The following is a 57,407-nucleotide window of genomic DNA, read 5'->3' as shown; positions in this document are numbered from 1 at the left end:
GAGCATCGCGCGCTATCAAATAGCCCACACAGCAGCAGAGCCTTGCAGCTCAGCCTAGCTAGCCCAAATCCGCGCCTTGCCGAAATATTAGCCGCCCACTCCAAAGTGCTGCTCAGCAAAACTCAGGACCATCATGCCGAATTTGATTTCAGCGGCAGCAGCGATGAGCAAGCCCAATTACTGGCAGAGCTGATCCAAGCAGGCCTTGCCATCAGCAGCTTTGGCGAGCAGAACTTGCAGCAAGCTTATCTGCGCACCATCGCCAGCAAGGAAGCAAAATGAGCAATGAATTCAAACATCATTTGGCGTTGAGCTTTTGCGGGAAAAACTTGCAGAAAATTTTCCTGCGCACCAGGAAGGAAACGATATGAATCCAGAATTCAAACGCAATCTGTGGTTAAGTTTTTCAATGCAACGCTTAATCGGCATGCCTGCCATCCTTGCGCTGATTTTTTTGGCCGTAGGGATGAATACAGAATTAAGCAAACTGGGCAGCACCGCGGTGACGCTCTTTGTGGGGATAGTCTGGCTGTGGGGCACAAAAAATGCTGCCGCCGCCATGGGTGATGAGCAGCGCGATCACACATGGGATCAGCAAAGGATGAGTGCGCTCAGCCCATGGGAAATGACTTGGGGCAAGCTATTTGGCGCCACACTGTTTAATTGGTACGGCGGAGCGCTTTGCCTACTGATACTGCTTGTGGCAGAGCTGCCAAGCAACCCAAGCAGTGCCATTAACAAGGCGCTATCAATGATTGCCATCGGCCTTTTGCTGCATGGCGCGGCGCTGGTCATCAATCTGCAACTAGGCCAATCCGATCTGGCACAAAACCGCCGGGGCAGTTTTAATTTGCTACTGGCCATTCCCGCCTTTTTTATGATGCCTAATTTGTTTGAGATGAGCGATGCGCCGATTAGCTGGTGGAATATCCCCTTTATGCCGCTGCAATTTCAGCTACTGGCAGGCACATTCTTTGCCGTGTGCAGTATCTTTGCCGCTTGGCGGCTCATGCAAAACGCCCTGCAAGTGCGCACCCTACCTTGGGCATGGCCCTTGTTTGCCTGCCTGCTAGCGGGGTTTCTAGCAGGCTTTAAGCATGAAAACGGAGCCATGCTCGGGCTGATTATTTGCAGCGTGATGACCTATGCCATGCTCTTTGCAGAGCCTAATGGCTTCACCGTCTGGCAACGAGTGTTCACTCGCATCCAAAGCCAGAACTGGCACGGAGCACTGATCAATCTGCCGCTCTGGCCAACGACCTTACTGCTGTCTTTTGTTTTTGCGCTATTGACTAGCGGATCAGGTGCGGACGAATTTTCCGTACTCAGCAGCGCCCCACTCGCCATCGCCCTGATCTTGCTGCGAGACAGCGCCATCTGCTTATTCATTGCATTGAACAGCAATAGCAAACGGATACTCGCCAGCAGCCTGCTGTATCTGGCCATTATCAACGGCCTGCTACCCTTCTTAGCCCACAGTAGCGGGCTGGAAAGCTTAGCCTCTGTCCTGATGCCTATCGGCCACACATCCCCAATCGCCAGCATCTTAATCAGCGCAATCCACGCAGCAATTGCAGTTGGCTTAGTGGTTTGGAGATGGCAGGTGGTGGTGAAGCATAAGGGTTGATCTGAAGCTGGATTTTGCCACTTGATTACGTTTTGCCAGATTAGCAAGATAACTTGCTAATCTGGCCTATTCCCATACTTATGCCAATTCAGGCTTATTTTTACCCAACCATTCACGCACATATTTGAATAGGAATTCAGCCTGCGTGAGGCATTCAGCCACCGCACTCGGCGCAATCGGGTCTCCTTCGTAATCAGATAAATTTCGCTGTTTTCGTAGCGCGTCGAGCACGATAACCGTCGCCATATCGAGGCCGATAGTTTTAGGCAACACTTGAATCGCCGTTTGATGATGACCGGGCTGGCTGGTGGCTGTGCGATAGCCATTGGCCCACAACGACGCCATTGCGCATTGCATAATGGCTTTGTACGCCGCATCAAAACGGTTTTCATCGCTAATCGCCGTTACCCGTGCATCATCCAGATTGCGCTTCGCCGCATCCAGCAGTCGTTGCAGCGCATCACGGTCTGGCTGATGAGCGATGAGTTTATGAATCGCCAGCAAGTTTTCCAAGGTCATGCTCGTTTCCTATTAGATACATTTTTTGCTGCTTCATCACATCCAGCGCCCACGCTTGCCGCTGAGTTAGCTTGGCTTTGAATTCATCTATGGAATACACCACCGGATTAATCTCACGGCCTAGCTCGGCTTGCAATGGGTAAAACGCCGTCACCACTTCAGCAAAGCTCACGTCGCCCAGCACCAATACGTCGATATCACTAGCCGCTCGCTCTTCTCCGCGCGCTACCGAGCCATACACCAGCGCGACGTCAATCCGCTCGGCCAATGCAGCCAATGCGCCCGACAATACATCCGCCACACCTGAGGTTTTGCGCAGCAAGCCCGCCAGTTCAGCGAAGACAGGGCAATCCACATTCGCCCGATAATGTTTTTGATTGCCTACCTTGTTGACCAGCAATACGCCCACTTCGGCCAATTTGCTCAGCTCACGGTTAAGCGTTCCCGCCTGCGTTTGCGTCAGCCGTGCAATTTCACGCACATGCCACGCACTTTCAGGGTGCAGCAGCAGTAGCGCCAACACCCGCCTGCGATACTGCCCTAGTAATAAATCCGCCAGCATATCGTCGCCTTTTTAGCTACGATCGTAGCTTTAAAAGCTACATTATAGCAAAGGGACATTCTATTTACCGCCCCGGTGGCGGAGTGATTTGTTTGGATTTGTAATCGCACACATCATTCACCACGCAGCTCCAGCACTCGGGCTTACGCGCTTTGCACACGTAGCGGCCGTGTAAAATCAGCCAGTGGTGGGCGTTGAGTTTGAATTCGCTGGGAGTAACTTTAAGCAGCTTTTCTTCAACCACTTTTACATCCTTACCCGGCGCTAAGCCCGTACGGTTGGATACGCGGAAGATATGCGTATCGACTGCAATGGTCGGTATGCCAAACGCCGTATTCATCACCACATTGGCGGTTTTACGGCCAACCCCTGGCAGGGCTTCAAGTGATTCTCTATCTTGAGGTACTTCGCTGCCATGCAAATCAATCAGCATCTGACAGGTTTGCAGCAGATGCTTGGCCTTGCTGTGATAGAGGCCGATGGTGGCGATATAGGATTCAAGCCCCTCCAGCCCCAGCGCCAGAATGCTTTCGGGTGTATTCGCAACAGGAAACAAACGCTTAGTCGCTTTGTTAACACCCACATCGGTAGCCTGAGCCGATAGCAAGACAGCAGTGAGCAGCTCGAATGGTGTGCTGTAGTTCAGCTCGGTAGTGGGATTGGGGTCTAAATCGGCAAGGCGCTGATAAAAAATACGCCGGGTTTCTTTATTCATTTCTTATTCCAGAAATTCATTTCCGGCTCAAAGCACGTCCCCGGCATGTCCAGTGCTTTGTCTTGCATATAGGCCTGAGCATCCGCGATGGCCTGGTTATAAACACTTGGGCCGATTTCCTGCATAAAGAAATCCAGTAACTGCGCCGCCTGCAGGCCACCAATAGGCTCATCCATATTGGCATCGAAATAACGGCGAATCGACTTCACTAATAATGCTTCAGCTTCTTTGGATATTTTTAATGCCATGGGATACCTGCTTATTTAATGTAAAAAACCCGTCAAAGAGCGGGTGCTTGCTTACATGCCAAAGGCTGGCGGTTTTTTCGTTCTGCAAAAAAGGCAGTATGTCTTTAGCTTTACCTGATGTCTGACGAGCTATTTATCGTCATCATGCATCTCATCCCACTCATCCCAGGGCATGCTCATTAGCTGAAAGTAATAATATAGCGCCACGACAAGCGCCACTGAGCCCAGCACCAGCAACGCCAGTTTGCCCCAAAAGCCCATGCTCATCAGCCACCAGACCACACAGGCCAGCAGCAGATAAGCTAGGCACTCAGTGAGTCGCCACAGCAACTGGCAGCCTTGCACGTTGCGCTTTCGCTTCGGCTTTTTTATCCATTGCCGTTTTGCCTGCAATTAACAGCCCAAGGCCGATAAATGCGCCAGGTGGAAGGATGGCAAGCAGAAACTGGTAATGCATATCGGCGGGGATAATATAAATCGTCCACGCTTTGGCAGCCGGGCCAAACACTAAATCGATACCAGAAAGCAGCGTGCCCTTGCCCACCAACTCGCGCATTCCGCCCAATACCGCCAGCACCATGGTCAGGCCAATGCCCATAAAAAAGCCATCAAGCGCCGAATCCCAGACACTATTGCGGGAAGCAAAGGCTTCGGCGCGGGCCAGCACAATGCAGTTGGTAGTAATCAGCGGAATAAAAATCCCCAGCACCACATAGAGGCCATGCGCGTAAGCGTTGAACATTAAATCAACCACAGTCACCAGCGCAGCGATGATCAGAATAAAAATCGGGCTGCGTAATTCATTGGGCACAAATTGCCGGATCGCTGCAATGGCCGCGCCAGAAACCAGCATCACCAAGCTCGTCGCCAAGCCCAGCGATACGCCATTTACAATATTGCTAGAAACCACCAACACGGGGCACATACCTAAAACCTGCACCAAACCCGCGTTCTGCTTCCAGATGCTATTTTTGATAATTTCTTTGCTCACTTGCTACTCCAAACATAATGCAATCTAAAAACAATGCCGAGTACACAGCAGCCCTCTCTCGCATAAAGCCCAAATTTTGAAACACGGAGGGCAAGAAGTTTCACGGAGAAAACCTAGGGCTCAAAACAACTCATCGCTAGGAAAATCGTCATCCCAGAGTGTTTTTATTGGGGATCCAGTCACCACCAGATTTCCGCCAAAAGCACTCGAAAATAACTGAGCTTAGAAAATTGGAACTCAATCATGGCCACATTTCATTATGGTTTCTCCCTGCCCCTACGCGCTCTCCTTTTCCTCCGTAGTTCAAGATTTGGGTTTTCGGCTGTATACCTAAATACTGAGCTCTGTGTCTGCAGACCTTGTTAATTCACCGTATTCCAAAGCTGCGGCTTGCTGGCCACGTATTCCAGCACTCGTTTTACGGCTGCAGTCACCGCTCGCGGGCTGATGGTGGCGCCGGCCATATAGTCAAAACCACCGCCGTCTTTTTTAACTTTCCACGCTGCTGCATTTTGGGCATTCAGCTCTTTACCTTTAAATTGCTCAATCCATGGTGATTTAGCCGCGTCGATATAGTCCCCCAAGCCCGGCGTTTCTTTATGCGCCACAACGCGCACTCCTAACACTTGGCCCTCAGTATCTACACCCACCAATAATTTAATTTTGCCTGCATAGCCATCCGGCGCGGTGGCTTCAAATACTGCGGCGACGGTTTTACCGGCTTTTTTTGCCAGATAAAAAGAACTGTCACCATCATTACCCAAGGCTTTACCGTCCGCAGCCGACAAGGCGTGGGCGTCTTTCAGCAGATTGTTATCAAAGCTTTTGGCAGGCAATACCTGGGCAATCAACGCCACCTTGGCTTTTTCTTCATTAAACAAGACTTTCTTGCGCGTCAGCTGATAAGTGCCTGCCATTAAGGCCGTAAACACCACTGCAAACAAAAACAGCGTCGCCGCACCACGCACCCCATTGGCAAACATGGTTTTCATTACACAACTCCTAAAATCTTATAACACCTAAACCCGTTAACAATTTGCGTCAGCGTAATCAAATAGCGAGCCAAGCCTTGAACCACAGAGACAAATGAGAGCACAGAGTACGCAGAGAAAATCTATATCGATTTTCTAGTATTCTCTGTAAAACTCTGTGCTCCTCGGTGTTCTCTGTGGTTCAGGAATTCGTACGACTCCCCAGCAAACTTATTTTTTTCGCCCAAACACCGGCGGTTGGGTGTATTGGTCGATAAAGGGGGTGGCGATATTCATGATGATTACGGCAAATGCCACGCCATCTGGATAAGCCCCAAACACGCGGATCATATAGGTCAGCACGCCAGCCAGCGCGGCAAAAATAAGCCTGCCGCGTGGCGTAGTTGGCGCGGTAACCGGATCGCTCACAATAAAAAATGCACCCAGAATGACCGCACCGCTAAAGAGATGAAACCACGGTGGGCTGTAATATTGAGGGTCTAGGCCATAAAACAGCGCGGCAGTCAGCGTAAAAGCGCCGAGAAAACCCACAGGGATTTGCCACGGGATCAGCTTAGACCAGAGCAAATAAAGCCCCCCCAGCAAAAAGCCCGCCGCAGCCCATTCGCTACCGACCCCTGCTACAGCGCCAAAAATGGGCTGTTGAAAAATATCGCTTAAAGCATGCTGCTGAAGGAGCGCTGTTTTAACCGTATCCAGCGGCGTGGCAGAGGCCATGGCGTCAAACGCCTGCGGCAGCTGGCCGCTAAAAATAGTGATAATCTGAGCTCGGCTGTCCAGATGTGGCATATCCAGCGGCAAAGGTGCTGCCCAGCGCGACATTTGCGCGGGGAAAGACACAATCATCACCGCAAAGCCCACCATGGCGGGGTTAAACGGGTTCTGCCCCAGCCCGCCATAAAGATGCTTGGCTAGGCAAATGGCAATTAAAGCCGCCAGCACCACCATCCACCACGGCGCAAGCGGCGGCATAGAGAGCGCCAGCAAAACGGCGGTTACTGCTGCTGAGCCATCGCAGATAAAAGGTTTAATGGGATAGTTACGCAGCTTTAAACAAGCCGCCTCGGCCAATAGTGCCGTGCCCAAGGCCAGCGTCACTTGCACCAGCACACCCACGCCAAATGCCCAAGTCAGCGCAAGAATCCCCGGCAACAAAGCCGCCACCACCTTGAGCATGACGACTTGCAAAGGCGTCGGTTTAATAAAAAACGGCGATGTATTCATTTGATTCCAAAAAAGTAAAAACTGAGCAAAAACCTAAAATCTGCAGACACGTAGAACACGGAAAAATCATAAGTAGAAAACTAGCGTTTGTTCGCACCTTATAGCTCTGAAAATATTCAAAGCACAAAAAGGTTTTTAACAAATATTTTTCTCCGTGAAACTCAGTATTCTCTGTGCCCTCCGTTTTTCAAGACGTGGGTTTTATTCGTATCACACCCGCTAATAAGGCAAATCATCCGCATCGATGCCGATAAAATCGGGCTCCGGGTCTTGGCTGAACTGTACGGCCTTAATTTCTGCAAAGCCCTGCATTAAGGCTTTAGCCACCCGGTGCATTCCGTCCATAACTCTGCCGTCTTGCGACAAAATAATAGGAAAACGCAGATCGGTTTCCTGGATTAACTTGGCATGTTCGCTAATAGCGCGGCAAGTTGGCGCGGCGCCGCCCTCGTCAAACCAATAGCTCTGATCTAACTCTGCAATCTGCTCCAACGGCACGCTGATCACGGCAAACGCTGCGCTCAGCTTAATCAAGCGGTGCACGTCCCAAGCCTTTAAGCCCTGCTCTGATGCACGTAAATGATATTGCTTTCGCATCGCCTCAAGATCATTCATCTTTAGCCGCCTTAGCTGCTTTGGCCGCCATCGCTGCATCAATACGCACTTGGCGCTCTGCGGCCAGTGCCGCTTTCTCCTCCGGGCTCATGGCGGCAAGACGGGCTTTTTCTGCATCTCTTTTGGCCATTGAGGCCCGAATTTTGGCGGCTTTTTCTTCATCAAGTGAAGGCGCTGGCACTTCCTCAGGCATAGCGCTTTCTATTTTTCTTAATGCTGCAGCGGCTTTGGCCTCGGCGATTTCTGCCTGTTTTTCCGCCTCCCACTCGCTGCGCTCTTCCGGGCTCATTGCGGCAATACGGGCGCGCTCTTCTCGCCGCTTATCCAGAATTTCTTTGGTACGGTCGGTTTTATCTAGGCTGCTGGCAGGTAGCGTTTGAGATGGGGCCATGGGCTGATCTTCATAACGAACCACGGGTACAGTGGCATCTGCCTCGGCTTTTTTCGCGGCGGCTCTGGCCATGGCTGCAGCAATTTTGGCTTTTTTCTCTGCCGCTAATTGCGCTGCCTGCTCCGCTTCTGATGTAGCTGTGCTGTCACGTGCAGGCGCTTCGCTGGCCACCGCGGCCTTAGCCATCGCCGCTTTAATTTTGGCCGCACGGATAGCTTCTTCCGGATCGACAGACGCCACCGCTTGTGCCAGCTTTTGCGAAGCTTTGGCAGCTAGGCGCTCGGCTTTTTCTTGTTTCTCGCGCTCGGCGCGGAATTCTCTGAACTCGAAACGCTCACGCGCTAAATCGGCGGCATGTTTGGTTTTTTCAGCGGCCCAGATTTCAGATTTAGCAAAGCGGTAGTAATCCACGAGGCGGATATTGCTGGGGCAAACATAGGCGCAAGCACCACATTCGATGCAATCAAACAGATTACGCTCCTGCGCTTTGCCAAAATTTTTGCTTTTCGCAAACCAGAATAAATCCATAGGCTGCAGTTCAGCAGGGCAAGCGGTCGCGCATTTGCTGCAGCGAATACAGGGCATTTCACGCGGTTTTTCCGGGAAATCGGCAGGCGTTTTGGCGATCACACAATTGCCCGCCTTGCTCAGCCCCACCGCTAAAGAAGGCAGCTCAAAGCCCATCATCGGGCCACCATAGATATAACCAGTGCTGCCTTTATCTCCCGCTGCTTTTAATAAATCTTGCAGCGGTGTGCCAATCAGCGCCTCATAATTACCGGGGCGCTCTACATTGCCGGTAATTGTTACCACGCGGCGAATCACCGGCTCGGCATGGGCCAAGGCACAGTAAATGCTGTGGATGGTGGCCACGTTAAAACATTGCACGCCCAAATCGGTGGAGCGCACGCCACTTGGCACTTCGATATTGCACAGCAATTTAATCAGTTGTTTGGCACCGCCCGAAGGATAGAGCGTGGGCACTTGCACCACATCAATGCCCGCCACTACCTTGCTACGGCTGGCTATAATCGCATTCCGCAGGGCAGCTGCAGCTTCGGGTTTATTGTCTTCGATGCCGATCAACACTTGCTTGGCATTGAGCAATGACTGCACCATCAAAATGCCAGCGATGATTTCAGCAGCACGCTCCTGCATCAGCCTATCGTCGCAAGTGATATACGGCTCGCACTCTGCGCCATTAATAATCAGCGTATCCAGCGAGGTTTTACTACTGAGTTTAAGGTGTGATGGAAACACCGCCCCGCCCAAACCCACCACGCCCATATCGCGCAAATAAGTACGCACTACATTGGGCTCTGCATTACGCCAGTCCAACAGCGGGCGGTCCTGCCACTGATCTTTGCCATCCGGGATCAGCACAATGCAAGCATCGCTTAAGCCCGAAGGATGGGCGATCGGATATAAATCAACAGACTCAATGCGCCCGGAAGTTGGCGCATGCAAGGCGGCCGAGATCATGCCATCTGCCGCAGCAATCAGCTGGCCTTTTGCCACCTCGTCCCCAACTTTAACCAGGGGTTTGGCTGCACTACCTATGCTTTGTTGCAGGGATAAGATCAGTCGCGCCGGAAGTGGTGCAGTTCTGATCGGATAATGACTGGATTCGGCTTTATGCTCGGGCGGGTGAACACCGCCATGAAAGGTGATGATTTGCCTGCTCATAACTTCACTTTGATCGGGATGACAGGATAGCGCCAGCGCCAGTTATTTACCGTGGTACCAAGCGGAACAATATCAATGCAATCCACCGGACAAGGGGCAACGCATAGCTCACAGCCTGTGCATTCAGCCGCAATCACAGTATGCAAATGCTTGGCCGCGCCCACAATGGCATCCACCGGGCACGCCTGAATACAGAGCGTACAGCCGATACACACGGCTTCATCAATCAACGCTACAGATTTAGGTTTTTCTACGCCGTTCTCTGCATTAAGTGGCTTAAATTCTTTGCCCAGCAAATCGGCCAGTTTGCGAATGCCATCTTCCCCCCCTGGCGGGCAGCAGTTGATATCGGCTTCTTCATTGGCAATTGCTGTGGCATAGGGTTTACAGCCAGGAAAGCCACACTGGCCACACTGGGTTTGCGGCAGGATCGCATCGATCTTATCCACCAACGGGTCTTCATCAACCTTGAACTTGATCGCAGCCCAGCCCAGCACCGCACCCAGCACCAAAGCAAGAACAGCCATTAACAAAATGGCCAGTAAAAAAGACATAGTTTTCCTATAAATGATTGCAGATCACAACTTACAAACCCAAATCTTGAACCACGATGGACACCGAGAACACGGAGAAAACCTAGGGATTAATTAGAGTAATGACAAAATAAGGCTCTCCCGAAGAGGGCCTAGATTGAAAATCAAATCTATTTCTACGTAATGCCTTCATCAGTTTTTGATATCGTGTTGGTTTTCTCCGTGTAACTCTGTCCTCCGTGCTCTCTGAGGTTCAAGTTCAAGATTTGGGTTTTACCGCACCAGGCCAGCAAAGCCCATAAATGCCAAACTCATCAGCCCTGCAGTAATAAAAGCCACCGGCGTGCCTTTAAAGAATTCGGGGATATCTGCACCTTCCAGCCTTTCGCGCATGGCGGCAAACAAAATCAGTACCAGACTAAAACCCACCGCCGAGCCAAAGCCAAATAAGAGCGATTCGACAAAATTGTATTTCTGCGCCGAGCTGATCAAGGGCACGCCCAATACCGCGCAATTGGTGGTGATCAGGGGCAGATAAATCCCCAGCGCCTGGTACAACATGGGGCTGGCTTTATGAATAAACATTTCTGTAAATTGCACAATCGCGGCAATCACCACAATAAAAGCCAGCGTGCGCAGGTATTCCAGCTGCCAGAAAATCAGTATCTGATCAATCATCCACGAGGTGCCTGAGGCCAGCGTCAGCACAAAGGCCGTAGCAAGCCCCATGCCGATCGATGCTTCCAGCTTTTTAGACACGCCCATAAACGGACATAAGCCCAAAATACGCACCAGCACCGCATTATTAACCAGCACCGCCCCCAGCAGCAGCAACAGGTAGTGTTGAAAATCCATGGTTTAAATCCTTCCGCAGAGCGGGTGAAAATCCAATCTGCTTAAGTACACATGCCATTGTGGAGCGGCTATCCGCCCCAGATCTCTTAACAGAGCTTTCGCAGCAGGTACCGCGGGTGCAAAAAAACAGGCTTTTTTACTTAAATGGACAGGATGTTGAATAACCGCAAGAAAGCGTTCTGATCAGGCGGGGTTCCCGCCCAAGCTTTTACCCTCTTACCAATCTATGACAACCTCAAAACCCTCACCATTTGCGTTTTTAATTCATCAAGCAGTAAGAGCGGCAATCGCCTCGACACAATCACTGACCATCTGCGGGCCTTCGTAAATCAGGCCGCTATACACTTGCACGAGGCTGGCACCCGCACGGATTTTCTCTGCCGCATGCTCGCCCTTGAAAATCCCGCCCACACCAATGATAGGCAAAGCACCATCCAGTGCCTCAGCCAGATCACGGATCACCTTGGTTGATTTGGCCCTGACCGGCGAGCCCGATAAACCGCCCGCCTCATTACCGTGTTTTAAGTGCTCTACACCCACTCTGGATAAGGTGGTGTTGCTAGCAATCACCGCATCAATACCGCTGGCCACAAGGCGCTCAGCAATATCCTGCACCTGATTACTGTCTAAATCGGGCGCTATTTTGAGGGCAAGGGGTACATAGCGGCCATGACGGTCCGCAAGTTCTGTTTGCTTTTGCTTTAAAGTAGTCAACAAGCGCCCCAATTCATCCGCGCCTTGTAGCTGGCGCAAGTTTTTTGTATTCGGGCTGGAGATATTAACCGTGACATAGCTGGCGTGCTCGTACACTTTATCTAGGCAGATAAGATAATCATCAGCCGCATTCTCAATCGGGGTATCGAAGTTTTTACCAATATTGATACCCAGAATGCCTTGATAACGACTGTTTTTAACGTTCTCGATCAGCTTATCCACGCCATCATTATTAAAACCCATACGGTTAATAATGCCCTCGGCTTCAGGCAGGCGAAACAGGCGTGGCTTAGGATTGCCCGGCTGCGGCCGTGGGGTCACGGTTCCGATCTCTAGGAAACCAAAACCTAGCTCGGCCATTGCGTCGATATGATCGCCATTTTTATCTAAGCCTGCGGCCAGTCCAACAGGATTAGGGAAGTCCAGCCCCATTACAGACACAGGGCATTCAGGCACCGCAGGCGTAAACGTGCGCAAAAATCCTAGGCTGTGTAAGGCATGCAAGCCGGTGAATGCTGCAGCGTGCGCTTTTTCGGCGTCGAGCAAAAAAAGAAAAGGTTTAGCTAACTGATAAGACATGAGGCAGGAAATCCGGCAATTGATAGGCAAAACTGCACTAAAGGCGCTGCTAGCTTCCCTTTTCCAATGTGCAATCACACAATGGAAAAGGGTTACACAAATAAGACTTAATACTTAATCAACCCTTGCGATTAACACAGGCATCAAAAGTGTTTTGCATCAGGGTAGCCACAGTCATCAGGCCCACGCCACCCGGTACAGGGGTAATCCATGCAGCCTTTTCTTTGGCCACATCAAATTCAACATCCCCACAGAGCTTGCCGTTTTCTAAGCGATTAATACCCACGTCGATCACAATCGCGCCCGCCTTAATCCAATCCCCTTTCACAAAATTAGGGATGCCTACGCCAGCCACCACGATATCTGCACCACGTACTTTGCTTTCTAAGTCTTGTGTTTTGCTATGACAGACCGTCACGGTAGCGCGCGCCAGCAACAGCTCTAAAGCCTGCGGGCGACCTACGATATTAGATGCGCCCACAATGACAGCGTCTTTACCAACGATATCAATGCCGGTGCGCTCTAATAAAGTCATTACGCCGCGGGGGGTGCATGGACGGAGCAAAGGCATTTTTAAAGCAAGACGACCAATATTATAAGGATGGAAGCCATCCACATCTTTTACCGGATCAATCAGCTCGATCACTTTCTCTGCATTGATATGTTTTGGTAAAGGCAGTTGCACCAGAATACCGTCGATCTCATCATCCTGATTAAACTTGGCGACAAGAGCCAACAAATCAGCCTCTGAAGTATCCGCTGGTAAATCGATATCTATAGAGCGAATACCGGCATTAGCACACTGACGCTTCTTATTACCTACATAAACCTGGGATGCAGGATCTGCCCCAACCAAAATTACGGCAAGTGCAGGAGCACGCAAGCCACTTGCCACACGGGCATCTACTTTGGCACGAACATCACTAACAATTTCGGCCGAAATGATTTTTCCGTCGAGAATTTGGGCTGTCATGGGTAAAACTCCTGCTGTAACGATCGCAAAAAACGCATTTTCTCATGCAAAAGCCTCCAGCCCAAACATTTCCTGCATATTTTTCAAACTAAGCCCCATTGAACCAAGTAAGAAATATTAAAAAATTTAGTCTACGATTAAAATATTTTTACAAGCAAAAATCACCTTATAAAACAATAAGTAGCATAAGAAAAACCCCGGTTTTTGCATGGTTTTTCCTCCTACCCCATGAAAAAAGATCACGAAGGTGCTTGACGCAAAAAAATCCTCACAGTATATTGCGTCCTCTGTTCGGGGCGTAGCGCAGCCCGGTAGCGCATCTGCTTTGGGAGCAGAGGGTCGTGAGTTCGAATCCCACCGCCCCGACCAGAACTTATCCTTATACGATAAGTTGTTTTAAAGTAAGATCTTATCCTCCCAGATAAGCTGATTTATAGTACGGTTGTACAGTGTGCCCGTAGCTCAACTGGATAGAGCAACGGCCTTCTAAGCCGTAGGTTACAGGTTCGATTCCTGTCGGGTGCGCCAAGTGTGTGATCGACTATTAAAACGGACCAAAATTTTTGTTTAAGACTTGTAGTATTTTAAGTGTTAAACGCACCGCTCAGCGGTGGCTGTAGCTCAGTTGGTAGAGTCCAGGATTGTGATTCCTGTTGTCGTGGGTTCGAGCCCCATCAGCCACCCCAGTAAGAAAGCAAAAAGCCCATCCGCAAGGTTGGGCTTTTTGCTTTGCTGCGTATTAATCAGCCTGATAAGCTCAGGCTGCTGCTTTTCGGCGACGGGCAGCGCCCAATAATCCTAGCAAGCCCATTCCCATTAAGGCATAGGTTTCTGGCTCCGGCACCGGGGTCACGGTATCTACTCCGCTTAAGTGCACGCTCCACTCTTTCCCTCTGTTCAAACCATTTGCTGGCTGATTCCAGTCTTCAAGCCGAATCGGTGCCTGCCCATCAAAAACAAAACCATTACTTAGCAACGGGCCAACAGCAGAATTATTATATGTTGCGATTGTAAACAGATACTCACCCGCGCCCAGACTCGTAAATTTCAAGCCGGAGTCATAGCGGGTTTGCCCCGCAGCAATGCTACCGTCATCATCGTTTTGTTCCAGCAACTTCCAATCTTGGCCAGACTTTTGCCAAACAGCAGTGATCGGATCAAAATTCACACCATTACGAAACGAATCGGTCCAGACTTTTACGTCTGTATTCGTCTGATTCAAGGTAAACCCGAGCTTTACAACATCTTTGTGGAAGTTAATGCTGCCACTAAAATCAAACACAGCGGCATGCGAAGCGGAAGAAACCAGTAAAATTGCAAGTGTTAGCTTTTTCATCATGTGAAAGCCTCCAGAAATTTTATCCAAAGAACCAAAACTACCATGAATAAATAAAAACACTGCAACTATAAAAATAAGAAGCTATTAATATAAGGATTTCAGTATTAACTAAAATTGAGTCATTCTCATGTTTATTACGTTTAATATTTATAAATATCGCAATAAAATTGCTCATTTATATAAAAATAAAAAACAAATATTCATATTTAAGATATGAATATTTTCAAAAACAAAATTAAACATTACAAACACTTGTTGCATATACACTCACAGACTTAAAAAAATCCTCACTGAAGCCGCTAGCATTCCCAATTTTACTGACATAACATCGCTCTCATTCAAAGATCCGGACTCCTTTATCGTGAAGCCACTCTTCGCCTTTTTCTCTTTGCTTGTTTCTGCTGCACTTTGGGCAGTGCCACCCAAATTACCTTTCTATCAGCTCAATGCCAGCCAGCTGGCGGTGGTGGTGAATCGTAATGATCCGCTCTCTGCAGAAATTGCCCGTTATTACGTTCTGAAGCATGGTTTAAAGGCTGAGCAAATTTTTGAGATTAGCCTGCCCATTGACCGAAGCTGGGTTAGTGAAGGTGAGTTTGCACAGGCTAAATCAGAACTGGATGCGGTGCTGCCCGTACATATTCAGGCATTAGCACTCGCTTGGGCTAAACCATATCGGGTGAATTGCCTTGGAATAACCTATGTATTTACGCTGGGATATAAAGAAGGGCTCTGTCAGGATAGTGGCAAGCCTACACCAGCCTCCCCTTATTTCAACCACGCCAGCACACTGCCTTTTAGTGATCTGGGCATACGTCCCAGCATGATGCTGGCAGCCAACAATCTGGCGGAGGCGAAAAAATTCATTGATCGGGGAGCAGAGGCTTGGGGAAGTTTTCCTCAAGGCACGGCCTATTATTTAACCACGAGTGACACCAACCGCAACGCCAGAGCCCCCCTTTTCCCGCGCAGCCAAACCCTGCAGCGCCCGCCAGTCAGGATTGAAAATCTGGCCAGTGATGTCCTTAGCCATAAAAAAGATGTGCTGATTTATCAAACAGGGCTGACAAAGGTAGATAAGCTGGAAACCTTGCAGTTTCTACCCGGCGCACTGGCTGACCACCTCACCTCTTATGGCGGCATGCTGACCGACAGCAGCCAGATGAGCAGCTTAAAGTGGCTGGAAGCAGGCGCAACCGCCAGCTACGGCACCGTGAGCGAGCCTTATTCTTATCCGCAAAAATTCCCTCACCCGCAGGTTTTGTTGTTTCACTATCTGGCAGGAGCCTCTGCCGTTGAGGCCTATTGGAAAAGTGTGGAATGGCCTGCTCAAGGCGTATTTATTGGTGACCCACTGGCCGCGCCGTTTCGCAGCCTTAGCCCGCGCAAGCAATAAATCACTCTTGCTTAAAGTACCATGCAAATTCAAAAGCCTTATAATCGGGCAGCGATTCCCTGAGGCTTTATCTATATGCATACCTTTTACTGGCACGATTACGAAACATTTGGCATCAGCCCACGCCGTGATCGCCCTTCGCAATTTGCTGGCATTCGCACCGATGCAGAATTAAATGAAATCGGCCAGCCGCTCAATATTTTCTGTAAACCCGCTCCTGACTACCTGCCCGACCCGGAAGCCTGCCTGCTGACCGGCATTACGCCACAGCACTGCTTAGAAAATGGCGTAGATGAGTTTGAGTTTGCAGCCCGTATCGAGGCCGAGCTGGCCATGCCTGGCACGGTAGGACTAGGCTATAACTCGATTCGTTTTGACGATGAAGTGACGCGCTTTATGTTTTGGCGCAATCTGATCGAGCCCTATTCGCGTGAATGGCAAAATGATTGCAGCCGCTGGGATTTGCTCGATGTGGTTCGCACCACCTATGCGCTGCGCCCCGAAGGCATAGTCTGGCCCACGCACGAAGATGGCCGCCCTTCCTTCAAACTTGAGCACCTCACCCAAGCCAACGGCATCAGCCACGAAGCGGCGCACGATGCGCTGTCTGATGTACGCGCCACCGTTGCACTGGCTCGGCTGATTCGTGAGAAACAACCCAAACTTTTCGATTTTTGTTTTTCGCTACGCAAAAAAGACAAGGTACTGGAGCAAATTGGCTTACCCAATAGCAAACCTTTCCTGCATATCAGCGGCATGTTTTCCGCAGAGCGTGGCTGCATCGCGCTGGTTTGGCCGCTCGCCATGCACCCCAGCAATAAAAACGAAATCATTGTTTGGGATTTAGCTTTTGATCCAAGCGAAATTTTCAAGCTGGACGCAGAAACCATCCGCCTACGTATGTTCAGCAAAACGGCAGATTTACCCGAAGGCATCACTCGCCTGCCGATTAAAAGCATCCATATTAATAAGTCACCCATTGTGATTGGCAATCTCAAAACCTTGAGTAGCGAGCGCGCCGCACACTGGAATATCGATGTAGAGCAGGCCTTAGCGCACGCCAAAATAGCCGAAGTCGCTCCCGATATGTCCGCAATCTGGCAACAGGTGTTTACTACTGAGCATCACCAAGCCGATGTGGATGAAGACTTATATGGCGGCTTTATTGGCAATAACGATAAGCGTTTGTTAGCTAAGCTACGCAACTTTAGCCCCGAAGAGCTGGCAAAAGAGCGGGTGAGCTTTGAAGACCGCCGTCTTGAAGAAGTGTTTTTCCGCTACCGCGCTAGAAACTTTCCACAAAGCCTAAGCCCTGCCGAACTACGCCGCTGGGAGCAGCACCGAGCTGCCAGATTATTTGACGGCGCAGGGGGAGCGCGCACCTTAGAGGCCTTTGGCGATGCGATTGATATGCTATCGGAAAACGTCAATGAGCAGCAGGCTGATATTCTTTCTGCGCTCTTTGATTACGCCGAAAGCATTATGCCGGATGAGGAGTAAGGAGTGGGGCCTGCAGGCTAATACCTCCCTCAAAAGCATCTACTTCCCTTGAAAAAAACTTATGTTTTTCTCAAGCCCTCTGGCGTGTTCTGCCAGCTCCCGCGCAGCGCTGCTAAGTGAGTCAGCAGCGCTAGCGTTGGCCTGAGTGACTTGGGTGAGTTGCTCTACCGAGCTACTGATACTGTCTATTCCCTGAGCCTGCTCTTGTGAGGCATAGGAAATCTCCTGGATCAATAAAGAGGTTTTCCGAATAGAGGGCACAATATCTTCGAGCAGCTTACCTGCAGCCTCTGCTTGGCTCACGCTGCTCATCGCCAAATCGCTGATTTCCTGTGCAGCCAGCTGGCTGCGTTCTGCCAGTTTTCTGACTTCAGATGCCACCACCGCAAAACCCTTGCCATTTTCACCGGCCCTAGCCGCTTCAATCGCCGCATTAAGCGCTAATAAATTAGTCTGGTAGGCGATATCATCAATAATGCTAATTTTTCTGGCAATTTGCCGCATGGCATTCACTGTTTGCTTAACGGCCTCACCGCCTTTTGTGGCGTCACTGGATGATTTTTCCGCCATGCTGCCGGTCATTTTGGCATTTTCACTATTTTTACTGACGGTAAAATTTATTTCTTTCAACGCTTCACTGGTGTTTTCAATATTCATCATTTGCTCTGATGAATTTTGCGATAAGCGCTGAGCAGATGCATTCACCTGCCCCGAAGTCAGTGCAAGCACGCCCGATGCAGCTTTGATATCACCAATCACCAATCTGAACTGCTGGTTCATCCCATCCAAAGCCCCCATCAGGCTCTGAGCATGGCTTACATTAAACCGGGAGTTTAGGTTTCCGGCGGCCATTTCCTGCACAACTTGCAGCGCATCAACAGGCTCACACCCCAATAAGCGGATCAAACGGTGATACATCCGAATTAACACCAGCAAAATACCCAGCCCAAATAAAAAAATCATGCCCAACAGCACTTGTAAATAAAACAGCAGCTTTTGTTCTGCATGCCCAGCAGCAGCCGATGTTCTTTTATCCAGCAACACAAAAAAATCATCCACCGGACGCATAATTTGCGCTTTGTACTGGTGATATGCGGTGTTGTGCATTAAATCGGCAGCGAGTTTTAAATCGGGTTCCCCTTGTTTGGTGAAGCCCCCTTGATCATCCGCAAAAAGCCCTTTTACCGCATTCATTGCAATCGTTTCGCTTTTAACCAAGCCATCAGAATTAGCTTGGGCTTCTTTTAACTTGGCAAATTCTGCCTCAGAAAAGCCTGCTTTGAGCATTAATTGTTGCAAGGCTATTTGCTCACCATCAGGCCGGGGCAAACGATCGCTGACCGCCTTAAAATCCCAATAAATACGCTGATATTCCTGAGGTCGTGGTTTTTTTCCATTGCGGATATTAAGCACATCCCAATATTGTTTTTCATATTTAGCATCCCCGGTCACCACATAGCTGCGAGCTAAACGAGTCAGATCATCCGAACTTTGCCTTAACTCATCAGCCAGTAAATAAGAGTTATATCGCTGAAACTCGGCCTGCCCATGTTCGTCAGCGCTTTTTTTCAGCAAAATTGCTACGCTCACTAATAAAACCAAAGTAAACACGACCAAAAAACCTAATGCTAAAAACATAGTTTTTACAGTACGCATACCAGATGCCCCATTGAGCAACGCGCTCTATTAAAGAATAGGACAGCTCAGTACTAAGGAAACAGAGAAATAGCACCACTGAGCTTATTAGCTAAGAATAGAAAACAGGTCTTGGTGTCATTTCTCTTTGAGCCCATACACCGCAAGCCTTCACGACAATTGAGATCGACCATCAAAGCACTAACACGAATTGTCAGCAAAACAGTAAGATTTATTAATCATCTAGACATATCGCTTACATATTCACCAACCATACTGCAGCCCTTTCAGACGGTGTGCTCTTCTAATGGAAATTGGTAATAAACTAGGATTGATGGTGGCGGGCGCTACGTTAGCGATGGTCTTAATGGGAGGAACAGGCGTTCTGGCTCTAAAGCAAGTCAATCAAAGCTTAGAAGAACTCAGCCAAAGTAATCTGCAAACCATGCGCATCGTCAATCAGATCAATGCTGATTTTGAAGAAATCCGCGTCATGAGCTATCAGCATATTATTAGCGATGATGATGAAGTCACCTCGGCGGCCTACCATCGTGTGGAATCATTACGTGCCCGCCTGCAAAAAAGCCTGAATGAGTACCAAACACTCCAGAACACAGAGGTTAGCCTGCCCAAAGAATTAGCCGACTCTTTAGCGGCTTTTCTGCTACTCAACGATAAAGTGCTACAAGCATCACTGATTCAAGATAAAACAGAAGCCCTGCATACCGAGCTAGGCCAGGGTGTAGCACTGGCACACAAAACACAGGGCCTGCTTGAAAAACTGGTCATCAATAAGCAGCAGCGCGCCAATGTGCTGGCTGGCCAAGCAGCAGCCACCTACCTTGATGCACAACATTTACTTATTTTCACCCTGCTGGTCAGCGTAACTTTACTGGCTGCTCTGGGAATCTGGTTTTCACGCTCACTCACGCGGCCACTTTTATCCCTGCGCCAGGAAGTAGAGCACATTGCCAGCGAACATGATTTTACCCGCCCCCCCTCCTCTGCCCGCCGCGATGAGATTGGCCGCAGCATTCAGGCCTTCGGCAAAATGATAGGCAGCTTGCAACGCAGCTTATTTGCCCTGCGGGGTAAAACTCAGACCGTCACCCATGCTGCCGATTTAATGGCCATGCACGCACATAAAACGCTGGGTGCATCCAAACAACAGCAGGAAACCACCCACATCATGCTTAAAACACTGGCGCAGCTTGATCAGGGCATGCAGGCGATGGCAGCCCAGGCAGGTACAACGCAAACTCTTATTGATCAATCCAATCAACTGACCGAATCAGGGATTACAACCATCAGCGAGGCCATTGCCCGCGTGCGTGGCATAGCCCTTGCGGTGCACAGTGCCTCTGGGCAACTGGATCAGCTGCATACTGAGAACCAGAAAATTGCCGAAGTGGTGGCGGTCATTAAAGACGTCGCCGGGCAAACCAATTTACTTGCACTTAATGCTGCGATTGAGGCCGCCAGAGCCGGTGAATCAGGGCGCGGCTTTGCTGTGGTTGCCGATGAAGTCAGAAAACTGGCCGAGCGGACTAAACAATCTACCGAAGATATCAACCTGCAAATTAGCTCTATCCGCAAAATGGCAGAAAGTGTGGGCCTTGCCATGAATGAGGCGGTGAACGAAGTAGCGCATGGCGTCAGCAGCGCAGAAGACGCCGAGCGCACCCTCAGCCATTTGCAGATGCAGAATAATCAAATGACCAAACTGGTCGGCAGTATGACGCAGGGAATTGTGGACCGGCATGATGAAAGCCATACGCTAGTGCAACAACTTAATGCGCTGGGAGATATCAGCCTACACAGCCACAAGGCTGCCGATGAGGCCGCAAACACCGCAGCCAGCCTGCAAAATATGGCGCAGGACATGCAAAGCATTGTCTCCCGCTACCGCCTGGATGAGGTAATCATCTGAGCGTTCTGCACGGCAACGATAAAACTGAGGCCAGCGTACATTCCCGCAGCGTTCTGGCTTAAAATAGGTTTTTTGCTTCCTGCCGAAACCCATCCGATGAAAATCGCCCTTGCCCAGCTCAATTCCATCGTCGGCGATCTTGCCGGCAACACGACCAAAATCTTTGCGGCCGCCGCCGAGGCAAAGGCCAAAGGCGCGGATATTTTACTCACGCCAGAGCTGGCCTTAAGCGGCTATCCACCGGAAGACCTGCTGCTGCGCCCGGCCTTTTTAGCCGAGTGCGCCCAGTGCGTTGGCCGCTTTATTGACGAGCTGGACGGTATTACATTGGTGCTGGGCTATCCGCGCGCCAGTGGCGACGAGCGTTTTAACAGCGCAATCGTGATTCGGGATGGCAATGTATTAGGCCGCTACGATAAATTGCTGCTGCCCAATGATCAGGTATTTGATGAAGTACGTTATTTCTCACCCGGCTATTCACCCTTTGTATTCGAGCAAGATGGCGTGCAGATTGGTTTGGCCATTTGTGAAGATATCTGGGATGTAGAGCCAGCCTCAGCCGCAGACGACGAAGGCGCTGAATTATTACTCATACTGAATGCATCTCCGTACAACCAGGCCAAGCAATCCACCCGCCGCGAAGTAGTCGGCCAGCGTGTGGACGAAACAGGCATGGCGATGGTATATTGCAATATGGTGGGCGGGCAGGATGAGCTGATTTTCGACGGCCAGTCTTTTGCCCTGAATAAATCAGGCGAACTGGTTGCACAGCTACCCGCATTCAGCGAGCAAGTGGCGATCGTTGAATATCAAAAAGGCGATCTGCAAACCGCTGAAATCACCCCGGATTTAAGCGATGAAGCCAGCGCCTATCAGGCCCTTGTTTTGGGCGTGCAAGACTATATTGGCAAAAATCGCTTCCCTGGTGTGCTATTAGGTTTATCTGGTGGGATTGATTCAGCACTGACGCTTGCCATTGCCGTTGATGCGCTTGGTGCAGATAAAGTACATGCGGTGATGATGCCTTCCCGCTACACCGCGGATATCAGCGTAAATGACTCGCGCGAGATGATTAAAATCCTAGGCTGCAAGTATTCAGAAATCGAAATCTGGCCGATCTACGAAGCCTTTATGAACGGCCTCTCTGCTGAATTTGAAGGCCTGGCGGCGGATACCACCGAAGAAAATCTGCAAGCACGCGCCCGAGGCACGCTCCTGATGGCACTTTCTAATAAATCAGGCAAACTGGTGCTCACCACCGGCAATAAATCCGAAATGACCACCGGTTACGCTACGCTCTATGGCGATATGGCGGGTGGCTTTGCTGTGCTTAAAGACGTGGCAAAAACACTGGTTTATCAATTGTCCAGCTGGCGCAATACGCAAGGCATGGTGATTCCGGAGCGGATTATTACCCGTCCGCCATCAGCCGAGCTTCGCCCAGATCAAACCGACCAGGATTCATTGCCTGCTTATGAAATTCTGGACGCCATTTTGCAAGCCTATGTAGAAGAAAACCTGAGCCGTGCCGACATTATTGCCAAAGGCTTTGCTAAGGCGGATGTGGATCGCGTGGTGCATTTACTCACCATCAATGAATACAAGCGCCGTCAGGCTCCGGTAGGGCCACGCATTACTCATCGCGCTTTTGGCAAAGACTGGCGCATGCCAATTACCAATCGCTTTTCGATGTAGCTGTTTGGATGAGCAAAAAGCAGGTCGTCATTGAGGCGGCCTGCTCCTAAAGCCTGCCCCCCTTACACTTAACCCGAACTACCGACTCCCGGATTAAATCATGCTCAAGCTCGACCGTTACTCGCGCATTGCCAGTTATTTTATCATCGGGCTATTTCTGCTCTTAGTGATGCTCAATCACTTACTTCCTGCCTTGCTGATTGGTCTTTTAGTCTATGAATTAGTCGCCCAAGCGGCACAAGCCCCCCTTGTGTCACGCCTTCCCCCCAAACACGCAAAACCTGTTGCCCTAATTATTTTCTCTGCAGTCATCATTCTGCTTCTGGTCTTAATGGGGTTTAGCCTAGCTTCGGTGTTTCATGGCGAGTCGGCATCCATGCCCAGCATTATGCGAAAGTCGGGTGAAATCGCCGAAGCACTGCACTTGGAGCTGGCCAACTGGCTGCCCGCTTGGATGCTGGAAAGCCTTCCGCAAGATGTAAGCGCATGGAAAACAGCATTCTATCAATGGTCAGACAAGCATATCGCCCAGCTGCAGCAAATTGGTGCACGCACAGGCCATACACTGGCACAAATGCTGATCGCCATGGTGATTGGTGCCATGCTGTCTTTGCACCACAATAGTGATGATAAAGCCCCCTTACTCAGCGCACTGCAAACACGTTGCGCCCGCTTAGCCAATTCTTTCCGGCAAATTGTTTTTGCCCAGGTTCGTATTTCCGCACTGAATACCTTTTTTACGCTGATCTATCTGGCCGTCATCCTGCCTTCGCTCGGCGTGTCGTTGCCGCTGACTAAAACCCTGATTGTGATTACTTTTTTAGCAGGATTATTGCCTGTGATTGGTAATCTTCTTTCTAATACTGCCATTGTCGCCGTCAGCATGAGTGTGTCCGCCTCAGTCGCGGCAGGCTCACTGGCCTTTTTGGTGATCATTCATAAATTAGAGTACTTCTTGAATGCCCGCATCGTTGGCGGGCGTATCCATGCATTTGCCTGGGAGCTTTTACTCGCCATGCTATTCATGGAAGCAATCTTTGGCTTGCCCGGCCTTGTCGCTGCCCCTATTTTCTATGCTTACTTAAAACAAGAACTTAAAGCCGCCGAATTGATTTAGTTCATCTAAATTACCGGATGACTGGCTGGAGTCATCTGTAACGCGAACGTAACTCACCACTGTTATTCTTACAATTCACGTTGCATATTTGGCTTTATATGAATGAATCACCCTGCCTTGAGTCGCTCAAGCACGAACTTGAAAATATTATTAGCCAAAACCAGTTAACGGCTCTTTTTCAACCTATTGCATCAACCCGGGACGGCGAAATTTTTGGCTATGAAGGGCTTATCCGTGGCCCTTCAGCCAGCTTTCTTCATTCTCCTATCAATCTTTTCCGCGTTGCCGAAGAGCTGGGCTGTTTGCATGCACTGGATTTTGCCTGCCGCAAAGCCGTCATTAAGGCATTTGTAAAAGAAGAATTATCCGGGCGGCTGTTTCTGAATGTGATTCCATCTTGTCTTGCCGAGCAGGACTTTAAGCCAGGCGCAACGCTGGCCTTATTAACAGATGCAGGCCTTACACCACAACGTGTTGTCATTGAGCTCACCGAAACCCAGCCCACCCACGATTACAATCTGCTTAAAGAAGCGCTGCTGCATTACCGCAACATGGGTTTTAAAATTGCGCTCGATGATCTGGGAGAAGGGTTTTCTTCACTCAGACTATGGTCAGAGCTCAAACCTGAGTTTGTCAAAATTGATAAATACTTTATCCAAGGCTTGGCAGACGATGCGCAAAAAAGGCAGTTTGTACGATCCATTCAGCATATCGCACTCAATACCGGCACCCGCGTCATTGCTGAAGGCATAGAAAGCCAGGCCGATTTACACGTCGTGCAAAAAATTGGTATTGGCTATGTACAGGGTTATTTTATTGCACGTCCTAATGCCCACCCGCCCAGACAGCTCAATCTTAATCTGCAGGAAAAAGACCATCGCCCAAGCGGGCTCAAAGAACAGAGCGCCGGGCAGCTGCTTGTTGAAGTGCCCACCGTGATTCCAAAACAAAGTGGCACTGAAATTTGCCGCATCTTCAGTAAATACCCCTTGGTTCATGCCCTGCCTGTGATTGATGAAGGCCGGCCCGTTGGCCTCTTACGCCGTCATGAAGTCATTGAATTTTTTGGCCGGCCTTTTGCCAACGAGCTGTATGGCAATAAACCCTGCAAAGCATTAATGGATTGCACGCCTCTGATTGTGGAGCACTCAACCAGCCTGCAAGAATTATCCCAGCTCGTCACCGCAGCGGATCACAGGCACCTTGCCGATGGCTTTATCATTACCGGACAGGGGCATTATTTAGGGATGGGGACAGGCCATGATTTGATGCGCGCCATTACCGAATTACAAATTCGGGCCGCACGCCATGCAAACCCGCTTACCTTATTACCCGGCAATGTACCTATCGAAGAACAAATAGAAATATTACTGACAGAACAACGCAATTTCACAGCCGCCTACATCGATCTTGACCACTTTAAACCCTATAACGATGTGTATGGCTATGCTTGCGGAGACAGAATGATACGCATGCTGGGAGAGCTACTCCTCAGCGTGGCCGATCCCCAAATGGATTTTGTCGGGCATATTGGCGGGGATGATTTTATGATTCTGTTTCGTTCAGAAGACTGGAAGCAGCGCTGCCAGAATTTACTCAAAGAATTTGAGCTTAAGGTGCAAAGTTTATTTAAACCCGAGCATCAGCTGCAAAATGGCTATAGCAGCACAGACCGCCGCGGTGAGCTGCAGCATTTTCCACTGAGTAGCTTATCAATCGGGGTGATTGAAGCGCATACCGGCGTCTATTTAACGCACCATGAAGTTGCTGCAGCCGCGACCCATGCCAAGCATCTGGCAAAAAGTAAAATGGGGAACAGCTTATTTGTTGAGCAACGCCGGTTGGCCCATCAGGAAGCACAACTGGCATAACTTGAACCCGGCTTTATGCCTGATCACTGACCGCTTCAGGCTGCTGTAGAAAATCCAGCGACCAATCCAGCCCGTATTCTTCATTCGCCAAATGAATCAGTGGCGCAAGCCCTGCTAATAAAGCAGGAAGATGCGGACGTACTTCTTCCTTATGGCCTTTATGCAGCATCAGCAGCGCATCAGATAGCGGCAATAAAGGCAGACGATTGACGTTCTCGTCCGGCATTAAAATCCGCCCCTCGCCTGAAGAGCCATAAAGGCGTGTAATCGCCTTACTGAATAATGCCGGAGCCAGATGCGTATCATCATGCCAAGAGTTTGCAACCGCAACGCTGGCACTGACCTCTAAACGCTCATCACGAAAATTAATCCGCGCAGCAGATACGCACTGCCTTAAACGCTCGGCCATGACGCGAACTTCGCTTAATGAAGTACCGGGCGCCACAATCGCAAACTGAGGTCCTTCCACATGAGCCAGCGTGTCCTCACGGCGCAATTTTGCCGCCAACAGCTTTGCCAGCAAGCTGAGCATCTGGTCTGCCAGCCTATCGCCTAGCTTTTGCTTTAACGGCTGATAATGGTCGATCTCTAAAAGTAAAAGAGTCACTTCAGAATTATGGCGCATGGCGTAAGCCATGGATTGCTCCATTTGCAGCATCAGCAAGTGCGAGCTGGCCACCCCTGTGTTGTGATCTCTGGATACAACCTGAGCCTGTTCTGTGCGGACGATGGCCAGCTCATGCTGCATGGCAGCAAGGTGAATATTCGCAGCGACACGCGCCAGCAGTTCAGTTCTGTCCGTTGATTTAGAAATAAAATCTGTCGCACCACATTCAACGCATTTTTGCTTAATTGCGTCGTCTTCTTCACCAGAAATAATAATCACCGGCAACAAATACAGACGGCCATCCCCGGCACTCCGCGCGCGGGCCAAAAGGCCCAGCCCATCAAGCTCCGGCATACTTAAATCGGAAATAAGCAGCTGAATTGTTTCATCGGCCAGCAGTTGCTGCCAGCCCTCTTCGCCATTGGCCGCTTCGACCACGTCATAGCTGGTGGCAAGATGCTTCTTGATTGTCGCCCGCACAATGCGGGAATCATCCACAACAAGAATGCGGGGTAAATGAAGTTGTTCTGAATCCACTTGCGACATCAAATCATGCTCGTCTTGCATCGTTGATAAAATTTAGCATAAACGCGTCAGCTCTGCCGATATACGGTCAAGTAAGCAGCGATAAATCCGATAATATTCAATCATCCATCGGTTTTAAATTGGTCCCCAAAAGGAAACCCTGCTGTTACCTGCTGTCGTTTTTTCGTTTGCCAGCGGTAAGCTACCTCTAAAGCGCATAAAATTAAGCGAATCCTCCGTCCCCCCGCAAGCATTGCATTTATCCCACAAGCGGCCAGCCCATATAAGGAGCGAGCTTTATGTCTATCAATTTGCAGCTTCAGTTAAGCATTGCACCGCTTTCTTGCTTTGAAGCCCAGCGCTGCCTCACTCATCTTGCGCGAGAAGGCATTGTAACGCTATGGCAAGATCAGCGCCCATTAAGTAATGATACTTGCTTACTTAATTTAAGTGCAGAGTGTGCAAGTTCAGAAAGCCCGGAATGGCTTAGCGAGCGCTTAGCTGCTGCAGTATGGAAAGAAACAGGTCGATTTGTTCGCCTGAGCTGCCTTGTTGATTCCGAAGCAGCAGAGCATCTTTTTACCTTTGAAGAGCCAGACTACCAACGTCTTATGCCTGCATTTCGCCTGAGGATGCCCCCCTTACGCCGCTAACCCATAAATAACAGGCAAACAAAAACCCCAGCCGAAGCTGGGGTTTTCTTCACTCGAACATCTGTAGAATCAGGCCATAGCCTTGATTGCTGCAGACAGACGGCTCTTATGACGAGCAGCCTTGTTCTTGTGGAAGATTTCTTTGTCAGCGATACGGTCAATGATACTGACGGACTGTTGGAAGACAGTCTGAGCCGCAGCTTTATCACCTGCTTCCACAGCCTTCAGCACCTTTTTGATCGCGGTGCGGAAAGCGGAACGCTGGCTGGTATTGTGCTGGCGGGCTTTCTCAGCCTGACGTGCACGCTTGCGAGCTTGGGCACTGTTAGCCATGTTTTGAAACTCCTGACGGGCTTGCCCAAAAAGCGGGCTAATTCGGAAACCGGCGATGATAGCGCCACTTTTACGTTCTGGCAAGCAATGATCAACTTGATTGTGCTTAAGCGCCGAAAAAACCTCATTTTTCCCATAAATTCAGAGAGTCACTACCTTGCTTGCTACATGAATAAGATACGGCCTTATAATTGCGCCCTCACTACTCAGACCCTCCGGTATGAACCTCCTTAAAACATTGGCCGCAGTCAGTTCTATGACGCTGGTTTCACGCATATTAGGCTTCGTTCGCGATACCATTATCGCCCATGTATTTGGCGCAGGCGCTGCCACTGACGTCTTTTTTACTGCTTTTAAACTGCCAAATATGCTGCGCAGAATTTTTGCTGAAGGTGCATTTTCACAAGCCTTTGTGCCAACTCTTGCTGAATACAAAACACGCAAAGGGGAAGAAGAAACCAAAGAATTTATCGCCAAAATTGCGGGGATGCTGACCTTAGTTTTAGTTTTAGTTACCCTGCTCGGCGTTTTAGCCGCCCCAGCAATTATTTATTTTTCTGCGGCAGGTTTTGCTAAGAATCCGGATAAATTTAATCTAGCGGTTGAGCTGCTCCGCTATATGTTTCCCTATATTTTGCTAATTTCACTATCCTCTTTAGTTGGTAGCATTTTAAATACCTATAACCGTTTTTCTGTCCCAGCCTTTGTTCCCACGCTGTTAAATATCTCATTTATTGCCTGCGCACTGTGGCTGGCCCCGCTGATGGATCGCCCGATTTTTGCACTGGCTATTGCCGTGCTGATTGGTGGCGTAGCCCAGCTTTGTTACCAACTGCCCCACCTGGCTAAGCTGGGGATGCTGATGTGGCCCAAGCTAGATATGAAAGACGAAGGCGTCTGGCGGGTCATCAAGCAAATGGGCCCGGCTATTTTTGGCGTTTCAGTTGCACAGATCAGCCTGATTATTAACTCCAATCTGGCTTCTTTTTTAGCTTCAGGCAGTGTTTCATGGATTTACTATGCCGACCGGCTGATGGAATTCCCGACGGGCGTGCTTGGCGTGGCCTTAGGAACGATTCTGCTGCCCAGCCTAGCCCGCAGCCATGCCAGCGCTGATCAAGCCAGCTACGACCGCTTACTAGATTGGGGGCTGCGCCTGTGCATCATGCTTTGCCTGCCTGCCACCGTGGCTTTAGCCATCCTTGCCGAGCCTTTAGTGCTCACCTTATTCCAAGGTGGCAAGTTTTCTATGCACGATGCATTAATGACCCAACAAGCGCTGGTGGGCTACAGCGTGGGCTTAATCGGGCTGATCCTGATTAAAATTCTCGCCCCTGCTTTTTATGCAAGGCAGGATATTAAAACCGTAGTGCGTATCGGCATAATCACGCTCTTAGCCACCCTAGCGATTAACTTGATCTTCTTATATACCCTGCCTTTCAAACATGCAGGGCTAACACTGGGGATGAGCTTAGGGGCATGCCTGAATGCAGGCTTGCTATACCGCACGCTGCGTTTACGGGGCTATTACACCCCACAAGCCGCATGGAAGGGCTTTATGTTACGCATCATCATGGGGGTCGCCACCATGAGCGCCCTGCTCTTTATGCTGCTGCACTTTATGCCCGCCTTTGCAGGAATGCATAAGCTGGTCAGAGCAGGCTGGCTCAGCGTTTTAGTCATCTCTGGGGCGAGTGCTTATTTTGCAGCGTTATTTGCCTTAGGTTTCAGGCCAAAAGACTTTTCACGCAAAGCGATTACGGATTAGTGAATAACTTATCAGGCAGGTTTAAAAAAATCCCCATGCTGACCCTATACTCACTCAAGCTAAACAGAGGTCTTAATGAAACCACTCAGAACAATCATTATTGGCATGATATTGGGATTGATTGGCCATACGACTTTGGCAGCAGACGAATTTGCTCTGCTGCGGGAAGAAAAAATAGGCAATCTGCGGATTGATCTTCCTGAAAAAGAAGTCATAAAAACAATCAGCTGTAAGGAAAAACGCGGGCCTGATAAATTGTGGGATGCAGACGGAGCCTATCATCAGGAGTGGGCCTATGCCGATTGTGGTATTACGCTGGATATGGTTTCAGAGAAAAAACGCGGCGCAAAAAAAATAGCATCAATTACCGTATTTGCACCCAGCACTTTAAGTACCCGCCGTGGCATCAGGATTGGCAGCAGCATGCAGGATGTGATGAAAGCCTACAAACCCTATTGGAATAAAGAGGAGAGTGACGCCAATCATTTTATAGCGGGCAGCATCTATGGCGGACTCATCTTTAGCCAGGAAAAAAAGAAAGTGGAAAGTATTTTTCTTGGTGCGGCGGCTGAATAATAAACCTTACAAAAAACCCCAAACCATTACATTTTTTCCAATAAAAAACCCACGAATCGCTTCGTGGGTTTTTTATTGGATCTTTGCTAAAAATTACAGCACTTTAGCAATCGCATCCGCTACGTAATCAATATTTTTAGTATTGAGTGCAGCCAAGCAAATACGGCCAGTCGATACAGCGTAAATACCGTATTCGTCTTTCAACACTTCAACTTGCGCCGCTGTCAGGCCGGTATAGGAGAACATACCGCGCTGAGCCGCGACAAAGCTAAAGTCTTGCGCTACGCCGCGCTCAGCTAGCTTGGCAACCAGGCTGGTACGCATGGCACGGATACGATCACGCATGCCTGCTAATTCATCTTCCCACTGCTGACGCAATTCCGGGCTCGATAGCACGGCTGCTACTACAGCACCACCATGAATCGGTGGGTTGGAGTAATTAGTACGAATCACGCGTTTAAGCTGGCTTAATACTCGGCCTGCTTCCTCACGGCTTTCTGTCACGATGGACAAAGCACCTACGCGCTCGCCATACATCGAGAAGCTCTTAGAGAATGAGCTGGAAACAAAGAACTGCAAACCAGAAGCAGAGAATAAACGCACAGCAACTGCATCTGCATCAATACCGTCAGCAAAGCCTTGGTAAGCCATATCGAGGAACGGTACTAAATTACGCTCACGGCAGGCTTCAACCACTTCCGCCCACTGTGCATCGCTCATATCTGCGCCAGTCGGATTATGGCAACAAGCATGCAAGACGATGATCGAGCCTGCTGGCAGGCCAAGCAGAGCCGCTTTCATGGCAGTGAAATTAACGCCGCGCGTTGCCACATCGTAGTAAGGGTAGTTTTCTACCTTAAAACCCGCCGACTCAAACAGTGCACGGTGGTTTTCCCAGCTTGGGTCGCTGATATAAACGCTGGCGTTAGCATCGAGACGTCTTAAGAAATCAGCACCAATTTTCAAAGCGCCAGTACCGCCCAAGGCTTCAGCAGTCACTACGCGCCCCGATGAAACCAGCTCGCTATCTGCACCAAACACCAGATTTTGTACGGCCTGATTGTATGCACCCAAGCCTTCGATGGCTTGATAGCCACGTGGCGGCTGAGCTTCCATACGGGTTTTTTCTGCCGCTTTTACCGCAGCCAGCAATGGAATCTTGCCATTATCATCGTAATACACACCCACACCCAGATTAACCTTACCAGCACGTGTATCGGCATTGAAGGCTTCATTAAGACCCAGAATCGGGTCACGAGGTGCCATGTCTACTGCGGTAAAAATCGAGGATGTCATCCTGTACTCCAGCAAAAGTAATTGGGAAGGCGTGAAAGCAATCTGGCTCTCTGAACAGCATGGTGACAGTAAGAAAGCAAGATGGCTGGCAATGCGCTAAAAGCACACTTTACAGTCCGCAATTTTAGCATGGTCAGGCCCACACACGGCCTTTTCCTTGTAAGCAAAAGCACTGCACGCGCAAAACTTTGCCCATCTTGCCGACCATCGGTCATGATTTTTATGCAGAGCAACAAAAAGCGAGCCAACAGGCTCGCTTTTTAATAAGCATCCTAAAGCTTTAATTTACAGCTAAGGGCTCGACCAGCTTAACGACCTGCCGCACACCCGAGACACGGCTGGCCGCACGGGCAGCAGATTCGGCAATCTCAGGCCTGCTAACGCCCATCAGATAAACCACGCTACGCTCGGTAATAACTTGCAAATGAACGGCGTCGGCATCGTTGGCATCCGCCAGCAAGGCGGTTTTCACTCTGGCGGTCAGCTGCGTATCGTACAGACGATTAGCGGCAGTGGAAGGCACAGACACAACGGTTTCGTTGTAAATTTTACGAGCCCTGGACTGGCGCTGAGCAATTTCATACACCTTTGCCTTAGCCGCCTCATCCGGCACTTCGCCTGTGAGTAATACCATTCCATTAAATGCAGTGACATTGATATGGGCTTTTTCTTTCCATGTATCGATGATATCGCTGCTAATTTTTGCGCCTAAATCAAAATCTGTTTTGATGACTTCTGACTTACGCGGATCCGACCCCACCATCGCACCTACGGCCACCCCCCCCACCAATAAAATGGGGACGCAGGCGGATAAAGACGCAGCCAGCCCCAAGGCGAGTAATGCGCTTTTTAGCCGCATCATTCGCCGCCCAGCAACATAAAATCAACCGCGTCGCATAGAGCATGAATCATCGTGATATGTACTTCCTGGATGCGCGCTGTACGCTGCACTGGCACACACAAATGCACGTCGTCACCCGACAGAATTTCACCAATTTGGCCGCCATCCCGCCCAGTAAAGGCAATCACATTCATTTGCCTATCGTGTGCCGCATGAATTGCTGAAATCACATTCGCAGAATTACCTGATGTAGAGATCGCAATCAGTAAATCGCCAGGGCGGCCAAGGGCATGTACTTGCTTAGAGAAAACCAGATCGTAGTCGTAGTCATTGGCAATGGCGGTAATGGCCGAGGTATCGGTCGATAAAGCCACCGCAGCGAGGCCTGGTCGCTCACGCTCAAAACGGCCCACCATTTCAGCCGCAAAGTGCTGCGCATCGGCAGCTGAGCCACCATTACCGCAGGTTAAAATTTTGCCGTCCGAGATAAAGGTTTGCACCATTTTCTCGGCACCAATGCGAATCCCTGGGGACAGCAGTTCCATAGCCATTTGCTTGGCGTCAATGCTATCCAGAAAATGCTGTCGAATACGTTGTGCTAAATCCATTTTTATCCCTCAGTGGCGTCTATACAGTTTTTGAGCCAGTTGATCGTTTCCCCTTCAAAGCAAATTGCATCGAAGCGGCAAGGCGGTAAAGGAGAAACATTTATTAGGTAATATTGTGCGGTCGCACGCAGTTTAGCGCGTTTTGCAGGGCTTATGCTGGCCGCAGCCCCACCAAACCGCGCATTACGCCGCTGCCGCACTTCTACAAATACTAAGGTATTACCGTCCTTAGCGAGTATGTCAATTTCACCACGCTGGCATTGCCAGTTGCGCCCAATGATTTTTAAACCCTGCTGCTGCAAGAAAATCACGGCTGCATTTTCTGCTGCAAGGCCCAGCTTGTTCATGGTATCGGGGCGACCGGAGCGCTCTCTTCTGCGCTGCTAAAAGTATTAAGCGTCAGCTCCCGCTCAATTAATCCGCCGCTTCCCAAGGTGATGTGCCCGCTCAAACCATCAAAATCAACTTCTGCATGTTTACTGAGTAAAACAGCCAGCTTCCATGCATCAACCCCCAGTGCAAATAAACGCTCAACATCATTTGACTTTGAACGATTCCGATTCAATAAAGCGTATTCACTGTTGCTCGGCTGCAAAATCCACGGTGTTTCTAAATATCGGATTCCATTCATATCCACACGAGCTGTCCGACTTAAAGCACCCGGATTAATCTGGCTGGTGGCATAAACTGGCCGCTCATTACCAACAAATGGGCGGGAAATCCGTGTTTGCCTTGAGCCTGCGGCAAAAAAGACTGAATCATGCTCGCCATCTTTCAGCTGAGCTCTTAAAGCCTGCGCTTGGCTGCGTGCATCTTTTAAAGTAAAGATCGTAGGCTTCGTGCCATTTGCCTCTTTCCAGCTGTCCACAAAGCCCTGCACCATCCGGCCGGCAAGGGGGCTGTCCCCTTGCAAAACTAAAGGCATGCGCAGCCCATCATCAAACATTTGTCTGGCAATTTGTTGGGCCTCCTGCTCTATAGACAAAGAAAAACTATACAGCTGAGCACGGCGCAATGTTTTTTCGTCAAAAGAATTCAAGCCAATGACAGGGATATCAAAATCGCCCACATCGGCCAGATAATTAATTGAAGGCTTGGTAAGCGGCCCGATAACCGCGATTGCACCCTGCTGCTGCAGCTGCTGATACTGCTCAAAGACCTCAGCTGGCACATCATCCGTATCAAAAATTTTGACGACAGGCACATCCGCACTGCCATTGGTTTTTTCAGCGGCCAATACGCCGGCTTTAATCGCCTCTACTGCAGGACGCATCGCCTTACTTTTACCTGGCAGCAATACCGCAATAAAACCATCGCGCCGAACCGGCTTAGCCTCAGCAGGCACAAGGGGTAAGATCTGTGCCGGGCTGACCGCTGAGGCCGTAGCCTGTGAGGCAATGGTAAACACGGGTTTAGTAGCGGCCACAGGTGCAATAACAGGCGCAGCAGCACAACCGGCTATGGCAGTAAGCAGTACAGCACCGTATAGTACGGACCCTAGCGCACTGCGCCATTCCGAAGCAAAAAGGAGAGCCTTGGCGTGCATACAGAATCCAATCCTATTATTAAGTCCGCATTATATGTGGTAGCCACCCCAATCGGTAACCTTAACGACATGACGCCCCGCGCCATTGCCGCACTTAAAGGAGCCGATGTGATTGCAGCCGAAGATACCCGGGTTACTGGGCAGCTGCTTAAACATTTTAATATTTCAACACCCATGGTGTCTTTGCGAGAGCACAACGAACACAGCATGGCTGAAAAGCTTGTCGCCCGCATGCTGGCCGGGGAAACAATCGCTCAAGTATCCGATGCCGGAACACCTGCCGTCTCTGATCCGGGCGCCCTACTGGCTGCAGCAGCACACGCAGCGGGTTGCAGGATTATCCCGGTTCCTGGCGCATCTGCACTGACAACCGCATTATCCGCCAGTGGTTTTAATTGCCCGCACGCTTTGTTTTATGGCTTTTTACCGCCCAAAACCAAGCAGCGCTGTGATGCCTTGACTGAGTTGAAAGAGCAAAATTTCATCAGCGTGTTTTATGAAGCACCACATCGTATTGTGGATTGTTTAAACGATATGGCCAGTGTATTTGGCCCGGATCGTGAGGCCGTGCTCTGCCGTGAAATTACCAAGACCTTTGAAACCATCCGCCGCCTGCCACTTGGCGAGCTGGCCGCATGGGTTGCCAGCGACAGTAATCAGGAGCGTGGCGAATCGGTTGTGGTGGTGAATGCAGCTCCCCGTGCAGAAAAAGCCGATGGCGCCGATTACGACAGCGTTTTATTACCCTTAATTGCCGAATTGCCGCTCAAACAAGCAGTGGCGCTGGCCGTTTCCATTACCGGCGCACCTAAAAACGCCCTGTATGAACGTGCTTTAACACTTAAAAAAGAAGCATAAAACTATTTCTGCTGGATAAAGCACAGGAGGTTTGCTGACAAATCCATCAAACGATACGATTTCTGTTCAGCCTGATGTATGAATCTGCAAACCCTCAACAATAAATCCGCCTTAAATAACAATAATTTATGTAATATTCCAGAAAATATCCGCAATTAACGGCAGATAATACTTGCCAAGCAGAGCGGGCTTCTACATAATTCGACTCCTGCACTGAACGAGCCCGGGTGGCGAAATCGGTAGACGCAGGGGACTCAAAATCCCCCGCCGCAAGGTGTGTCGGTTCGAGTCCGACCCCGGGCACCACTCGTTAAGTACTGATAAATAAAGGATTTCATGGCATCAGCCTGAAATCCTTTTTTTTCGTCTGCGCTCCGTCTCATCGCAAAAACACCGCACTTTTTAAGCCCCTCTTTTTCAGCGCAAAGCTTCAATCCACGCCCTTGCTGCATGGGATAAATACACATCTTTACGCCAGCCCAGTGCGATTCGCCACGGGATTTCAGGCTCGCTTAAAGCGGCAATCACACAACGGCCGGCCGGAATACGGCGGGCAACGGATTCAGGCAGTAATGCCACGCCCAGACCGCTTTCAACCAAAGCCACCATAAACTCCCATTGCCCGCTTCGCCCTGCAATTTGCGGGCTGAAACCCTGAGTCTGGCAAGCAGCCAGCACTCTGTCGTTCAGCGAATAGGAAGCGCTATAAAGCACAAAGTGCTCGGTACTCAGCTCGATCAGGCGCACCTCAGACCGTCCCTGCCATTTGGATGTAGCAGCGGCGACTAAAACTAAGCGGTCATCAGACAGCGGCAGTGTTTCAAAACGATTTTCATCGACAGGCAGCAGCAATCCGCCGACTTCTAACTCGCCCGCATCCAAGGCAGCTTCAATCGCTTTCCCACCTTCTTCATGCAAGCTGAGCTCAATCTTTGGATGAAGACGTTTGAAATTGGCAATCAGCGGTATAAATAACATTCCAGCCAAAGGCGGTACGCCAAGCATCAGCTCGCCCACGGCCATTGTATTTAAATCGGCTAGCTCGGCTTGCAGACGAGCCTCTGCAGCTAATACATCTAGGCCACGATTCAGCACCACTCGCCCCGCATCGGTAAGATGGAAACGACGATATTCGCGAAGCAGCAGCGGCGTGCCCAGCTCTTCTTCAAGATTTTTGACCATTTTGCTGATGGTTGGCTGAGTCACATGCAACGCTTCAGCTGCGGCTGTAAAACTTTGTAAATTCACGACTTCAATAAAATAACGCAGTGCTTTGATATCCACGACGCATGCCAAATTGGAATAGATATGATGATAATAAGTCATTTCAGCTATTTATTCAGAGGGCGTAATATCAAGGCTTATGACAAGGAGTTGAAGTGGTGCCTGATAAGCTGTTTTCCTTTTTCCGTGTACTCGCCCAAATTGGCATTCTGATTGCCATTTGGCTGGCATCCGACTGGTTTGTGCGACGCACCGGCTTACCTGTACCTGGCGGCGTATTAGGGCTGGGTATTGTCTTTGCACTACTGCTTGCAGGCGTACCGCTCAACTGGGTTAAAGATGGCGCTCAGTGGCTATTGGCCGAAATGCTGCTGTTTTTTGTGCCTGCAGTGGTGGCCATGGTGAAATACAAAGCACTCTTTATCAGCGAAGGCTGGCAGCTATTAGTGGTGATTTTCTTAGGTACGGCACTGGTGATGTGCGTGACCGCCTTAGTGGTAGACCGTTTTTTTAAAATTGAACATCAGCTGCGTTTGGCAAAAGCCAAAAAGCGATCGGCATCATGACTCTATCTGTCTCAACTCTCGCCTTTATTTGTCTGGTCCTTACCATTGTTGCATACGCACTGGCTAAGTTTTTATATGCGCGCCATCAACGCTGGTGGCTGGCACCACTGGTGTTAACACCGGTACTGCTGGTGGCGTTTATGCTGCTGACGCATACCCCCTATGAAACCTATTATTCCGATACACGCTGGCTCTTATGGCTGCTTGGCCCTGCCACGGTCGCTTTTGCGGTACCCCTCTATGAATACCGCGCACTGATGGTCAAACACTGGCTGGCTTTGTCTGCAGGCGTCATTGCTGGCTGCTTTACCGCGCTACTGAGCTGCGTTCTGCTGGCAAAACTATTTCATTTATCGCCAGAGCTGACCCGTAGTCTGTTGCCCAGATCCATTTCCACTCCTTTCGCCCTAGCGGTGTCCGACACCTGGGGCGGATCACACGAGCTGACTGCTTTATTTGTCGTCATTACCGGCTTGATGGGCATGCTGTTTGGCGAGCTGATGCTAGTGCTGTTGCCGCTACGCTCCAGATTGGCCCGAGGCGCACTATTTGGTGCTGCTGCCCACGCAGTGGGCACGGCCAAGGCAAGGGAAATTGGCAATGAGGAAGGCGTGGTCGCCTGCATCACCATGATGGTTTCTGGCGTGGTGATGGTACTGATTGCCCCCTTGCTAACTCCCCTCTTTGCCTGAGGCAGGCATGTCTCTGCGGGTTGTTTACAAACTAAGACAATATTTTCTTATTCGCCCGCACCATAGTCATTATAAGATATGACAATTATTCTCATTTTTCACAATCAATGCCTAAATTATCCCCAATCCTCTTGCTTGATGTAATTCAACAGCAACGGTTTGGCGTTGAATATCAACCATTAATTCATACACATAATTTAGAAACAATTGCCCATGAAGCGCTTGCCCGGTTTTATCGGGCAGATGAACAGCTGCTTCGCACCGATCATTTTTTTAATGCGCTGCATGAAAGTCCACTGACCTTGTTTCAGGTGGAATATCAGATGAAGCAGTTGCAATTAGAAAATGCGCCAAGCGGAGAGTTGTTTTTAAACCTTGATCCTGATGCCTATGCAGTGACCGAAATAGCCGGTGAAATCAATCCCCTGCTGGAGCTGATACATTGCCGCACCCATATCGTGCTCGAGATCATAGAAAACAGTAATATCTCTGATGCACGCCAAAGCGCAAATATGGCAAAAGCATTCCATGAAAAGAATATTCAACTGGCATTGGATGATATTGGCTCGCCGCATTCCATGCTGTCGCTGCCCATATTAATTACCGTAGATTGCTTAAAGTTTGATCGAAGCTGGTTTAACGAGCTGGATCAGCCTAATCATCGCACGGCCTTAGAAAGCCTGATTCGCTACGCCAAAGACACCGGAAAACGCACCGTATTAGAAGGAATAGAAACCATTGAACAGCTGGAAATCGCCCGCCAGCTGGATGTTGATATGGTGCAGGGCTTCATATTTAAAGAGCGCTTTATCCGCGTGCGGGCATAAATATAAGTAATCAATTCAATTGATTAAGAAATAATCACCTATTAAGCCGCTTTTACTTCCTGTAAAAGCATTACACCGTGGATTTCATCTCATAAAATGCGCCGCATTGACCAGAGGCTGCGCGCCACTGTGTATATTCGCAAATCACCCAATCATCCGCACAGGAATAAGCCCAAGCAATGTCGTTGAATAAAAAACACAGCAGCCATGCAATGGCCATAATTATTCTGATTTGTAGTTTAAGTGCTTGTGACGATAGCAGCATGGCTCAAATTGAGAAAATAGCCCATAGCCAAGAGGCCAAAACACTTGCCAAACTGGGTGAAATAGCAATTGATAAAGCACTTAATCAAAAAAATGAAACCGAATCCAACCCATCCCCAAAGGAACCGATTGAATTAGTCACTGGCCGCACCGCCACAGGCCAGCGGGATTTCAACCGCGCCAAACAAGTATTGCCCGATGTATTTCGCGGTATGGAAAGCGATTTCTACTGCGGCTGCGCCTATAAGGGCAAAGAAATGGATTTGGCCAGCTGCGGCTACACCCCTAGAAAAAGCGAAACACGTGCCTCGCGTTTAGAGTGGGAGCACGTAGTTCCGGCATGGGTATTAGGCCATCAGCGACAATGCTGGCAAAACGGCGGGCGCAAAAACTGTAGCGATAACGATCCGCAGTTTAAAAGTGCGGAAGGCAATTTGGTCAATCTGGTGCCCTCAGTAGGCGAGGTGAATGGTGACCGCAGCAACTTTTCCTATAGCGCATGGACGAGTAAGCCCGAGCCTATGTATGGCCAGTGCAAGACCATTGTTGATTTTAAAAACAAAAAAGCCCAGCCACGGGAAGAGGTGCGGGGCCGCATTGCCCGCATCCATTTTTATATGTATGAGCGCTACCAGCTCAAACTATCTAGGCAAGACCAACAGCTAATGTGCGCATGGGCTAAAACCTACCCGGTGGATGATTGGGAAATCAAACGGGATCAGCGAATTGTGAAGCTGCAAGGCGATGGCAATCATTATGTGAGCGAAAGAAAAACAGCGGATTATTGCGCCTGACAGGCATCCTTGCCAGGCTTTGTGAGCAAGGTCGGGTTAGCAGCTTTACCGCGTAACCCGGCCCCTATTACTCACTTCGCTCAAGCATACTGCCTGTAAGCCCTAAGGCAGAGTCTTTAAAGCCGCTGCCGCAGGTTTAGAGAAGTTATACCCATCATGCTTATCCCAGTTAACCGACCATGTCATCACACCGCGATAATCAGGATAGGCTTTGGCAGGTTTGATACTGCCGCAATTTTGCAGCTTAGTCAGGCAAGACAACGAATCAGCCACGACCTTGGCCGTAACAAAACCACGTCCTGCTGACTGCGGCCCCGACGGCACACCAAAAGCCACTTGATCAGGGCGCAAGCCTTTGAAAGTCCACCCCGTGCCATAGCTGGTAGAGAAGCCCTCGATCAACATCATGCTACCCGCCACCAGCGCATCCACCGTGCCTTCGTTAAGCGTGGCAGTAGAATACGGAGAGGTAAAGCCGCCATTATTGTAGTACTGCACATGCAGCACCGTAAGCTCATCCCGCAGGCCATCAATAATCGGCAAGTAAGCGCCCCAAATGCTGCCATAGGAGATATACCCACCCTGCACATAAGGATGCTCAGGCGCCATCGACAGGTAAAAACTTGGCCCAACCTTCGCTTTGAGTTGTTTCACACCGGCAATCAGATTATTAATAATCGGCGCACCAATCGAAACACCGCTACCACTTTCTAAATCCAGATCAATCCCATCAAAACCATACTTAGTCATGATGGCATAGAGGCTATCCACAAAGTGGCTGACATCGGAGGCGCTGTTTAATGTGATAGAGCCATCTTGCCCGCCTAAAGACAGCACCACTTTCTTGCCCTTAGCCTTCAGCGCCGCCACATCGGCAATAAATTTAGCCTCGCCTCCGGCATTTTTATCCAGATTGAATGCCACATTGCCGCTACCGGCATTATCTGCAAAAGCCACAACCACCACGTTCCAGTCATCACTGACCTGAGCCAGCGGAAAAGTATCGCCGGCAGGATTGGTAAAGTTATGCCAATAGCCCACTAATGCATGTTTGGGCAGCGTTCCAGGTGTGGGTGTGGGTGTGGGTGTGGGTGTGGGTGTGGGTGTGGGTGTTGGCGTTGGTGTTGGTGTTGGTGTTGGTGTTGGTGTTGGTGTTGGTGTTGGTGTTGGCGTTGGTGTTGGTGTTGGCGTTGGCGTTGGTGTTGGTGTTGGCGTTGGCGTTGGCGTTGGCGTTGGCGTTGGCGTTGGCGTTGGTGTTGGTGTTGGCGTGCCTGCTATTTCTTTCCACAAGGCAGGCGTTGCTGCAGGATTCCAGTTGGCCCCCACATAGGCAGTGTGCGTTACCAAGGCCTGATAGGTTTTACCTGCGTAAACCACCTGAGTGCCGCTGCTATAAGTACTTCCTTCTTGCCAGCTATCCAAAGCAAAGGCTGAAATACTCAGCATCAGCGAGGCAATTAGCATGGCAATACGGGTGTTGCTAGTCTTTTTAGTCATAACTCCATCCTTATTAAGTATATTGAAAGTGCCCACTACTTTCTGCGAAGCAGTTATAAGCACGGCGTCAGCATACAACAAGTAAGCAAGCAGCTAAGCCTTTGAATTCAAAAAAATAGTTCTTGAAAACTCACCCAACGTCATCTATATAACGCCGCTTTTACACTGGAAAAACATTAATTTCTTTCATGATTTTAATGAATAGCCTGCATGCAATGCATACAGCACCGATGTTAAGATGAAACGATTAGCGCCCAGGATAAAAAATAATGACGCCCTCCCCGATCAGCTTTGAGTTTTTCCCCCCCAGAACGCCAGAAGGCGCAGAAAAACTACGCACAACACGCAGGCAATTGGCGCAATTTAAACCCGAATTTTTCTCAGTAACCTTTGGTGCAGGGGGTACAACGCAGGAAGGCACACTGAATGCCGTACTGGATATTCAATCCGAAGGCCATGCCGCTGCCCCTCACCTGTCCTGTGTAGGCTCTTCTAAAGAAAGCATTCGCAGCATTGTGCAAAACTATAAAGACCACGGCATTCGCCATATTGTGGCTTTGCGTGGCGATATTCCTTCGGGAATGGGAGATTTTGGCGAGTTTCGTTACGCCAATGAACTGGTCAGTTTTTTACGCGATGAATTTGGCGATTGGTTTCATATTGAAGTGGCAGCATATCCCGAGTTTCACCCGCAGGCCCAAAGCGCCGAAGCCGATATTCGCAATTTCGTAAATAAAGTACGGGCAGGTGCAGATTCAGCCATTACCCAATACTTTTTTAATGCAGATGCTTATTTCCGCTTTGTGGATGAAGTGAATGCGCGCGGCGTAACAATTCCTATCGTTCCGGGCATTATGCCTATCCAGAACTTCAGCCAATTGGCGCGTTTCTCTGATATGTGCGGAGCAGAAATCCCACGCTGGCTGAGGCTGCGACTGCAAGCCTTTGGCGACGACACGGCATCGATCCGTGCCTTTGGCTTAGATTTTGTAACCGAGCTGTCCGACCGAGTATTAGCCGGTGGTGCGCCAGGGCTGCATTTTTATACCCTCAATGCAGCCGGCGCAGTTTCTACCGTTTGCCAGCGACTGGGTCGCTGATTGACTCAAGCACCTGCACCTGATTGCCGCTGCGTTTGGCACGATACAGTGCCTTATCTGCCAAGCGTAAGAAGTTAGCGGCGCTGATTTCTTCTGCTCCTGAATAAACGGCAAGGCCCTGGCTGATCGTCAGGGCTGAGCCGTCTTCCTGCACCAGCCCAAGCTTAATCATCGCCAAGCGAATACGTTCCGCCAGCAATTTACCCACATGCAAATCGGTATTCGGCAATAAAAGCACAAACTCATTGCCCTCAATCCGCGCGGCGCAATCACCCGTACGCTCCGCAAATTTAGCTAAAACGGCGGCCACTTTCTGCAAAGCGATATCGCCCTCATGCCGGCCAAAGCTATCGTTATATTGCTTAAATGAATCTACATCCAAGACGATTAATAATAAGGGTTGCTGTTCCCGAATAGCATTTGCCATTTCTTGCTCAAGCCGCTCATCAAAAACGCGCCGGTTTGCAATTCCGGTCAAGGCATCATGACGGGTTAAACGCTCTAATTGAGTATTGGCGGCCAGCAAAGCATTCTTTGCTTCTTTCAAAGATAATTGCTGACGGCGATGTGCTAATACATTAGAGCACAGGCCAGCCACAAGAGGCAGTAAACGCATTTCCAGCTCAGAATACACACGGTCCTGATCAGATACACCTGCAAATAAAAGCCCTAAACGCTCGCCATTAAAATCAAGCGGGAGCACCGCTAATTGCGTTAAATGCAAATCACGGCATAACGCGGCCTCATCACTCTCATCAGGTAAATCACCGCCGATACCCATTATAAAAGCAGACAGCGAATCAAGATTTTTCTTACTTAATTGAAATAAGCTGCGTTTACCCAAATTAAAATCAGTGCGGATTTTCTTATCATCTTTATCCCAAAAATAGATATCGCCTTTTTGGCTGTCATCGGCAAAATGAATGGTGATCAAGGCATCAAGCCCCATCAATTGCCCTGTTTCTTTTAATGTTTGCTCTAATCCAATTTTGGCACCATCTAAAGGCATACTCAAATAACGAGCCGCGTCTTTAGATAGCAACTGTAAAAACCCAGATAAATAGAATGATTCATCCGTGCGCTGAGCCACTTCAACTTCTAATTGATCACGGCTCTCTGCCAGAGCATGAATCAGCTGACCACGCTGCTGCTGCTGATGTAATAAATTATTTTGTAAATTAGCAAAACCTTGCAACAGATTATCTAATTCATCACGAACCGGGCTTTCAAATAAAGGCGGAGGGGGAGCGGTATCTAAATGATCGGGCCGCAAAAGATGAGTATGAATAGTCAACGCATCCAGGCGCCGTAATACCACTTTTCGCAAGAATAGTTGTAAAGCAAAAAGCAGCCCGGTTACAAAAAGTAATTGAGCCAGCGCAAAAGGAAAAACGCGATATGCAACCTGCTTCCAGATTTCATAACGATCGCTAATTAAAGTCAGGCTACCCACAGGAATAACACTGCTTTTATGCATTAATTCAATGGTATAGCTTAATTCCTTAGCGGACTCACTCGTATCACCCCTTAAGTAACGGGCACCACTGGGTGTAGTCAGAACAAGACCAGCCACACTGCTTACTGCCGAAAGGGTATCAATCTCATCAGTAATGCCAATTGGATCAATATCCCACAGTGCAGCGCTCAGACGGGGCCGGTGCTCTTGGGCTAGGCTGACCAGCTGAGCATGCAAATTCTCAGCCACATCAAAATAACTAAGTACCGCATACACCATCACAATCACCAGCATCAGCAAAAAGCCAATGCGATATAAAATTTTACTTAGCCGCTGTGCTATTGGCTGAAAATGCTTACGTGCACTCATTGTAATAAGGACTCTAAAGAAAAATCATACTGCTTTACTTTGGGATTCAGCACTTTACTGTAACGGGCAAAATTAATTTTTTGCACGCCTTCTTCGCTAAACCGATCCATAAATAAATTAGCTTTCGATGCGCTCACTAAACCCAATAAAGGCAATTGCATTTGTGTGCCCTGCTGACCACTAAAATCCTGACCATGAGCATAATCATACAGCAGCACCATGCTCCATGCCCCCACCATAAAATGCCCAGCCGATAAAGCAGTTAAACGGCCATTTTTAATCATTGAAATGGCATCATTGGAATAGTTAATTGCAGAAACTAATACTTCTTTATTGCGGTTTTTTCTTTGTTCTAAACTTGCAATCACACCAAAAGCCATCAAATCATTGGCACACCAGACGGCAGCAACATCAGGATAGCGGTCACGCAGCACATTCATTTGCTCTGCAGCAAGCCCACGCCCCCAATTACCATAAACAATTTGCTTTAATTCCACATTGGGGAACTCTTTCAGCGCCCTTTGTAAGCCAAGCACACGGTCCTGTGATGCAGGAGTGGATTTATCCCCTGCGATCGCCAGTAATTGATACTGCCCGTTTGCCGCGGGTTTTTTAGTCTGCACCAGCCGGGTTAATAATGCCTTACCTGTTAAATAACCCGCTTGCTGATTATCCGGAAACAAGCTTCCTATCCAGTATTTAAAATGAGTACGGGGAGTGCCAAATTGTTTAACTTGATCTGGCGTTAAATCATTCAGAGCCAATAAAACAGGGATGCGTGCCCGCTCGGCAATGGCCATTAAAGGCGGGGCCATTTGCCTTTCATTAACCACAATTAAATAATCCGGCCTCGGGCCTTGATCCAGCGTTTGCTGCAGCAAAGAAGGCATGCGCAAATGATCACGCTCAGCATAAACAACCCTCAGTTCCATGCCCAAATTTTTGGCAGCAGCAGCCATCGCTTGGTTCACGCTAACCCAAAATGTTTCACTTTCTTTGCCCGGATTAACAAATAAAACCGAAATAGCCCAAGAGGTTTGGCTACTTAATAGCAAAATCAAAACACAAAGACACCGGCATAAATTCATATATCACTCCCAAATAATAAAGGAATGAAAAGTCTTATTTTGCATTGATAGAGCATCCTTAACGGCAGTACTAATATAAATTATCCATGGCAATTGTAAAGTTTATACTTGCCCCCCGCTATGCGCTGAATCACATAGATCTGCGGCGAAACCATCCGGTTAAAGATAAGCGCTCCCGCTGGCTTATTAATACTTCATGCTCAAAACGATTAGATAAAAAAATCACCAGCTTTCCCCCTTGAGGCAGGATATCCAAATGGCGGTGCTCGTCTAAATATAAACGTAATTCTCCGCCATCCTGTTCTGTCCATTCCGGATTAAGATATAAAACAACCGTGACAACCCGGCTATCTTCACCCCGGTGCTGATCCAGATGGCGTGCATAAAAACTGCCCGCCGGATAAGCAGCAAAATGGCATTCCAGCTCGTCTAATCCCAAATACAATGCTGCATTCAGGCTTTGCTTTAATTCATCCAGCTGGCTTAATGCCCTGGCAGCAATCGGATCATTCGCATCAATCCAGCAAATATTATCGCCCCTGATTTGCTCCTGCACGATATGCCCCTCTTTTCTGCCTATTCCGGCCGGGTAAAATAAATCTCGTCGCTCCTGCATGGCCGAAGCCAGAATATGCACTTCGCTGCTTTCTAAAAATTGGGGGACAATCGTAAAGCCATGCTCTACCAAATCATCAAGAATTAAATCAATGTCCATTTGTTTCGCCCGATACGACGTCTTTTGTTGGGATAAAAAAATCTGCCGGCCTTTTCAAAAAACGGCGCATAAGCTGGCCTAATAAGGGCCGGGTCTGACCAAAAGACAACTTACGTGAACGCAGAGCAACCCAAAGCGCTAAAGTAAAGCTCATCACCAGATTGGTCATCCCAATCAGCGCCACGCCAAGCAGCGAAATCACCACGACATGCCAATCCATCTGGAAATTTTGCGCAACTAAGGCAAAAGAAAAATTAGCAGATGAAAAAGTAATATGCCGGATATCAATGGGTAAGCCCAGCAATGCACCAATTGTACCTATCGACCCCAGCATAATCCCAAAATAAAAATTCCCCGCCAGAGCGCCTAAATTATGCTCAATATAATTTGCTATTCTTTGTGTTCTGGCGGCTCCAAACCAACGATTTAACCAAGGCAGAGCAGCAATTCGCTCAGGTATTTCGTTATAAATCGCTTTATTATCGTAATAACCAGAAATCAACCCCGACATAAACAAGCACACACCAGCTATGGCAGCATGAAAAATAGCCAAGCTGGCAATTGGGCTTAAATCCTGCAATAAATGATTCGCTTTATCTGTATTTACAAAAGCCTCACCCAGCTGCCATTGCCATGCCATACCAATCAGCAATGCCACTGGCATAGCCAGTAAAACATTCCCAGCAATGGCTACAAATTGTGTTCTGAACACTTTAACAATCAGCTCAACCAATTCGCCCAAGCTGTCTTTTTGCTTGGTTGAAGAATGAATCGAGGCAGCAATTTTAGCCGCCGTCATAGCTGGCTGCTTAGTTGCAACAGTAAAGTGCATCATATGGATAAACATAAAGCCAAACGCATAATTCAAACTAAAAGCAATTGCTTCCAGCAATAAAGGCAGATGCGCTTTAGTAATCAAAATTTTCAACATGGCCATAAAGCCAACAATAACCCCCGCCCCGGCCGCCGATTTAAACATTCCCGCCCAGTCACGGCGCGTTTCAGCGATATAGTGCTCTCCGGTATGACTGGCGTGCTCTGTAACCTGCAAAGCCAGTAATTCGGTATTTTCTGCAAAAAGGTCTTTTAAACTATATTTGCGATTTTCTGCTGTTACAAATGCATGCAGGGTATGAAGTAAAGTCGTTGCTTTATCTTGTGACGGTTCCGGATTAGCCAGAGTCAGTAACGTTTTCAAGCGATCAATATGCTGGCGTAAGCGAATAAGCAAATACGTTAAGCTCACCGACACGCCTTGCTTCGCCGCATTTTTGCGCACTTTGGCAATCACTTCTTCGCATTGAGCCAGTAATACACGGATTTGCAAATCATCTTCGCTCGGCTTGCCATCATGTATTAAATCTTGTCGGTAACGCTCAATCCAGGCTAGCGTTTCTACATTTTGCCGCACAAATGGTGATTCAAAACGTTCTATATCCGGATGATTTTTTACAATTTCAGGCTCTAGTCCTATTGCCGAAACACGGCAGGATAAAACTTGAATCGCTTCCAGCATTTGCACCAAAGTACGATTAATACTATCTCTGTCTGTTTCATCATGGAAATGCAGTGCATTGCCTAAATCCTGCCACACCTCGTGCGGCACATTACCAAACCAAACGTAATCATCATGGTGATTAAACGCAGCGCCAAATAAATCTTTTAATGAGGATAGATTAACCTTCGGAGGCAACAGGCTATGGCCAATTCGCCGCACCAGTGCATCATAAAGGCTTTCATTTGAAAGAATGCCGGTATCGGTATAGAGATGAACCTGCTTTGTTGTTGAAAGCAAATGCAGCAAATGGCGGCGTAAAGCCGTGCGCAATTCAATATGCAGTTCCAGCAAATAGCACAAGGCCTGAATATTATTAACAGCCTGAGTGGTGTTTTCAGCTTTAGCAGGGCGCAAGGCGGCTATCAGCTGGCACAGCAGCTCGAAAGCATGATCCACCGTAGCGTCCTGCATCGATTTCAGTATTTTTTCCATTCAGTACTCTTTGTTCAATTCATTTACAGAGTGCTTAAAGCACCACATCCCTCTCAGGCTGTTGCACTGCAGATCCTCTAAGCATTTTTAATTGATGTTTCCGGTTGACCTGTCTCAGGCAAAGATAGTGCCCCAAGAATCTGTTTGAGGTGAATTGGACGGGAATCAAGCCCTGTTGGCAAGCCGCCTTTTTCCCCTTTTCATCTTTATAGCGACCCTGTACTCACTTAGCTTAACTGCAACCCAGCAATACAGTGAATGATTTGTCAGTTAAAACAGACCTTTCCTGAGCATTAAATCATTTTAAGCTTGCACTTATGTACAATCTGTCAGAAATGACTGATAAGGAAGCAAGCGATGCATTTGATTTACCTGATGCTAACAGCCGCTATTTTACTGGTGAACTTAGCCGCTATTGGCCGCCTATTTAGTAACTACTTTGCAGATGCACAGCTTGCAAGAGCAGCCGGAATGCTTACTCTGCTGACGAGTTTCTTCTTTATTGAGCACTTCATTGGTCTTGGGCGCTTAAGCTGGATCTGGCCAATCAGCACTTTACTCAGTGTTCCGCTCTTGTTTAAACACTGGAAAATGGGCGGCTGGCGGGATGAGCTACCACTCTGGCTTCCCTTTGCCTATGTATTTGCCTGGCGCTTTGTTTTCCCTGATATTGATGGCCAATCAGAGCATCTTACTGACTTGGCTTTTGTATCCAACTATATCAGTGGCACACAGCTGCCCCCGGCGGATGTCTGGTTACCCGCTTACCGGTTCGATATTTACTACGGCTTTTTACACTACGCCACCGCCTTAATGGGGCGTGTATTAGCCTTAGATGCAGGGCGAGCCATGAACCTTGGGGTTTGCCTGACGATCGCATTGACCAGCAGCCTAGCCTGGAGCATCACCAGCCATTTTATTGCAGCACGCTGGAAAAAAAGCCTGCTCATTGCTGCGCTCCTAGTTGGGGGCACGGGTGTTGCTCCGCTTCTCCCTGTGCTTTTTGAGCCCGCAAGCAATGATCAAGCTGCCATTACCCAGCTCTGGGCAAATACTCGCTTTGCAGGTTTGTACGATCAGCAGATCAATACTGCAGCGGGTCAGGCACTCTTTCCCAAAACCGAAGGGACCTCCCCCAGAGAATTACCTCTAGAAACGCTGTCTTATTACATCTACCTCGGTGATTTACACCCTCCCCTCGCAGGCTTTGCACTACTCTTTTTTGCACTCGCTCTGATGATCCGTTTAGAAAATGAGGCTAAAGCAAAGCCACTCGCCTTTACTTTAGGTGCAAGTGTGCCCTTACTGCTGGCAGTGAATGCCTGGAATTTGCCGCTACAAGGCCTATTACTAATGGGCTGGTGCTTATACCGCCGGGCGGGTCAGCGCAGCTGCCACCTCACGTATCTGCTTGCAGGGGCCGCCAGCGCCTTGGGTTTGCTCTACCCATTTATGAATAGCTACGCGCCCAATGCCTTATCTGCTGGCTTTGCCTTAGTTGCAGCAGAGGATCACACCCCATTGCGCCAGGGCCTTGCCATCTGGTGGCCCGTCTTGTTGCTGGCTGTTCTAGCACTGAGTCAGGGAAGAAAAAACAGGCTGGCCTTCTGGAGCGGGGCAGGTGTTTTATTGTTGCTGACACTGATGGAGTTCGTGTTTATCGACGACCCGCTCTCAGGCGCTTATAACCGGTTTAACTCAACCTTAAAATGGTGGTCCTGGCTTTACCCTGCCGCACTCATCCTGCTGGGATCAATTGGCCTCAGCAGTCCTAAGCGCTGGCAACAATATCTTGCTGCAATCCCCCTTATCGCCGTCTGCGCCTATGCTCTGCCCCAGGCTCAATACTGGCGCTATCACCCCAAAACCAGCACAGGCCAATTTGCAGGGGATGGTTGGTTAAAAAATGACTTTGCCCACAGAGCCATTTTGAATCACCTGCGCACGGCAGAAAAAGGTGTGGTACTGGAAGGGCTCGATGCGGGCTCCTACACAGCGGCCAGTGCGTTTGCACTGCATAGCGGCCACCCTGCGGCACTAGGCTGGCCAGATCATGAAAGCCTGTGGCGTAATCAGGCACCATTTATTCAGGCGGAAGCAGGCAAGATCCGTGCGTTCTATCATGCATCTCTTCCTAATGCTGAAGCATGGCTCAACAGCCAGAACATTCGCTATATCGTGTGGAGCCGCTTTGATCAAACCCGTGGTCCGGCAGCATTCTCCCAGCTTCGGGCACAGCTGGAGCCCCACTATGCATGGCGCGCTTTAGTGATAGAAAACGGTGTTGAATTTGGTGTGTGGGAAAGGCGCTCCTAAACCCAAAAAGCCACAACATTACTATTTTGGCCGGGAATTTCGGGTAGCCGGATTCCCGCCTGCATAAAAATGCATCACTCTTCTCTAAGCCAAGGCGCAACCTTGCCGCCTTGCCGCCATTGCTCTTCTAAACGCGCCCATATTTTATTTTTATCTTCATCACTCATCATGACCCATGTCGATACCTCGACGACGCTACGGCCACATCCCCGGCAAATTTCATCCCCAAGAGCAGTTGAACAAACGGCAATACAGGGTGAATCTGGGCGCTCTTTTTCTAACATTCAAACTCCTTGTGGTGGAAAGTGATCACTAATTACAGGTAAACATCACTATCACTGATCTGTCACAAACAACCGGCATGATTTAACAATACCCTCCCAGAGCCTACAAGTATGTCGGAGAGCACTCTCAAGTTTCGCAGCATTTGGATCTCTGACCTTCATCTTGGTACATCAGGCTGCCAGACTGCTTATTTACTCGATTTTCTCAAGCATTGTGATGCCGATCATCTTTATTTGGTTGGCGACATTATCGATGGCTGGGCCTTAAAACGCTCTTGGTTCTGGCAGCAAAGCCACAACGATGTGATCCAGAAAATTCTCAGAAAAGCCCGCAAAGGCACCAAGGTAACGTATATCCCCGGCAACCATGACGAAGGTGCAAGGCAGTTTTTAGGGCTGATGTTCGGGGAAATCATCATAGAAGATGAAGTTATCCACACCATGGCCAATGGTAAACGCTTTCTGGTGCTGCATGGCGATCGCTTTGATGGCGTTGTGCAATGCGCAAAATGGTTGGCAATTGTCGGTGACCGCCTCTATACCATTACATTGAAACTAAACCATTGGTTTAACCGGGCCCGTGCAAGATTTGGTCTGGGTTATTGGTCTTTATCACAGTTTCTGAAACATAAAGTGAAATCGGCAGTGAGTTTTGTATCCAATTTTGAAACCGCAGTCGCTGCCGAAGCAAAAACACTCGGTCTGGATGGCGTCATTTGCGGCCACATCCATAAAGCAGAAATGCGCGAAATTGATGGCGTGCTCTACTGTAATGATGGCGACTGGGTAGAAAGCCTGACCGCCCTCGTTGAATTACCAACAGGTGAATTACGCATCCTTACTTGGCAAAAATTCTTTCATGAGCAGCAAACAGAGCTTATCAACCTGTACGCACCTAATTCACCCCTTTTCGAAGGAATGACAGCATGAATATTTTGATTGTGACCGATGCATGGGAACCTCAGGTAAACGGCGTGGTTCGCACCCTCAAGCAAACCCGGCAAGAACTGGAGCATCTGGGTCACATCGTTGATGTGCTCCCCCCCTCGAATTCAAAACCATCCCTTGCCCCACCTACCCAGAAATTCAGCTATCGCTGTTTCCTGGCAGAAAGATTGCTCAGCGCATCAAAACATTCAAACCGGACGCTATCCATATCGCTACCGAAGGCCCCTTAGGGCTGTCTGCGCGCCGCTACTGCATCCGCAACAAACTCCCCTTCACCACCGCCTATCACTCGCGTTTCCCGGAATATGTACAGCTGCGTATTGGTATTCCTCTTTCATGGACTTACGCTTGGCTGGCCCGCTTCCATAATGCAGCAGAAGCCGTCATGGCCCCTACTCACGTTGTAGTAAAAGACTTAGAAGCACGCGGTTTCAAAAAAGTAGTGATGTGGTCTCGCGGCGTCGATCTCAAAATATTCAGCCCAGGTGACAGAGAACGTCTGCAAACCCGCCACCCGATTTTTGTCTATGTAGGCCGTGTAGCCGTAGAAAAAAACATAGAAGCATTTTTAGAGCTCGATTTACCCGGCTCGAAGTGGGTATGCGGAGATGGCCCTGCGGCAGCACAATTACGCGCCAAATATCCCGATATCAACTGGCTGGGTGTACTTAGCCAGGAAGAGCTTGCTAAAGTTTATAACGCGGCTGATTCTTTTGTTTTTCCATCAAAAACAGATACTTTCGGTTTAGTTCTGCTTGAAGCAATGGCCTGCGGCTGCCCCGTAGCTGCTTATCCAGTCACCGGCCCGATTGATGTCATTGGTGCAGATGGCCCTGGAGCACTTAATGCTGATTTACAAAAAGCCTGCCTAGACTCTTTAAAATTAAGCCGAGAAGAAGTACGCAAGCACGCAGAAAAATTTTCATGGGCCGCAGCCAGCCAGCAGTTTCTGGCGCACCTGCACCCATTCACACCCACAGCCCAAAACGAACTGGCGCTAAGCCTTGCAAACACGGGTGAATAAACCAACGATGGCATCACAGGTGTAGATTTTGTAGCTTGGGTTAGCAGTCTGCGTGCGAGGTTTACCTCGCGTAGGTTGGGTTAGCAGCCTTATCGCGTAACCCAACACGCCAACCATCAAGATGGCCGCTACGCTACAGCGCGCATTTCTTCCGCGCAAAGCAAAACCCCCGCCTCTTTCGAGTACGGGGGTCTTGGTACGGCTTAGGGTGTCTGGCAATGACCTACTTTCACACAGGTAATCTGCACTATCATCGGCGCTAAGGTGTTTCACTGTCCTGTTCGGGATGGGAAGGAGTGGGACCACCTCGCTATGGTCGCCAGACTTTAACGGGTTAACTCGTTGCACTTACTGCTCTGCAACGCGTTCAGTTCAATAGAAGAAGTAATATATTACCTTGTACTGCTTGTTTCTCAAATTCAGCTCTAATCTTGGGTAGATTATACCGTCGCACACACGCGCTTCAGGTTATAGGATCAAGCCTTACGGGCAATTAGTATCGGTTAGCTTAACGCATTACTGCGCTTCCACACCCGACCTATCAACGTCCTGGTCTCGAACGACCCTTTAAAAGGCTTAAAGCCTTGGGGAAATCTCATCTTGAGGCGAGTTTCGCGCTTAGATGCTTTCAGCGCTTATCTCTTCCAGATTTAGCTACCCGGCGATGCCACTGGCGTGACAACCGGTACACCAGAGATCTGTCCACTCCGGTCCTCTCGTACTAGGAGCAGCCCCCCTCAAATTTCCAACGCCCACTGCAGATAGGGACCAAACTGTCTCACGACGTTTTGAACCCAGCTCACGTACCACTTTAAATGGCGAACAGCCATACCCTTGGGACCGGCTACAGCCCCAGGATGTGATGAGCCGACATCGAGGTGCCAAACTCCGCCGTCGATGTGAACTCTTGGGCGGAATCAGCCTGTTATCCCCGGAGTACCTTTTATCCGTTGAGCGATGGCCCTTCCATTCAGAACCACCGGATCACTATGTCCTGCTTTCGCACCTGCTCGACTTGTCTGTCTCGCAGTTAAGCCGCCTTATGCCATTACACTATCAGTACGATGTCCGACCGTACCTAGGCGACCTTCGAGCTCCTCCGTTACAATTTGGGAGGAGACCGCCCCAGTCAAACTGCCTACCATGCACGGTCCCCGATCCGGATAACGGACCAAGGTTAGAACCTCAAAGGGGTCAGGGTGGTATTTCAAGGACGACTCCACACAGACTAGCGTCCATGCTTCAATGTCTCCCACCTATCCTACACAAACCACTTCAAAGTCCAATGCAAAGCTACAGTAAAGGTTCACGGGGTCTTTCCGTCTAGCAGCGGGGAGATTGCATCTTCACAAACATTTCAACTTCGCTGAGTCTCAGGAGGAGACAGTAGGGCCATCGTTACGCCATTCGTGCGGGTCGGAACTTACCCGACAAGGAATTTCGCTACCTTAGGACCGTTATAGTTACGGCCGCCGTTTACTGGGACTTCAGTCAAGAGCTTGCACCCCATCATTTAATCTTCCAGCACCGGGCAGGCGTCACACCCTATACGTCGTCTTTCGACTTTGCAGAGTGCTGTGTTTTTGATAAACAGTCGCAGCCCCCATTTCTCTGCGACCCATGTCAGCTCCAGCCGCAAGGGCCTTCACCTAATATGGGCTCACCTTCTCCCGAAGTTACGGTGATAATTTGCCGAGTTCCTTCTCCTGAGTTCTCTCAAGCACCTTAGAATTCTCTTCCTACCCACCTGTGTCGGTTTGCGGTACGGTCAATATAAAGCTGAAGCTTAGAGGCTTTTCTTGGAAGCATAGGATCAATCACTTCAGTCCGAAGACTTCGTCGTCACGTCTCAGCGTTAAAGCAGCCCGGATTTGCCTAAGCCACACGCCTACTCGCTTAAACCCACTATTCCAACAGTGGGCTGACCTACCTTTCTCCGTCCCCCCATCGCACTTTATATCGGTACGGGAATATTAACCCGTTGTCCATCGACTACGCATTTCTGCCTCGCCTTAGGGGCCGACTCACCCTGCGCCGATGAACGTTGCGCAGGAAACCTTGGGTTTTCGGTGTGCGGGCTTTTCACCCGCATTATCGCTACTCATGTCAGCATTCGCACTTCCGATACCTCCAGCATCCTTCTCAAGACACCTTCGCAGGCCTACGGAACGCTCCTCTACCATATGCACATCGTGCATATTCGCGTCTTCGGTTATCAGTTTGAGCCCCGTTACATCTTCCGCGCAGGACGACTCGACCAGTGAGCTATTACGCTTTCTTTAAATGATGGCTGCTTCTAAGCCAACATCCTGGCTGTCTATGCCTTCCCACCTCGTTTTCCACTTAACTGATTATTTGGGACCTTAGACGGCGATCTGGGTTGTTTCCCTCTTGACCATGGACGTTAGCACCCACAGTCTGTCTCCCATGCTCGCACTTGACGGTATTCAGAGTTTGCCATGGTTTGGTAAGTCGCGATGACCCCCTAGCCATAACAGTGCTTTACCCCCGTCAGTGATACATGAGGCACTACCTAAATAGTTTTCGAGGAGAACCAGCTATTTCCAAGTTTGTTTAGCCTTTCACCCCTATCCACAGCTCATCCCCTAATTTTGCAACATTAGTGGGTTCGGACCTCCAGTGCGTGTTACCGCACCTTCATCCTGGCCATGGATAGATCACTTGGTTTCGGGTCTACGCCCAGCAACTATGCGCCCTATTCGGACTCGGTTTCCCTACGCCTCCCCTACTCGGTTAAGCTTGCTACTGAACGTAAGTCGCTGACCCATTATACAAAAGGTACGCAGTCACCCCATTTTGCAAGGGCTCCCACTGTTTGTATGCATCCGGTTTCAGGTTCTATTTCACTCCCCTCCCGGGGTTCTTTTCGCCTTTCCCTCACGGTACTGGTTCACTATCGGTCGATGATGAGTATTTAGCCTTGGAGGATGGTCCCCCCATCTTCAAACAGGATTTCTCGTGTCCCGCCCTACTTGTCGCATGCTTAGTACCAACCAATCTTTTTCGTGTACGGGGCTATCACCCACTGTCGCCAGACTTTCCAGACTGTTCCACTAAAGTTTGATTTATCACATGCAGGCTCTTCCCATTTCGCTCGCCACTACTTTGGGAATCTCGGTTGATTTCTTTTCCTTCGGCTACTTAGATGTTTCAGTTCGCCGAGTTCGCTTCTCATGACCTATGTATTCAGTCATGGATGACCCAAAAGGGCCGGGTTTCCCCATTCGGATATCACGGGATCAATGCTTATTTGCCAGCTCCCCGTGCTTTTCGCAGGCTAACGCGTCCTTCTTCGCCTATCATCGCCAAGGCATCCACCAGATGCACTTAGTCGCTTGATCCTATAACCTCAAACACGTATCAACAAAGTTAATACAATTCGAAGTATCTGATTTCGCTTTGTTTGCGACATCGATTATTCAGTTCTGACTTCGAACAATCGATTTTGATACAATCTACCCTTATTTATTTCTAAATTTGAGTATTACTTCTTCTATTTTTTTAAAGATCAAGTTACTGTCTTGCTGATTTTAGAAACCAGAATAAATGTGACTTTATTAAATCACATCAATTCTGAATCCTAATCAACAATCCCTAAACCTACAGTCGATGAGTGTGAGTACTCAATCCAAAAGTCTTCTCTTGAAAGGAGGTGATCCAGCCGCAGGTTCCCCTACGGCTACCTTGTTACGACTTCACCCCAGTCATGAATCCCACCGTGGTAAGCGGCCTCCTTACGGTTAGCCTACCTACTTCTGGTGAAACCCATTCCCATGGTGTGACGGGCGGTGTGTACAAGGCCCGGGAACGTATTCACCGCGACATGCTGATCCGCGATTACTAGCGATTCCGACTTCATGGAGTCGAGTTGCAGACTCCAATCCGGACTACGATCGGTTTTATGAGATTAGCTTCCACCTCGCGGCTTGGCAACCCTCTGTACCGACCATTGTATGACGTGTGAAGCCCTAGCCATAAGGGCCATGAGGACTTGACGTCATCCCCACCTTCCTCCGGTTTGTCACCGGCAGTCTCCTTAAAGTGCCCAACTAAATGGTAGCAACTAAGGACAAGGGTTGCGCTCGTTGCGGGACTTAACCCAACATCTCACGACACGAGCTGACGACAGCCATGCAGCACCTGTGTATTGGTTCCTTGCGGCACTCCCAATCTCTCAGGGATTCCAACCATGTCAAGGCTAGGTAAGGTTTTTCGCGTTGCATCGAATTAATCCACATCATCACCGCTTGTGCGGGCCCCCGTCAATTCCTTTGAGTTTTAGCCTTGCGGCCGTACTCCCCAGGCGGTCTACTTCACGCGTTAGCTGCGTTACTAAGGAACGAATTCCCCAACAACTAGTAGACATCGTTTAGGGCGTGGACTACCAGGGTATCTAATCCTGTTTGCTCCCACGCTTTCGTGCATGAGTGTCAGTATTAGCCCAGGGGGTTGCCTTCGCCATCGGTGTTCCTCCGCATCTCTACGCATTTCACTGCTACACGCGGAATTCCACCCCCCTCTGCCATACTCTAGTTGACCAGTTTGCAATGCAATTCCCAGGTTGAGCCCGGGCTTTCACATCACACTTAATCAACCACCTGCGCACCCTTTACGCCCAGTAATTCCGATTAACGCTGGACCCTACGTATTACCGCGGCTGCTGGCACGTAGTTAGCCGGTCCTTATTCTTCCGGTACTGTCATCCCAATGGATATTAGCCACTAGGATTTCCTCCCGAACAAAAGCGCTTTACAACCCGAAGGCCTTCTTCACGCACGCGGCATTGCTGGATCAGGCTTGCGCCATTGTCCAAGATTCCCCACTGCTGCCTCCCGTAGGAGTCTGGACCGTGTCTCAGTTCCAGTGTGGCGGATCGTCCTCTAAGACCCGCTACAGATCGTGGCCTTGGTGAGC

Annotated in this window: 52 protein-coding genes, 4 tRNA genes and 3 rRNA genes (1 of these 59 running past the window's edge); 26 read left to right on the top strand and 33 right to left on the bottom strand. The window is 49.3% G+C overall.

The features are described 5' to 3' along the window. Both DYD62_RS19050 and DYD62_RS19045 read left to right on the top strand, forming a co-directional pair. On the top strand, window positions 1–282 hold the 3' end of the coding sequence (locus tag DYD62_RS19050) for an ABC transporter ATP-binding protein (protein WP_115229063.1). It extends 633 nt beyond the left edge of the window; the window shows 282 of its 915 coding nt (coding positions 634–915); its start codon lies off the left edge, out of view; it ends in the stop codon at window positions 280–282. Window positions 283–367: 85 nt separating this feature from the next. After that, a complete protein-coding gene (locus tag DYD62_RS19045; RefSeq protein ID WP_115229061.1) occupies window positions 368–1,627 on the top strand; it encodes a hypothetical protein in 1,260 nt (419 codons plus the stop codon). A 78-nt stretch (window positions 1,628–1,705) separates the two neighbouring features. On the opposite strand, the gene DYD62_RS19040 is transcribed toward DYD62_RS19045, so the two are convergent. From DYD62_RS19040 to folD, 14 genes are all read right to left on the bottom strand, one after another. Beyond that, window positions 1,706–2,146 (bottom strand): DNA-binding protein, encoded by a 441-nt coding sequence (locus tag DYD62_RS19040; protein WP_115229058.1) that lies wholly within the window; start codon window positions 2,144–2,146, stop codon window positions 1,706–1,708. Further along, window positions 2,115–2,708 carry a nucleotidyltransferase domain-containing protein gene (locus tag DYD62_RS19035; protein WP_115229055.1) on the bottom strand — a complete coding sequence of 198 codons (594 nt, stop codon included), beginning with the start codon at window positions 2,706–2,708 and terminating at the stop codon, window positions 2,115–2,117. The genes DYD62_RS19040 and DYD62_RS19035 overlap by 32 nt, the downstream gene beginning before the upstream one ends. 64 nt (window positions 2,709–2,772) lie before the next feature. Further along, complete coding sequence (gene nth, locus DYD62_RS19030) at window positions 2,773–3,423, bottom strand: endonuclease III (RefSeq protein WP_115229053.1); 651 nt, start codon at window positions 3,421–3,423, stop codon at window positions 2,773–2,775. Beyond that, on the bottom strand, window positions 3,420–3,671 hold the full coding sequence (locus tag DYD62_RS19025; RefSeq protein WP_115229050.1) for a DUF2164 domain-containing protein: 252 nt from the start codon (window positions 3,669–3,671) through the stop codon (window positions 3,420–3,422). Before DYD62_RS19025 ends, nth begins: the two co-directional genes overlap by 4 nt. Before the next feature lie 129 nt (window positions 3,672–3,800). Next, the gene (locus DYD62_RS19020) at window positions 3,801–4,001 is read right to left on the bottom strand and encodes a hypothetical protein (RefSeq protein ID WP_115229048.1); all 201 of its coding nucleotides are present in this window, start codon (window positions 3,999–4,001) and stop codon (window positions 3,801–3,803) included. Then, window positions 3,982–4,662 (bottom strand): electron transport complex subunit E, encoded by a 681-nt coding sequence (locus DYD62_RS19015; RefSeq protein WP_115229045.1) that lies wholly within the window; start codon window positions 4,660–4,662, stop codon window positions 3,982–3,984. Before DYD62_RS19015 ends, DYD62_RS19020 begins: the two co-directional genes overlap by 20 nt. A 362-nt stretch (window positions 4,663–5,024) precedes the next feature. Next, window positions 5,025–5,654 (bottom strand): electron transport complex subunit RsxG, encoded by a 630-nt coding sequence (gene rsxG / locus DYD62_RS19010; RefSeq protein ID WP_115229043.1) that lies wholly within the window; start codon window positions 5,652–5,654, stop codon window positions 5,025–5,027. Between the two features lie 210 nt (window positions 5,655–5,864). Continuing rightward, window positions 5,865–6,878, bottom strand: a complete 1,014-nt coding sequence (locus tag DYD62_RS19005; RefSeq protein ID WP_115229040.1) for an RnfABCDGE type electron transport complex subunit D — start codon at window positions 6,876–6,878, stop codon at window positions 5,865–5,867. A 219-nt stretch (window positions 6,879–7,097) separates the two neighbouring features. Next, entirely contained in the window at window positions 7,098–7,493 is a 396-nt protein-coding gene (locus DYD62_RS19000; RefSeq protein ID WP_207916642.1) for a ParB N-terminal domain-containing protein, read from the bottom strand. Then, window positions 7,486–9,570, bottom strand: a complete 2,085-nt coding sequence (rsxC, locus tag DYD62_RS18995) for an electron transport complex subunit RsxC (protein ID WP_115229037.1) — start codon at window positions 9,568–9,570, stop codon at window positions 7,486–7,488. The genes DYD62_RS19000 and rsxC overlap by 8 nt, the downstream gene beginning before the upstream one ends. Beyond that, the gene (rsxB, locus tag DYD62_RS18990; RefSeq protein WP_115229035.1) at window positions 9,567–10,124 is read right to left on the bottom strand and encodes an electron transport complex subunit RsxB; all 558 of its coding nucleotides are present in this window, start codon (window positions 10,122–10,124) and stop codon (window positions 9,567–9,569) included. Before rsxB ends, rsxC begins: the two co-directional genes overlap by 4 nt. 252 nt (window positions 10,125–10,376) lie before the next feature. Next, entirely contained in the window at window positions 10,377–10,958 is a 582-nt protein-coding gene (gene rsxA, locus DYD62_RS18985) for an electron transport complex subunit RsxA (protein ID WP_115229032.1), read from the bottom strand. A gap of 267 nt (window positions 10,959–11,225) precedes the next feature. Then, entirely contained in the window at window positions 11,226–12,251 is a 1,026-nt protein-coding gene (locus tag DYD62_RS18980) for a quinone-dependent dihydroorotate dehydrogenase (protein ID WP_115229029.1), read from the bottom strand. 118 nt (window positions 12,252–12,369) lie between these two features. Beyond that, entirely contained in the window at window positions 12,370–13,224 is an 855-nt protein-coding gene (gene folD / locus DYD62_RS18975; RefSeq protein WP_115229027.1) for a bifunctional methylenetetrahydrofolate dehydrogenase/methenyltetrahydrofolate cyclohydrolase FolD, read from the bottom strand. A gap of 292 nt (window positions 13,225–13,516) precedes the next feature. Between folD and DYD62_RS18970 the strand changes: the two genes are divergently transcribed. From DYD62_RS18970 to DYD62_RS18960, 3 genes are all read left to right on the top strand, one after another. Next, window positions 13,517–13,593, top strand: a tRNA-Pro gene (locus tag DYD62_RS18970). An 82-nt stretch (window positions 13,594–13,675) separates the two neighbouring features. Then, window positions 13,676–13,752: transfer RNA gene (locus tag DYD62_RS18965), tRNA-Arg, on the top strand. An 82-nt stretch (window positions 13,753–13,834) separates the two neighbouring features. After that, window positions 13,835–13,910 (top strand) — tRNA-His (locus tag DYD62_RS18960). 71 nt (window positions 13,911–13,981) lie between these two features. Here DYD62_RS18960 and DYD62_RS24130 read toward each other — a convergent pair. Further along, window positions 13,982–14,623: a DVUA0089 family protein gene (locus DYD62_RS24130; protein ID WP_233702981.1), complete on the bottom strand. Its 642-nt coding sequence runs from the start codon at window positions 14,621–14,623 to the stop codon at window positions 13,982–13,984. Between the two features lie 301 nt (window positions 14,624–14,924). Between DYD62_RS24130 and DYD62_RS18950 the strand changes: the two genes are divergently transcribed. Together DYD62_RS18950 and sbcB are read left to right on the top strand one after the other, a co-directional pair. Further along, window positions 14,925–15,959, top strand: coding sequence for a TIGR03790 family protein (locus DYD62_RS18950; protein ID WP_207916644.1), 1,035 nt, complete (start codon window positions 14,925–14,927; stop codon window positions 15,957–15,959). A 75-nt stretch (window positions 15,960–16,034) separates the two neighbouring features. After that, on the top strand, window positions 16,035–17,459 hold the full coding sequence (gene sbcB / locus DYD62_RS18945; protein WP_115229022.1) for an exodeoxyribonuclease I: 1,425 nt from the start codon (window positions 16,035–16,037) through the stop codon (window positions 17,457–17,459). Window positions 17,460–17,498: 39 nt separating this feature from the next. On the opposite strand, the gene DYD62_RS18940 is transcribed toward sbcB, so the two are convergent. Next, a complete protein-coding gene (locus DYD62_RS18940; RefSeq protein ID WP_115229020.1) occupies window positions 17,499–19,115 on the bottom strand; it encodes a methyl-accepting chemotaxis protein in 1,617 nt (538 codons plus the stop codon). Between the two features lie 286 nt (window positions 19,116–19,401). On the opposite strand from DYD62_RS18940, the gene DYD62_RS18935 reads away from it, so the two are divergent. From DYD62_RS18935 to DYD62_RS18920, 4 genes are all read left to right on the top strand, one after another. Next, window positions 19,402–21,024 carry a methyl-accepting chemotaxis protein gene (locus DYD62_RS18935; RefSeq protein WP_115229018.1) on the top strand — a complete coding sequence of 541 codons (1,623 nt, stop codon included), beginning with the start codon at window positions 19,402–19,404 and terminating at the stop codon, window positions 21,022–21,024. Between the two features lie 96 nt (window positions 21,025–21,120). Then, entirely contained in the window at window positions 21,121–22,719 is a 1,599-nt protein-coding gene (locus DYD62_RS18930) for an NAD+ synthase (RefSeq protein WP_115229015.1), read from the top strand. A gap of 100 nt (window positions 22,720–22,819) precedes the next feature. Continuing rightward, window positions 22,820–23,836, top strand: a complete 1,017-nt coding sequence (locus tag DYD62_RS18925) for an AI-2E family transporter (RefSeq protein WP_115229013.1) — start codon at window positions 22,820–22,822, stop codon at window positions 23,834–23,836. A 98-nt stretch (window positions 23,837–23,934) separates the two neighbouring features. Next, the gene (locus DYD62_RS18920; RefSeq protein WP_115229010.1) at window positions 23,935–25,707 is read left to right on the top strand and encodes a GGDEF domain-containing protein; all 1,773 of its coding nucleotides are present in this window, start codon (window positions 23,935–23,937) and stop codon (window positions 25,705–25,707) included. 13 nt (window positions 25,708–25,720) lie between these two features. Here DYD62_RS18920 and DYD62_RS18915 read toward each other — a convergent pair whose 3' ends face one another. Next, a complete protein-coding gene (locus tag DYD62_RS18915; protein ID WP_165928719.1) occupies window positions 25,721–26,860 on the bottom strand; it encodes a diguanylate cyclase domain-containing protein in 1,140 nt (379 codons plus the stop codon). Window positions 26,861–27,138: 278 nt separating this feature from the next. On the opposite strand from DYD62_RS18915, the gene DYD62_RS18910 reads away from it, so the two are divergent. Next, window positions 27,139–27,492 (top strand): hypothetical protein, encoded by a 354-nt coding sequence (locus DYD62_RS18910; protein WP_115229004.1) that lies wholly within the window; start codon window positions 27,139–27,141, stop codon window positions 27,490–27,492. A 69-nt stretch (window positions 27,493–27,561) separates the two neighbouring features. Here DYD62_RS18910 and rpsT read toward each other — a convergent pair whose 3' ends face one another. Further along, the gene (gene rpsT, locus DYD62_RS18905) at window positions 27,562–27,825 is read right to left on the bottom strand and encodes a 30S ribosomal protein S20 (RefSeq protein ID WP_099398629.1); all 264 of its coding nucleotides are present in this window, start codon (window positions 27,823–27,825) and stop codon (window positions 27,562–27,564) included. A gap of 220 nt (window positions 27,826–28,045) precedes the next feature. On the opposite strand from rpsT, the gene murJ reads away from it, so the two are divergent. Both murJ and DYD62_RS18895 read left to right on the top strand, forming a co-directional pair. After that, window positions 28,046–29,593 (top strand): murein biosynthesis integral membrane protein MurJ, encoded by a 1,548-nt coding sequence (gene murJ, locus DYD62_RS18900; RefSeq protein WP_115229001.1) that lies wholly within the window; start codon window positions 28,046–28,048, stop codon window positions 29,591–29,593. 75 nt (window positions 29,594–29,668) lie between these two features. Next, entirely contained in the window at window positions 29,669–30,169 is a 501-nt protein-coding gene (locus tag DYD62_RS18895) for a hypothetical protein (protein WP_115228998.1), read from the top strand. A 93-nt stretch (window positions 30,170–30,262) separates the two neighbouring features. Here the strand turns inward: DYD62_RS18895 and DYD62_RS18890 are convergent, their stop codons facing one another. After that, complete coding sequence (locus DYD62_RS18890; protein WP_115228995.1) at window positions 30,263–31,465, bottom strand: amino acid aminotransferase; 1,203 nt, start codon at window positions 31,463–31,465, stop codon at window positions 30,263–30,265. On the opposite strand from DYD62_RS18890, the gene DYD62_RS24255 reads away from it, so the two are divergent. After that, window positions 31,434–31,565, top strand: coding sequence for a hypothetical protein (locus DYD62_RS24255; protein WP_267896139.1), 132 nt, complete (start codon window positions 31,434–31,436; stop codon window positions 31,563–31,565). The genes DYD62_RS18890 and DYD62_RS24255 overlap by 32 nt on opposite strands. Before the next feature lie 180 nt (window positions 31,566–31,745). Here DYD62_RS24255 and DYD62_RS18885 read toward each other — a convergent pair whose 3' ends face one another. From DYD62_RS18885 to DYD62_RS18870, 4 genes are read right to left on the bottom strand one after another with little or no spacing between them, the layout of a single operon-like run. Next, complete coding sequence (locus DYD62_RS18885; RefSeq protein WP_115228993.1) at window positions 31,746–32,327, bottom strand: BON domain-containing protein; 582 nt, start codon at window positions 32,325–32,327, stop codon at window positions 31,746–31,748. Continuing rightward, window positions 32,324–32,914 carry a phosphoheptose isomerase gene (locus DYD62_RS18880; RefSeq protein WP_099398634.1) on the bottom strand — a complete coding sequence of 197 codons (591 nt, stop codon included), beginning with the start codon at window positions 32,912–32,914 and terminating at the stop codon, window positions 32,324–32,326. The genes DYD62_RS18885 and DYD62_RS18880 overlap by 4 nt, the downstream gene beginning before the upstream one ends. Window positions 32,915–32,916: 2 nt before the next feature. Then, complete coding sequence (locus DYD62_RS18875) at window positions 32,917–33,261, bottom strand: YraN family protein (protein ID WP_099398635.1); 345 nt, start codon at window positions 33,259–33,261, stop codon at window positions 32,917–32,919. Beyond that, entirely contained in the window at window positions 33,258–34,460 is a 1,203-nt protein-coding gene (locus tag DYD62_RS18870) for a penicillin-binding protein activator (RefSeq protein WP_115228990.1), read from the bottom strand. Before DYD62_RS18870 ends, DYD62_RS18875 begins: the two co-directional genes overlap by 4 nt. Between DYD62_RS18870 and rsmI the strand changes: the two genes are divergently transcribed. Both rsmI and DYD62_RS18860 read left to right on the top strand, forming a co-directional pair. Then, on the top strand, window positions 34,455–35,318 hold the full coding sequence (gene rsmI / locus DYD62_RS18865; protein ID WP_257212600.1) for a 16S rRNA (cytidine(1402)-2'-O)-methyltransferase: 864 nt from the start codon (window positions 34,455–34,457) through the stop codon (window positions 35,316–35,318). The genes DYD62_RS18870 and rsmI overlap by 6 nt on opposite strands. A 221-nt stretch (window positions 35,319–35,539) precedes the next feature. Next, window positions 35,540–35,624 (top strand) — tRNA-Leu (locus DYD62_RS18860). Window positions 35,625–35,735: 111 nt separating this feature from the next. On the opposite strand, the gene DYD62_RS18855 is transcribed toward DYD62_RS18860, so the two are convergent. Beyond that, window positions 35,736–36,602, bottom strand: a complete 867-nt coding sequence (locus DYD62_RS18855) for a LysR family transcriptional regulator (protein WP_115229975.1) — start codon at window positions 36,600–36,602, stop codon at window positions 35,736–35,738. 98 nt (window positions 36,603–36,700) lie between these two features. Between DYD62_RS18855 and DYD62_RS18850 the strand changes: the two genes are divergently transcribed. The 4 genes from DYD62_RS18850 to DYD62_RS18835 all read left to right on the top strand — a co-directional run bounded on the left by DYD62_RS18850 (window position 36,701) and on the right by DYD62_RS18835 (window position 39,685). Beyond that, a complete protein-coding gene (locus DYD62_RS18850) occupies window positions 36,701–37,108 on the top strand; it encodes a CidA/LrgA family protein (protein ID WP_115229974.1) in 408 nt (135 codons plus the stop codon). Then, a complete protein-coding gene (locus DYD62_RS18845; protein WP_115228987.1) occupies window positions 37,105–37,800 on the top strand; it encodes an LrgB family protein in 696 nt (231 codons plus the stop codon). Before DYD62_RS18850 ends, DYD62_RS18845 begins: the two co-directional genes overlap by 4 nt. Window positions 37,801–37,907: 107 nt before the next feature. Next, window positions 37,908–38,627: an EAL domain-containing protein gene (locus DYD62_RS18840; RefSeq protein ID WP_115228984.1), complete on the top strand. Its 720-nt coding sequence runs from the start codon at window positions 37,908–37,910 to the stop codon at window positions 38,625–38,627. Between the two features lie 212 nt (window positions 38,628–38,839). Continuing rightward, entirely contained in the window at window positions 38,840–39,685 is an 846-nt protein-coding gene (locus tag DYD62_RS18835) for an endonuclease (protein ID WP_233702980.1), read from the top strand. A gap of 102 nt (window positions 39,686–39,787) precedes the next feature. On the opposite strand, the gene DYD62_RS18830 is transcribed toward DYD62_RS18835, so the two are convergent. Beyond that, a complete protein-coding gene (locus DYD62_RS18830; RefSeq protein ID WP_115228982.1) occupies window positions 39,788–41,182 on the bottom strand; it encodes a glycosyl hydrolase family 18 protein in 1,395 nt (464 codons plus the stop codon). 269 nt (window positions 41,183–41,451) lie between these two features. Here DYD62_RS18830 and metF point away from each other — a divergent pair, with 269 nt between their 5' ends. Next, window positions 41,452–42,282 carry a methylenetetrahydrofolate reductase [NAD(P)H] gene (metF, locus tag DYD62_RS18825; protein ID WP_115228979.1) on the top strand — a complete coding sequence of 277 codons (831 nt, stop codon included), beginning with the start codon at window positions 41,452–41,454 and terminating at the stop codon, window positions 42,280–42,282. Here the strand turns inward: metF and DYD62_RS18820 are convergent. From DYD62_RS18820 to DYD62_RS18805, 4 genes are all read right to left on the bottom strand, one after another. Further along, window positions 42,254–44,107, bottom strand: a complete 1,854-nt coding sequence (locus tag DYD62_RS18820) for a GGDEF domain-containing protein (protein ID WP_115228976.1) — start codon at window positions 44,105–44,107, stop codon at window positions 42,254–42,256. The genes metF and DYD62_RS18820 overlap by 29 nt on opposite strands. Further along, the gene (locus DYD62_RS18815; protein ID WP_115228974.1) at window positions 44,104–45,195 is read right to left on the bottom strand and encodes an ABC transporter substrate-binding protein; all 1,092 of its coding nucleotides are present in this window, start codon (window positions 45,193–45,195) and stop codon (window positions 44,104–44,106) included. Before DYD62_RS18815 ends, DYD62_RS18820 begins: the two co-directional genes overlap by 4 nt. A gap of 130 nt (window positions 45,196–45,325) precedes the next feature. Then, window positions 45,326–45,910 (bottom strand): 2OG-Fe(II) oxygenase, encoded by a 585-nt coding sequence (locus tag DYD62_RS18810; protein WP_115228971.1) that lies wholly within the window; start codon window positions 45,908–45,910, stop codon window positions 45,326–45,328. Continuing rightward, a complete protein-coding gene (locus DYD62_RS18805) occupies window positions 45,900–47,900 on the bottom strand; it encodes a site-specific recombinase (protein ID WP_115228969.1) in 2,001 nt (666 codons plus the stop codon). The genes DYD62_RS18810 and DYD62_RS18805 overlap by 11 nt, the downstream gene beginning before the upstream one ends. A 357-nt stretch (window positions 47,901–48,257) precedes the next feature. Here DYD62_RS18805 and DYD62_RS18800 point away from each other — a divergent pair, with 357 nt between their 5' ends. After that, window positions 48,258–50,216: a DUF2298 domain-containing protein gene (locus DYD62_RS18800; RefSeq protein WP_115228966.1), complete on the top strand. Its 1,959-nt coding sequence runs from the start codon at window positions 48,258–48,260 to the stop codon at window positions 50,214–50,216. A gap of 74 nt (window positions 50,217–50,290) precedes the next feature. On the opposite strand, the gene DYD62_RS18795 is transcribed toward DYD62_RS18800, so the two are convergent. Further along, complete coding sequence (locus tag DYD62_RS18795) at window positions 50,291–50,500, bottom strand: DUF1289 domain-containing protein (RefSeq protein ID WP_115228964.1); 210 nt, start codon at window positions 50,498–50,500, stop codon at window positions 50,291–50,293. Between the two features lie 111 nt (window positions 50,501–50,611). Here DYD62_RS18795 and DYD62_RS18790 point away from each other — a divergent pair, with 111 nt between their 5' ends. From DYD62_RS18790 to DYD62_RS18785, 3 genes are read left to right on the top strand one after another with little or no spacing between them, the layout of a single operon-like run. Next, the gene (locus tag DYD62_RS18790; protein ID WP_115228961.1) at window positions 50,612–51,430 is read left to right on the top strand and encodes a UDP-2,3-diacylglucosamine diphosphatase; all 819 of its coding nucleotides are present in this window, start codon (window positions 50,612–50,614) and stop codon (window positions 51,428–51,430) included. Then, window positions 51,427–51,678: a hypothetical protein gene (locus DYD62_RS24125; protein WP_233702979.1), complete on the top strand. Its 252-nt coding sequence runs from the start codon at window positions 51,427–51,429 to the stop codon at window positions 51,676–51,678. The genes DYD62_RS18790 and DYD62_RS24125 overlap by 4 nt, the downstream gene beginning before the upstream one ends. Then, window positions 51,561–52,472: a glycosyltransferase family 4 protein gene (locus DYD62_RS18785; RefSeq protein ID WP_308418357.1), complete on the top strand. Its 912-nt coding sequence runs from the start codon at window positions 51,561–51,563 to the stop codon at window positions 52,470–52,472. The genes DYD62_RS24125 and DYD62_RS18785 overlap by 118 nt, the downstream gene beginning before the upstream one ends. A 210-nt stretch (window positions 52,473–52,682) precedes the next feature. On the opposite strand, the gene rrf is transcribed toward DYD62_RS18785, so the two are convergent. The 3 genes from rrf to DYD62_RS18770 all read right to left on the bottom strand — a co-directional run. Then, window positions 52,683–52,796: ribosomal RNA gene (rrf, locus tag DYD62_RS18780) — 5S ribosomal RNA — on the bottom strand. Between the two features lie 148 nt (window positions 52,797–52,944). Beyond that, window positions 52,945–55,834, bottom strand: a 23S ribosomal RNA gene (locus tag DYD62_RS18775). 304 nt (window positions 55,835–56,138) lie between these two features. Further along, window positions 56,139–57,407, bottom strand: a 16S ribosomal RNA gene (locus DYD62_RS18770); the annotation flags it as partial.

The sequence above is a fragment of the Iodobacter fluviatilis genome (assembly GCF_900451195.1).
In the GTDB taxonomy this organism is placed as follows: Bacteria; Pseudomonadota; Gammaproteobacteria; order Burkholderiales; family Chitinibacteraceae; genus Iodobacter; species Iodobacter fluviatilis.
The sequence above is the reverse complement of the archived record's forward strand: the minus strand, read 5'-3'. Positions and strand labels throughout refer to the sequence as shown.

What these genes read in the sequence shown, in the direction of transcription:
- DYD62_RS18810 (WP_115228971.1), bottom strand. Translation starts at nt 45,910, where the DNA reads ATGGACATTGATTTAATTCTTGATGATTTGGTAGAGCATGGCTTTACG.
- rsxB (WP_115229035.1), bottom strand. Translation starts at nt 10,124, where the DNA reads ATGTCTTTTTTACTGGCCATTTTGTTAATGGCTGTTCTTGCTTTGGTG.
- DYD62_RS18800 (WP_115228966.1), top strand. Translation starts at nt 48,258, where the DNA reads ATGCATTTGATTTACCTGATGCTAACAGCCGCTATTTTACTGGTGAAC.
- DYD62_RS19040 (WP_115229058.1), bottom strand. Translation starts at nt 2,146, where the DNA reads ATGACCTTGGAAAACTTGCTGGCGATTCATAAACTCATCGCTCATCAG.
- DYD62_RS18795 (WP_115228964.1), bottom strand. Translation starts at nt 50,500, where the DNA reads ATGTTAGAAAAAGAGCGCCCAGATTCACCCTGTATTGCCGTTTGTTCA.
- DYD62_RS24255 (WP_267896139.1), top strand. Translation starts at nt 31,434, where the DNA reads ATGTCTACTGCGGTAAAAATCGAGGATGTCATCCTGTACTCCAGCAAA.
- DYD62_RS18790 (WP_115228961.1), top strand. Translation starts at nt 50,612, where the DNA reads ATGTCGGAGAGCACTCTCAAGTTTCGCAGCATTTGGATCTCTGACCTT.
- DYD62_RS18845 (WP_115228987.1), top strand. Translation starts at nt 37,105, where the DNA reads ATGACTCTATCTGTCTCAACTCTCGCCTTTATTTGTCTGGTCCTTACC.
- DYD62_RS18820 (WP_115228976.1), bottom strand. Translation starts at nt 44,107, where the DNA reads ATGAGTGCACGTAAGCATTTTCAGCCAATAGCACAGCGGCTAAGTAAA.
- DYD62_RS18890 (WP_115228995.1), bottom strand. Translation starts at nt 31,465, where the DNA reads ATGACATCCTCGATTTTTACCGCAGTAGACATGGCACCTCGTGACCCG.
- DYD62_RS18875 (WP_099398635.1), bottom strand. Translation starts at nt 33,261, where the DNA reads ATGAACAAGCTGGGCCTTGCAGCAGAAAATGCAGCCGTGATTTTCTTG.
- DYD62_RS18910 (WP_115229004.1), top strand. Translation starts at nt 27,139, where the DNA reads ATGTCTATCAATTTGCAGCTTCAGTTAAGCATTGCACCGCTTTCTTGC.
- DYD62_RS18880 (WP_099398634.1), bottom strand. Translation starts at nt 32,914, where the DNA reads ATGGATTTAGCACAACGTATTCGACAGCATTTTCTGGATAGCATTGAC.
- DYD62_RS24125 (WP_233702979.1), top strand. Translation starts at nt 51,427, where the DNA reads ATGAATATTTTGATTGTGACCGATGCATGGGAACCTCAGGTAAACGGC.
- metF (WP_115228979.1), top strand. Translation starts at nt 41,452, where the DNA reads ATGACGCCCTCCCCGATCAGCTTTGAGTTTTTCCCCCCCAGAACGCCA.
- rpsT (WP_099398629.1), bottom strand. Translation starts at nt 27,825, where the DNA reads ATGGCTAACAGTGCCCAAGCTCGCAAGCGTGCACGTCAGGCTGAGAAA.
- DYD62_RS18915 (WP_165928719.1), bottom strand. Translation starts at nt 26,860, where the DNA reads ATGTCGCAAGTGGATTCAGAACAACTTCATTTACCCCGCATTCTTGTT.
- DYD62_RS18940 (WP_115229020.1), bottom strand. Translation starts at nt 19,115, where the DNA reads ATGCGTACTGTAAAAACTATGTTTTTAGCATTAGGTTTTTTGGTCGTG.
- murJ (WP_115229001.1), top strand. Translation starts at nt 28,046, where the DNA reads ATGAACCTCCTTAAAACATTGGCCGCAGTCAGTTCTATGACGCTGGTT.
- DYD62_RS19025 (WP_115229050.1), bottom strand. Translation starts at nt 3,671, where the DNA reads ATGGCATTAAAAATATCCAAAGAAGCTGAAGCATTATTAGTGAAGTCG.
- DYD62_RS18870 (WP_115228990.1), bottom strand. Translation starts at nt 34,460, where the DNA reads ATGCACGCCAAGGCTCTCCTTTTTGCTTCGGAATGGCGCAGTGCGCTA.
- sbcB (WP_115229022.1), top strand. Translation starts at nt 16,035, where the DNA reads ATGCATACCTTTTACTGGCACGATTACGAAACATTTGGCATCAGCCCA.
- DYD62_RS18935 (WP_115229018.1), top strand. Translation starts at nt 19,402, where the DNA reads ATGGAAATTGGTAATAAACTAGGATTGATGGTGGCGGGCGCTACGTTA.
- folD (WP_115229027.1), bottom strand. Translation starts at nt 13,224, where the DNA reads ATGACAGCCCAAATTCTCGACGGAAAAATCATTTCGGCCGAAATTGTT.
- DYD62_RS18885 (WP_115228993.1), bottom strand. Translation starts at nt 32,327, where the DNA reads ATGATGCGGCTAAAAAGCGCATTACTCGCCTTGGGGCTGGCTGCGTCT.
- DYD62_RS18925 (WP_115229013.1), top strand. Translation starts at nt 22,820, where the DNA reads ATGCTCAAGCTCGACCGTTACTCGCGCATTGCCAGTTATTTTATCATC.
- DYD62_RS19045 (WP_115229061.1), top strand. Translation starts at nt 368, where the DNA reads ATGAATCCAGAATTCAAACGCAATCTGTGGTTAAGTTTTTCAATGCAA.
- DYD62_RS18920 (WP_115229010.1), top strand. Translation starts at nt 23,935, where the DNA reads ATGAATGAATCACCCTGCCTTGAGTCGCTCAAGCACGAACTTGAAAAT.
- DYD62_RS18830 (WP_115228982.1), bottom strand. Translation starts at nt 41,182, where the DNA reads ATGACTAAAAAGACTAGCAACACCCGTATTGCCATGCTAATTGCCTCG.
- rsxG (WP_115229043.1), bottom strand. Translation starts at nt 5,654, where the DNA reads ATGAAAACCATGTTTGCCAATGGGGTGCGTGGTGCGGCGACGCTGTTT.
- DYD62_RS19000 (WP_207916642.1), bottom strand. Translation starts at nt 7,493, where the DNA reads ATGAATGATCTTGAGGCGATGCGAAAGCAATATCATTTACGTGCATCA.
- rsxC (WP_115229037.1), bottom strand. Translation starts at nt 9,570, where the DNA reads ATGAGCAGGCAAATCATCACCTTTCATGGCGGTGTTCACCCGCCCGAG.
- nth (WP_115229053.1), bottom strand. Translation starts at nt 3,423, where the DNA reads ATGAATAAAGAAACCCGGCGTATTTTTTATCAGCGCCTTGCCGATTTA.
- rsxA (WP_115229032.1), bottom strand. Translation starts at nt 10,958, where the DNA reads ATGGATTTTCAACACTACCTGTTGCTGCTGCTGGGGGCGGTGCTGGTT.
- DYD62_RS18980 (WP_115229029.1), bottom strand. Translation starts at nt 12,251, where the DNA reads ATGTCTTATCAGTTAGCTAAACCTTTTCTTTTTTTGCTCGACGCCGAA.
- DYD62_RS18840 (WP_115228984.1), top strand. Translation starts at nt 37,908, where the DNA reads ATGCCTAAATTATCCCCAATCCTCTTGCTTGATGTAATTCAACAGCAA.
- DYD62_RS18805 (WP_115228969.1), bottom strand. Translation starts at nt 47,900, where the DNA reads ATGGAAAAAATACTGAAATCGATGCAGGACGCTACGGTGGATCATGCT.
- DYD62_RS18815 (WP_115228974.1), bottom strand. Translation starts at nt 45,195, where the DNA reads ATGAATTTATGCCGGTGTCTTTGTGTTTTGATTTTGCTATTAAGTAGC.
- DYD62_RS19035 (WP_115229055.1), bottom strand. Translation starts at nt 2,708, where the DNA reads ATGCTGGCGGATTTATTACTAGGGCAGTATCGCAGGCGGGTGTTGGCG.
- DYD62_RS19005 (WP_115229040.1), bottom strand. Translation starts at nt 6,878, where the DNA reads ATGAATACATCGCCGTTTTTTATTAAACCGACGCCTTTGCAAGTCGTC.
- DYD62_RS18895 (WP_115228998.1), top strand. Translation starts at nt 29,669, where the DNA reads ATGAAACCACTCAGAACAATCATTATTGGCATGATATTGGGATTGATT.
- DYD62_RS18930 (WP_115229015.1), top strand. Translation starts at nt 21,121, where the DNA reads ATGAAAATCGCCCTTGCCCAGCTCAATTCCATCGTCGGCGATCTTGCC.
- DYD62_RS18835 (WP_233702980.1), top strand. Translation starts at nt 38,840, where the DNA reads ATGGCCATAATTATTCTGATTTGTAGTTTAAGTGCTTGTGACGATAGC.